This window comes from Armatimonadia bacterium (assembly GCA_039679385.1).
Lineage (GTDB): Bacteria > Armatimonadota > Zipacnadia > Zipacnadales > JABUFB01 > JAJFTQ01.
On sequence record JBDKVB010000007.1, the window covers coordinates 1 to 52474 of the forward strand.

26 protein-coding genes and 1 riboswitch are annotated in these 52474 nt (G+C 65.7%); of the genes, 12 read left to right on the plus strand and 14 right to left on the minus strand.

Annotation, left to right across the window (positions count from 1 at the left end):
• Both pflA and pflB read right to left on the minus strand, forming a co-directional pair.
• Positions 1-721 (minus strand): pyruvate formate-lyase-activating protein (gene pflA, locus ABFE16_00510; GenBank protein MEN6343753.1); only part of this gene is annotated, 721 nt, incomplete at its 3' end.
• A gap of 10 nt (positions 722-731) precedes the next feature.
• Positions 732-2963, minus strand: a complete 2232-nt coding sequence (gene pflB / locus ABFE16_00515; GenBank protein MEN6343754.1) for a formate C-acetyltransferase — start codon at positions 2961-2963, stop codon at positions 732-734.
• Positions 2964-3033: 70 nt separating this feature from the next.
• A riboswitch (ZMP/ZTP riboswitch) is annotated at positions 3034-3120 on the minus strand.
• 287 nt (positions 3121-3407) lie between these two features.
• Here pflB and ABFE16_00520 point away from each other — a divergent pair.
• Entirely contained in the window at positions 3408-4478 is a 1071-nt protein-coding gene (locus ABFE16_00520) for a hypothetical protein (protein MEN6343755.1), read from the plus strand.
• A gap of 17 nt (positions 4479-4495) precedes the next feature.
• Here the strand turns inward: ABFE16_00520 and ABFE16_00525 are convergent, their stop codons facing one another.
• The 4 genes from ABFE16_00525 to ABFE16_00540 all read right to left on the minus strand — a co-directional run bounded on the left by ABFE16_00525 (position 4496) and on the right by ABFE16_00540 (position 11594).
• Positions 4496-6046, minus strand: coding sequence for a hypothetical protein (locus ABFE16_00525; protein ID MEN6343756.1), 1551 nt, complete (start codon positions 6044-6046; stop codon positions 4496-4498).
• A gap of 62 nt (positions 6047-6108) precedes the next feature.
• The gene (locus ABFE16_00530; GenBank protein MEN6343757.1) at positions 6109-9462 is read right to left on the minus strand and encodes a heparinase II/III family protein; all 3354 of its coding nucleotides are present in this window, start codon (positions 9460-9462) and stop codon (positions 6109-6111) included.
• Between the two features lie 101 nt (positions 9463-9563).
• Positions 9564-10520 (minus strand): alpha/beta hydrolase, encoded by a 957-nt coding sequence (locus ABFE16_00535; protein MEN6343758.1) that lies wholly within the window; start codon positions 10518-10520, stop codon positions 9564-9566.
• 39 nt (positions 10521-10559) lie between these two features.
• Positions 10560-11594 (minus strand): hypothetical protein, encoded by a 1035-nt coding sequence (locus ABFE16_00540; protein ID MEN6343759.1) that lies wholly within the window; start codon positions 11592-11594, stop codon positions 10560-10562.
• Between the two features lie 137 nt (positions 11595-11731).
• On the opposite strand from ABFE16_00540, the gene ABFE16_00545 reads away from it, so the two are divergent.
• The 5 genes from ABFE16_00545 to ABFE16_00565 all read left to right on the plus strand — a co-directional run bounded on the left by ABFE16_00545 (position 11732) and on the right by ABFE16_00565 (position 17700).
• Complete coding sequence (locus ABFE16_00545) at positions 11732-13363, plus strand: HlyD family efflux transporter periplasmic adaptor subunit (protein MEN6343760.1); 1632 nt, start codon at positions 11732-11734, stop codon at positions 13361-13363.
• Between the two features lie 79 nt (positions 13364-13442).
• Entirely contained in the window at positions 13443-14375 is a 933-nt protein-coding gene (locus ABFE16_00550; GenBank protein MEN6343761.1) for an ABC transporter ATP-binding protein, read from the plus strand.
• A gap of 60 nt (positions 14376-14435) precedes the next feature.
• Positions 14436-15389, plus strand: a complete 954-nt coding sequence (locus tag ABFE16_00555) for an ABC transporter ATP-binding protein (protein MEN6343762.1) — start codon at positions 14436-14438, stop codon at positions 15387-15389.
• The gene (locus ABFE16_00560) at positions 15386-16564 is read left to right on the plus strand and encodes an ABC transporter permease (GenBank protein MEN6343763.1); all 1179 of its coding nucleotides are present in this window, start codon (positions 15386-15388) and stop codon (positions 16562-16564) included. The genes ABFE16_00555 and ABFE16_00560 overlap by 4 nt, the downstream gene beginning before the upstream one ends.
• 11 nt (positions 16565-16575) lie before the next feature.
• Positions 16576-17700: an ABC transporter permease gene (locus ABFE16_00565; GenBank protein ID MEN6343764.1), complete on the plus strand. Its 1125-nt coding sequence runs from the start codon at positions 16576-16578 to the stop codon at positions 17698-17700.
• 108 nt (positions 17701-17808) lie between these two features.
• Here ABFE16_00565 and ABFE16_00570 read toward each other — a convergent pair whose 3' ends face one another.
• On the minus strand, positions 17809-21870 hold the full coding sequence (locus tag ABFE16_00570; GenBank protein ID MEN6343765.1) for a glycosyl hydrolase: 4062 nt from the start codon (positions 21868-21870) through the stop codon (positions 17809-17811).
• A gap of 181 nt (positions 21871-22051) precedes the next feature.
• Complete coding sequence (locus tag ABFE16_00575) at positions 22052-26773, minus strand: hypothetical protein (GenBank protein ID MEN6343766.1); 4722 nt, start codon at positions 26771-26773, stop codon at positions 22052-22054.
• Between the two features lie 188 nt (positions 26774-26961).
• Here ABFE16_00575 and ABFE16_00580 point away from each other — a divergent pair, with 188 nt between their 5' ends.
• Positions 26962-30177, plus strand: a complete 3216-nt coding sequence (locus ABFE16_00580; protein MEN6343767.1) for a hypothetical protein — start codon at positions 26962-26964, stop codon at positions 30175-30177.
• Between the two features lie 52 nt (positions 30178-30229).
• Positions 30230-31978, plus strand: coding sequence for an alpha-L-fucosidase (locus tag ABFE16_00585; protein ID MEN6343768.1), 1749 nt, complete (start codon positions 30230-30232; stop codon positions 31976-31978).
• Between the two features lie 74 nt (positions 31979-32052).
• On the opposite strand, the gene ABFE16_00590 is transcribed toward ABFE16_00585, so the two are convergent.
• From ABFE16_00590 to ABFE16_00610, 5 genes are all read right to left on the minus strand, one after another.
• On the minus strand, positions 32053-33933 hold the full coding sequence (locus ABFE16_00590) for a heparinase II/III family protein (GenBank protein MEN6343769.1): 1881 nt from the start codon (positions 33931-33933) through the stop codon (positions 32053-32055).
• A 123-nt stretch (positions 33934-34056) separates the two neighbouring features.
• The gene (locus ABFE16_00595; protein MEN6343770.1) at positions 34057-34803 is read right to left on the minus strand and encodes a 4'-phosphopantetheinyl transferase superfamily protein; all 747 of its coding nucleotides are present in this window, start codon (positions 34801-34803) and stop codon (positions 34057-34059) included.
• 27 nt (positions 34804-34830) lie between these two features.
• Positions 34831-38952 carry an amino acid adenylation domain-containing protein gene (locus ABFE16_00600; protein MEN6343771.1) on the minus strand — a complete coding sequence of 1374 codons (4122 nt, stop codon included), beginning with the start codon at positions 38950-38952 and terminating at the stop codon, positions 34831-34833.
• Between the two features lie 78 nt (positions 38953-39030).
• On the minus strand, positions 39031-42402 hold the full coding sequence (locus ABFE16_00605) for an amino acid adenylation domain-containing protein (protein ID MEN6343772.1): 3372 nt from the start codon (positions 42400-42402) through the stop codon (positions 39031-39033).
• Between the two features lie 79 nt (positions 42403-42481).
• The gene (locus ABFE16_00610; protein MEN6343773.1) at positions 42482-44383 is read right to left on the minus strand and encodes an AMP-binding protein; all 1902 of its coding nucleotides are present in this window, start codon (positions 44381-44383) and stop codon (positions 42482-42484) included.
• Between the two features lie 407 nt (positions 44384-44790).
• Between ABFE16_00610 and ABFE16_00615 the strand changes: the two genes are divergently transcribed.
• The 4 genes from ABFE16_00615 (at position 44791) to ABFE16_00630 (ending at position 50459) form a co-directional block, all read left to right on the plus strand.
• Complete coding sequence (locus tag ABFE16_00615; GenBank protein ID MEN6343774.1) at positions 44791-46230, plus strand: TolC family protein; 1440 nt, start codon at positions 44791-44793, stop codon at positions 46228-46230.
• Between the two features lie 163 nt (positions 46231-46393).
• Positions 46394-48472, plus strand: a complete 2079-nt coding sequence (locus ABFE16_00620) for an efflux RND transporter periplasmic adaptor subunit (GenBank protein ID MEN6343775.1) — start codon at positions 46394-46396, stop codon at positions 48470-48472.
• A complete protein-coding gene (locus tag ABFE16_00625; GenBank protein ID MEN6343776.1) occupies positions 48472-49230 on the plus strand; it encodes an ABC transporter ATP-binding protein in 759 nt (252 codons plus the stop codon). The genes ABFE16_00620 and ABFE16_00625 overlap by 1 nt, the downstream gene beginning before the upstream one ends.
• Positions 49227-50459: an ABC transporter permease gene (locus ABFE16_00630; GenBank protein ID MEN6343777.1), complete on the plus strand. Its 1233-nt coding sequence runs from the start codon at positions 49227-49229 to the stop codon at positions 50457-50459. Before ABFE16_00625 ends, ABFE16_00630 begins: the two co-directional genes overlap by 4 nt.
• Before the next feature lie 95 nt (positions 50460-50554).
• On the opposite strand, the gene ABFE16_00635 is transcribed toward ABFE16_00630, so the two are convergent.
• A partial coding sequence (locus tag ABFE16_00635) for a polysaccharide lyase family 8 super-sandwich domain-containing protein (GenBank protein ID MEN6343778.1) occupies positions 50555-52474 on the minus strand: 1920 nt, incomplete at its 5' end.

Sequence of the window (52474 nt, forward strand, 5' to 3'; positions counted from 1 at the left end):
GACGGAGTTCCTGCTGCACGACCGCCTCGAGCCGCGAGATGAGCGCCTGGTCGGGTGGGCGAGTGCCGGTCAGTGGGTAGTCGATCCCGAGCGCTTCCCACTTGCCCAGCCCAAGGGTGTGGTAGGGAAGCAGCTCAAGGCGCTCCAGCGACGGGACCCCGGCGACGAGTCGCGCCAGATCGCGGACTTCCTGCTCGGTGTCCGTCCAACCGGCGACGATCACCTGGCGCACCCACAGGGGGATCCGACGGGCTGCAACTTCCCCCAGGAAGGTGAGAGTGGCTTCGAGGCTCCCGCCGGTCAGGTCATGGTAGCGTGCGGGGTCGGCGTGCTTGAGGTCGAGAAGGATCAGGTCGGTGTAGTCGAGGGCGTTACGGACCTCGTCGTTCAGGCAAGCGCCACTGGTGTCGACCGCTGTGTGGATGCCGTGCTCCTTGCAGCGTTGCAGGGCCTCGCGAACGAAGCGGGGCTGAGCCAGGGGCTCTCCGCCGGAGAGTGTGACGCCGCCCTCGCGGCCGAAGTAGGGACGGTAGCGAAGAAGACGCTTGGTCAGTTCCTCGGCGGCCACTTCGGTGCCCCCGTCGAAGCCCCAGGTATCGGGGTTGTGGCAGTAGCGGCAACGCAGAGGGCAGCCCTGGAGGAAGACCACGCAACGAACTCCGGGCCCATCCAGGGCGCCCAGCGTCTCGACAGAATGAAGGCGTCCCCGCGCTGACTCCATCACCATCGCCTCACAACTGGTTGTGGAAGGTGCGAGCCAGGACTTCCTCTTGCTGCTCGCGGTTGAGCTTGTGGAAGTTGACCGCGTAGCCTGAGACGCGGATGGTGAGCTGCGGGTACTTCTCCGGGTGATCCATGGCCTCGCGGAGGATCTCCTGGTTCAGCACGTTCACGTTGAGGTGGTGCCCGGCCTGGGTGAAGTAGCCGTCCAGGAGGCTGACGAGGTTGTCAATCCGGGTGTCCGATTCCTTGCCGATCGTGTTGGGCGTGATGCTGAAGGTGCAAGAGATTCCGTCGCGACAGCAGTCGTAGGGAAGCTTGGCGACGGAGTTCAGTGACGCCAGGGCCCCGTGGCGGTCTCGCTGATGGAGCGGATTCGCGCCGGGGGCAAAGGGCACTCCGGCAGCCCGACCGTCGGGCGTCATGCCGGTCTTGTGACCGTAGACCACGTTCGAGGTGATGGTCAGAACCGAGAGGGTGGGTATTGCGTTGCGGTAGGTGGCATGGCGGGTGAGGCTGGCGTGGAACTGCTCCACCTGCTCCACGGCGATCTGGTCCACGCGGTCGTCATCATTGCCGAACTGCGGGTACTCGCCCTCGATGCTGAACTGGGAAAGCAGCCCGCGCTCGTCGCGACTCGCCGTGACCTTTGCGTACCTGATCGCACTCAGGGAGTCTGCCAGGACCGAGAGCCCGGCGACGCCGAAAGCCATGAACCGCTCCACCTCGGTGTCATGCAGCGCCATCTGTAGCTTCTCGTAGGCGTACTTGTCGTGCATGAAGTGGATCACGTTCATGGTGTTGGCGTAGAGATCGCAGAGCCAGTCGCGGCAGAAGCTGTAGCGCTCGATGACCTCGTCATAGTCGAGGACGCCCTCTGGGATTGGCGGCATCTCGGGGCCGACCTGGTTGCCCGAGAGCTCATCCCGGCCGCCGTTGAGGGCCATCAGGAGGATCTTGGGCAGATTGCAGCGAGCCCCGAAGTACTGCATCTGCTTGCCGATGCGCATGGCCGAGACGCAGCAGGCGATTCCGTAGTCGTCGCCGTAGAGCGGGCGCATCACGTCGTCGTTTTCGTACTGGATGGCCCCGGTCTCGATGGATACCTGGGCGCAGTACCGCTTGAAGGCCTCGGGTAGTGCCTGCGACCACAGGATGGTGAGGTTTGGCTCCGGCGCCGAACCGAGGTTGTAGAGGGTGTGCAGGAGGCGGAAGGAAGTGCGGGTCACCAGCGGACGGCCGTCTTCGCCGACGCCGCCGACGGCCTCGGTGATCCACATCGGGTCACCGGCGAAAAGCTCGTTGTACTCCGGCGTGCGCAACTGACGGGCAAGGCGCAGCTTGAGGACGAAGTCGTCGGTCAGCTCCTGCGCTTGCGATTCGTCCAGGGTGCCCTCTTCGGTATCGCGCTGCAGGTAGATGTCCAGGAAGGTGCTCACGCGCCCCAGGGACATCGCTGCGCCGTTTTGCTCCTTGATGGCACCCAGGTAGGCGAAGTAGGTCCACTGGATCGCCTCGCGGCTGTTCGTTGCCGGCCCGGAGATGTCCAGTCCGTAGGTGGCCGCCATCTCCTTGAGCTTGCTGAGGAAGTCGATCTGCTTGTAGAGCTCCTCGCTGAGGCGCATCGTCTCCTCGGTCATGGGCGTTTGACCCAGGCGGATCTTGTCCTGGCGCTTGGCCTCTATGAGGCGGTCGACGCCGTAGAGGGCTACACGCCGGTAGTCGCCGATGATCCGTCCGCGTCCGTAGGCGTCAGGAAGGCCGGTGATGATCCCGCTGTGGCGAGCCTTCTTCATCTGGTCGGTGTAGACGTGGAAGACGCCGTCGTTGTGGGTCGTGCGATAGGCGAAGTTCTCCTCGACTTTGGGGGAGACGTGGTAGCCGTAGGCCTCACAGGCCTGCCGGGCCATGCGGATGCCGCCGAAGGGATTCACGCTGCGGCACAGGGGTCGGGCAGTCTGCAGGCCCACGATCAAGTCGAGGTCGCGGTCCAGGTATCCGGGATGGTAGGAGAGCAGCGACGAGACCGTTGAGGTGTCGATGTCGAGGACGCCGCCGCTGAGTGCTTCCAGCTCGAAGTAGCGATCGGCCTTGGCCCGCACCTTCTCAGTGCGTTCGGTCGGTGGAGCCAGGAAGCTGGAGTCGCCGTCGTAGGGGGTGTAGTTGCGCTGGATGAAGTCGCGCACGTCGATGTCGGTCTGCCAGGGACCGGGGGTGAAACGGCGCCAAGCTTGTTCGGCCATGGGAGGACCTCCTCCACAGAGAGTGAAGTCCACGATCCGCTGAACCCAAACAAAAAGCCTGGGCCAGTGATCGTGGGGCCCAGGCGGTCGGCGCTTTGTATACCCGCCCTGATTCCTCGTGGTAAGCTCCACGGATCCGCCAGTCTCAGGGCGACCTCAGATTGTGTAGGAATCATACCCGGCAGATAGGGCGCTGTCAAGGTGAAGGACCTCGCTTCCGTCCACCCCGGCAACGGCACCTCACCCCCCTTGCCCCCTCTCCACGCGGTGGCGAGGGGGAGTTGAACGACCCTAGGACGAGGGCAAGCCCCAGGGGGATATCCCTTCCGTGGACGCGAGGCAGGAGGTCGATCAGTCGGGCGGTCGAAGAGTCGCGGCATCCTGCAGGCTTACACGTTTCGCGGGCTTCAGTAGCCCGGCAAGAGCACGTCACCGGAGGGTACCATGAGCAGCACAGAAGGCAGCTACCAGCGGGCAGACACCCAGTGGTTCGTCGAGGCCGGGTGGGGAGTGATGTGTCACTACCTGGCCGCGCCGCCCAGCAGTCACGGTCAGGCATCGTATACGGCCGAGGAGTGGAATCGGTGTGTGGACGGCTTCGACGTGGAGGGCCTTGCCGCGCAACTGGAGGCGAGTCAGGCCGGCTACCTGCTGATAACCCTGGGCCAGAACACCGGCTTCTACTGTGCGCCGAACGAGACCTACGACAACCTCGTGCGACGGGCTGAGAGTCGGCTTGCTCAGCGAGACCTGGTCAGCGATCTGTATGAGGCCCTCGCTCCGCGAGGCATCCGGCTGATGACATACCTGCCTTCGCATGCACCGGCCTTCGACAGAGAGGCCATCGAGGCCCTGAAGTGCACTCCTCGCTGGGACGCCTCTGCCTGGGGAATGAGACCCGGCACGTACCTTGCGACGACCGAGGTCGACGATCGGCTGACGGAGTTCCAGCGCAACTGGGAAGCGATCCTCCGGGACTGGTCGCTGCGATGGGGGAAGAAGGTCAGCGGCTGGTGGATCGACGGGTGCTACCATGCGGATCGGATGTACCGAAGCCCTGAGGCCCCGAACTTCCGCAGCTTCGCGGAGGCGATGAAGGCCGGTAACCCGGACAGCCTCGTGGCCTTCAACCCGGGCGTGAAGGTGCCGGTGGTCTGCCACAGCGAGTATGAGGATTACACGGCGGGAGAGATCGCCGGGGCGCTCCCGGTGCTGATGGACTCGCAGTGGAACGCGCCGAAGAAGCCCGAGCAGTACTGGGGCATGCCCGTGCACAAGACCGTGAAGGGGGCGCAGTACCACGTGCTGACCTTCCTGGGCTGCTACTGGTGCGGCGGGCACGAGCCGAGGTTCTGCGAGGAGTTGGCAGCAGGCTACTCACGCCATCTCAAGGACCTCGGCGGTGTGATCACCTGGGACGTGCCGATTGGCCGCGAAGGGCCTCGCAACGGACTGCTGCCCGAGGCCTTCATGCCGCAACTGAAGGCCATCGGGTCAGCAATGCGACGTGGATAGAAGGCCGAGTGCGCAGGCTAGGGCTTAGGCGGGACCTCCTGGGAAGGCTCGTAGGGCACGAACTGGAAGGAGTAGAGGTCGGCGTCCTTGAGGACCATGCGCAGGCGAACCGGGGTGCCTGCTAAGGCCTCTAGCTTGCCGTCGTTGCTCTGCCAGCGTACGAGATGACGGAGGGTGTCGCCGAGGATCGGCGGACACTGGTCGAGACGGTAGCCCTCGATCGGCTGGCCCGCAGCATCCTGCAGCTCGACCTGCACGCCACCGGCCCCCGAGGTCTCCATATTGAGCGCCAGGCAGCCACCCTCGAACAGGAGTGGCTTCGTGACGAACTCCCCGCCGGCGAGAGGCGCCTGCACCGACACAAAGCCGTCGATGCGCAGAGTATATCGACGGATGCTGGTGCTGAGGCCCTCCCAGTAGCCCTCGGTAGCGTAGATCGAGAGCTCGTTGGGCGCGTCCTCCGTGTCTGAGCGCGTCTCCGCCATTCCCCAGAGGATGTAGTTGTCGCCGTAGACCCAGCTTTCCTTTTGGCGTGGTCCGGGGCGGAGGAAGGCCTCCGGCCAGCGCTTGAAGGTGAGCCCGTCGCGGCTGCTCATGAACAGTGCATCGGTGACCGCGGTCGCGTAGCGGGGATGAGACTTGCCCCGGACGATCCGCTCCTCACGACCCGGGAGCGAGAACAGCGGCTCGGACCAGGCACGCTCGGTGTAGCGAGCCGGGAACCCAACGAATAGGTGCGGCGCCCGGTAGTAGGGCATGACCTGATTCACGTAGAGATGCTCGGCGGGTGCGCCCGGGTACTGCAACCACTCGGGCTTCGGGAAGTGGCGGATGTCAGGCGAGACCGCGGTGAGGATGTCCCGCACGCCCTTGTTGAAGCCCCGGTGGTACTCGCGGTACTCCTTGCGGACCGGATCCCAGAAGGCGAGGTTCTCCGAGTCGAAGGCGCCCTCGGTGATGACCGGATCGGGACTGAGCAGGGAGAAGTGGTACCCGTCGCCGGACTTGAGGATATACAGCCCTGTGGGCTTGCTGCCCAGGATGACGATCTTGTACCTCTCGTCGGCCGGACACGCGGGATTCTGATCGAAAAACACCGACGTGTGGGCCGGGTCGCCGCCGATCTGGCTCACGGTCTCCGGGGTGAGGACGATGTTGTTGGCCTTGGAGCCCTTGAACTCATAGATGCCAAGCTCCGGGCGAGTCCAGTGGATGCCGTCGTCGCTCTCGGCACAGCACAGATTCCAGGGGTGGTTCTCGAGGCCCTGGGCTGCCGGTCCGCTGTGCAGGTAGTGGCCACCGCGGTAGTACAAGCGATAGCGGTTGCCGTCGTGGACGATCGATTGATAGCCGCTGGCATTACCCTCCCAGGGCTTGTCGGTCTCAAACACAATCTCCCGCCGGACGGGCTGATGTAGCTGCAGGTGTGCGCCGCCGGAGAGAGAGGAGAGCAGCTCCTCGTCTACCAGGAGTTCGAGGCGGCTACCGAGGTTGATCGGCTCCTGAGCGCACAGCGGGGAGGCCATAAGCAGGATCACTCCTAGGATCAGACTGCCGGGACGGGTCATGGTGGTTGCTGTCCTCTCGCACGAGGGTCGGGTGCTCAGACGACGGAAGGGCAGAGAGCCTGCTAAGGGTTGCGCCAGGAGACGACCGGCAGGACCTCCCAGGCAGTCCCAGCATAGGCCTGCACGCCGACGGCATCGCGCTTGGTGTGGGCCTTGAGCCTGGCGCCGTCGGCCTCGACATCGCGAACCGGATAGGCTCGGAGGTAGTCGCCGTCGGTGACCAGCAGTGTGGAACCCTTGAGCAGATCGGCAGGTGGCAGGGCGCCCTCGAGGACGAACCAGGAGTCCGTCAGCTCGCGGCCCTTGTCGGTGATTGCTCCGCGGTAGGAGGCTACCGGAGAGCTGAGCTTGACACCCGGCGCCTCCAGACGAGTTCCGCCCACGAGACAGGCTTGCTGCGGCCGGTCCTTGAGCCCCAGGAGGGCAGCGAAACGGCCGTCAGTGGTCAGGTCGCCGAGGGCGGTTGTGCAGGTGACGGGAGTCGGAGTCAGGGCCGAGAGTATGACGTCGGTGCCCTCGCGCGTCTGGACCTCGATCACCACCAGGTCAGCGGGAGCCTTCGCGGGTGCGGGCAGGATCCGCACTCCGGTGACAAGCTCCTTGCCCGTAGCGGCGCCCTCAAACACGCTGACGAAGCTGCTCAGACCTGAGCCCTGACGCTGGCGGACGACGTAAGGCAGCGTCGCTCCGCGGTCGGTGTTTTGGTGGTCGCGCTGGCCCCAACCATCGCCGAGGAGAACAGTCTCACCCGGGCTTGCAGGCGTCCAGACGGTGAAGCCGTAGCCCGGCTTGTCTTTGGTCGGTTCGGACAGGCTCCACCGGACCTGCCAGGGGCCGTCGGGCTGGGCGCTCTGGACCTTCGTGAGGGGCAGAGCGTTCGAGGGCAAGGCGAACTCGAACTCGCAGCGCGTCCACTCGGCAGTTGGCGTCAGTGACCCGAGCCGGACGTAGAAACGGTCGGAGGCGGAAGAGGGGTCATTGGGCCAGTAGATCACGTCCGGGTTGACGACAGGCACCGTGCCCCGGATCCAGAAGCTGAGCCGGTAGCGAGCGCCGGAGCGTCCAGGGATCGCCGTGAGGCCGCGATAGCCGTCTGCTTCGCCGGCAAGGAGGGCGAGGTTGACGCGGGTATTGGCGTCGCCCTGAAGGCCTGCCGCACGAGCGCAGGTCTGGTCGGTGCGTCCGGGACTGCCAGGGCCCCACTCGCCCTTGCCGTCGCCGCTGTAGAAACCCCAGCCGGACAGAGTCTTGCCTGTGGAGGTAGCAGAAGGATTCGGCGCAAGGTTCGGCCCCAGACCACCAGCGGGCAAGACCTCGTTGATCTCCACATCGTCGACGCAGACTTCGCCGACCGCAGTGAGAGGGAAGCGGAGGGCGAAGGGAATCGGCGTGCCTGCGGGCGAGAAGGGAGCGAGGTTCAGGCCCTCGACCTGGTACTTGGTGCCCGGGCCATGGAGGAGGTACTGGCGGGTTGCGCCGGCCTGGACGCGGAAGATATCCAGCGCGTAGGACCCGGCGGCTCCATGGTCGACCTGCACGCAGGTGCGACGGTAGACGGAGGCCTTGTCGTAAGCCTTCGAGGAGGCCTCCATCACCTTGAAGGCAGGCGTGGTGGCGAAGAGGTGGAAGCTGCCTGCTCGCCCGCCGCTCTTCTGTTCGGTGGAGTCGAGCATGACGGTGTTGTGGGAGAAGGTGCGGCGGGTCTGGTAGGAATCCGGATGGTCCCACAGGTAACCGAGATCGGTGAGCAGCTCCTGGCCGTCCTTCCAGTAGTAGAGGTTGAGGCTGTCGATATGGTGGTGGCCGCCGAAGTCACTGGCGTTCAGCATCAGCAGGCTGTCGCGACCGGTGTCACCGGTGCGTGCGAAGCCCTGGGCCAGATAGGGGAAGACGACGTCCGGCAGGATGAAGGGCGTCTTGTCGGTGCCGGCAAGGTTGGGATCGCGGTACAGGGTGGCAAGGTAGGCTGCGCCACCGGTGGGTTCCTGAGCGACGGTCTCGCCCAGGAAAGCGAGGTGCTGCGGCGTCGGGTAGCAGAGCTGCAGCTCCTCGGCGTAGGAGCCGCCGATGCCCGTGGTGCGGTAGGAATCAGCGGCCGGCGGGTGGCGCAGGTTGCCCTGCAGGGTCCACGGGAGGGACTGCCAGCAATCGCCGAAGCGCGTGGACAGGCAGGCGTTGAAGTTGTCGAGGCGCTCTCCCTGCGCATCGCGGTAACCCTCCGGGTCGGAGTAACCCCGGAAGAGCAGGGCGAAGTCCATCACGCCTCCCATGGTCATCATGGCGTAGGCGGCGGACTCCGAGGTGCCTCCGTCGGGGAGGAACCAGTCATCGACCGTCTTGCGGAAGCCCTCGAGGCCGAAGTGGGTCAGGGCGGGAAGGCCGACGGTCATCCCGACGGCGGCGGCTCCGCAGCGATTGCCGACGGACTTGTTGTTGATGCCCGTGTCGAAGTAGGCCAGGTACGCGCCCTCGATCAGCAGGTCACGCTCGATGAGCTTGCGCTCCTCCTCGGTGAAGACCGGCACACCCTCGTCGACGGCGGTGCAGACCAGGTCATAGGCGAGGGCCATCCGGCCGACCCAGCCGCCGTCCATGCCGGAGGAGCCGATACGACTCGCGGACCAGTATCCGGTGTGGAGCCTGCGATCCGGCTTGTTGGGCGGGTAGACGAGCTCGTCCTCGGGAAGGTTGTTGATCTGACGCGCCGCCACGTGGGGATCCATGTCGGCGATCTCACCGTAGGAGTAGCCCGCGCGAACCAGGTAGTGGGGAAAGACCTCGGCGAGACGCAGCAGGATGGCCTTCGCGGCCCGGGCATAGCGGACATCACCCAGGAGGCCGTAGGCGCTGGCAAGGGTACTCAGTTGCCCGGAGACATAGCTGAACTTGCGGCCACGGATCATCCCGGTGAAGCTGGGGCGCGCCATGTACCCGAAGCACAGGAAGGCCTCGCCACCGCAGAAGGTGTAGCGCTGCGTCGGGTCCCAGCGGCTCTGCAGCACTACGCTCTCCGGGAATTGATCGTTGGGGAAGACCGTCTTGCACGCCTGGCAGGTGATCTGGTCAGGATTAGAGGGCGACCAGGACCATTGACCGTTGGGATGCCAGGGGAGACCCTTCGCGCGACATGCCGGACAGGGCCCGGTTGAGCTCGGTGAGGCAACGTCGATCATGCGCGTCAGGTACTCAGGGGTGATCTGAGGCAGCAGGGAATCGGCGGAACTGCGCAGGTTCGCCACGTACTTGCGGGCCCATTCGTGGCGCTCAAGGTTAAGCCTGGCGCGCTCGAGATCGGCGGGCTTCACGACACCGGCTGGATGCTGCACCTGGGCCCGGTAGCGCTCCCACTGAGAGTAGTCCAGGTCGCCGGCGTCCTGTGCGTGCACGACACTCACCGTCCCGAGAAGAAGAGCCATGAGTAACCACGAAGGGCCGTGAGACACAACCGTCATTCCGGTCACCTCTGCAAGGTCGCTTGTGGTGGCGCGTGAGACTTGGCCAGGACTGCGTCAGAGGCCTATTGCCCGGCGCGACGTATGAGTCCTTCCGCGCGGAGCCAGGCCTCGCAGCGAAGCGGCCAGGCAGCCACCTCTCCGCCGTTGATGCCAAGGCCGTAGCCGTGGCCACCCTTGTCGAACAACTGAAGGGCGCAATCGATCCCTCTCGCACGCAGGGCCTCGGCCATGAGCAGGCTGTTTTGCACCTTCACGCCGTCGTCGCGAGCATGGACGAGGAAGGTCGGCGGGGTCTGGGCGGTCACCTGCTTCTCGTTCGAGTAGAGCTCTACCAGGGCCGGGTCAGGCGTGGCTCCCAGGAGGGCCTTGCGTGAGCCCTGGTGGGTGACGGCGTCCGTCATGGAGATCACCGGGTACACCAGGATCATGAAGTCCGGACGGGTGCTGAAGTGCTCCAGCGGGTTGGGCGAGGCCGGGTTCGCCGCAGCGAAGTGAGTGCCTGCGGTCGAGGTCAGGTGGCCTCCGGCAGAGAAGCCCAGGATGCCCACACGGTCGGGGCTGAATCCCCAGGCAGCCGCCTTGCTTCGGACCAGACGGATCGCCTGCCAGGCGTCCTGAAGGGGAATCGGCGTCTCGCCCTGGGCGAGGTGTCCCACAGGCATGCGGTACTTGAGGACGATGCCCGCAACGCCGAGGGTGTTGAGCCAGCGTGCGATGTCGTGACCCTCCTTGTCGATGGCCAGGCCGCCATAGCCGCCACCGGGGCAGATCACGACGGCAGAGGTGGCCGGTCCCGAGCCGGGCAGGTAGACGGTAAGGGTCGGGTTGACGATGTTGGAGACGAAGCGGTCCGGAAGGGTCTTGCCGCGGTCGGTGGACTTCTCCATCTCCGACAAGTCAGGCGTCACGGGGCGGTCGGGCTCCCAGAGGAGCACCGTGGTCGGCTCGCCGGCACAGGCGCAGAGGGTGAGGCCCAGGAGGGCAAGGGTAAGGAAGCAGCAGGTGATCATGGTAGGCATAGCATCTCCGTGTTCGTCGGCGGTTGGTCCAGGAGTGGACTAAGGGTTCTGGGGCAGGGCGTCGATGGCTCTGGCCAGAGCGATCTTCTGGTTCAGGCGCGGACCGACGGCGGTGAACAGGTACAGCTTGCCCTCCTCCTCCAGGAGGAAGGGGTCCGACTGGCGCATATTGTCCGGCGAGAGGAGCGTGCGGTCGTAGAACAGACCGATGAACCTGGCCTGCTGGAGGCCGGGGTCGACTTCGCTCACGTACAGATTGGTGGTGCAGCCGACACCTTTGGGCACGATGAGGTCGCCGTGGTAGACGACATAGAGCTTGCCCTTCCAGGGGAAGAGCCAGGGCGAACCAACCTGTCCCACGCCGGCCGGCGGGTTGAGGAGCGGCTCCTTGCGCGCCTCCCAGGTCAGCCCATCCCTGGACAGAGCCAGGTAGATGCGCCGGGTGCCGCCGTTGTTGCCCATGAACATCATGACGTAGCGGAAGTCCGTGCCCGGGACTGAGTAACGGAACACGTGAGCGTAGGAGGCCTCACTGAGGCCCCGGTACATGCTGGTGTCGACCGCCACGGCCTCGTAGTCGAAATGGAGGCCGTCGGCCGTCGAGGCGATGCGAGTGGTGTTGTTCTCGCCGTGGAAGTAGCAGAAGAGCTTCCCGCGCTCCTCGTTGTACACGACCGAGGGGCCGCTGATGTGGCTGACCTTGTAGTGAGGAGGCCAGGCGCTGCGAAGAATCGGGTTCTCGCCGTACTCCTTCCAGGGACCCTCGAGGGAGTCGGAGTAGGCCAGGCAGATCCCGCCGGGCGCGTTGTGCGGGGAGTAGTAGAGGTAGTACTTGCCCAGCGGGCTGCGTAGGACGCCCTCGGTGCGCAGGATACTGGGGAAGATCACGTCCTTGCAGGGGTTGTACTTGAGGCCCTGATAGTCGAGGGTGATGCGGTCCGGCATGAAGACCGGAAGTCCGGCTGCGATGATGGCAGGATCGACCTTCGCCGACTTCGCCGTCAGGAGAGCAGGATCGGCGATGACGACTCCGCAGGTGAGGAGAAGCAACAGCGACAGCTTGAGCAGCAACATGGTACCTCCGGGGCGGGCGGCCTATAGGCTGCATGGCAGGTGACGGTGCCGATTCCGGCGAATCACACCCTGTCCGCCAAGGCTCTTGGTGAGAGATCTGCGAGGGTTGCCGTCTGATTCGCAGGAGACACCTTTCGATGACGCCACCCGAAACCTTGCGCAGAATTCCCCTGCCGGTACGCATCCTCCTGCTGGTTGTCGTGCTCGCAACTGTAGGCTTCCTCGGTTTCCGCGCTGTGCAGTCTTCCGCCGCCAGGGACAAGGGCGGGATTCGCGCGAGTGGGATCGTCGAAGCGCGGACGACCGAGATTGCCTCGGAAGTGGCGGGAACCGTTGTGGAGCGGCCGATCGAGAAGGGCCAGACGGTGAAGGCCGGGGACCTGGTCGCGGTGATCGCCAGTGAGGTGACTGCGGCACAGCTCCAGACCGCCGAGGCCGCCGTGGCGGCGGCTCGCGAGCAACTCCGGAAGGCAGAGGAAGGTGTGAAGCTGCAGGAGGGCGTCTCGTCGGGAGACCTCGCACGCTCGCGGGCAGCCCTGGGTACCGCCACGGCAAGATACGGGGATGTGCGCGACGGGTCTCGTCCGCAGGAGATCGAGGCGGCCTTCGCAGCGACCCGGCAGGCCTACGCAGCCCTGGAGGCTGCGAAGGCGCAGTTGCGTCAGCTTGAGCGAGGTCTGCGGCCCGAGGAGATTCGCCAGGCGGAAGCGGCCCTGGAAGCGGCGGCCGCTGAAGTACGGGTAGCGAAGGCGAGTCTGGCCGACCTGCAGGCGGGCGCGCTGGAAGAGGAGATTCGTCAGGCGGAGGCACAGGTTGAGAAAGCCTCTGCGTCGGTTGAGAAGACGCACAAGGACCTCAGCCGGGCTCGCTCGCTCAACGCCCAGGGCGCGATGTCGGATCAGCAGCTCGATTCGGCCGTTACGGCTGACGATGCAGCGCAGGCGGAGCTGAAGGCGGCTCGGGAACGCCTTGCGCAGGTGAAGCTCGGGGCACGCAAGGACCAGGTTACGGCTGCCCAGGCAAAGCTGGACAAGGCGCTGGCCTCAGAGCGAGGAGCCCGGGAAGCGCTGACACTGGCCCGGAAGGGGCCGCGTCAGGAGGATATCGACAGGGCCAGGGCCGCCGTGCGCCAGGCCTCGGCGACCTACGACGCAACCATCGCGCAGTTGAAGCTTGTGCAGGCCGGCTCGCGTCGCGGAGCAGAGAAGACAGCACGGGGACAGGTTGACGAGGCTCGGGCTGCACTGGTGCTGGCTGAGGCGAACCTGCGGCAGGTGGAGGTCAAGAAGGCCGACGCCGATGCGGCCCAAAAGCAGGTTGAGCAGGCTCAAGCGGGCGCAGAGGCTGCTCGCGCAAGTCTGGACAAGTACCGGATCCTCGCTCGGACGCCCGGCGTGATCGACGACACCCACGTGCGGGTCGGAGAGGTCGTCAAGCAGGGCAGCTCCCTGGCGACGCTGGTGGACTTCACGGACACCTGGATCAGCGTGTATGTGCCGGAGCCTCAGCTCGCGCGGGTGGCGCTGGGACAACCTGTGCAGGTGTTCATCGACGGGTACCCCGGTCAGGCCTTCAGCGGAAAAGTGCGGCGGATTGCCGAGCAGGCGGAGTTCACGCCCAAGTACGTGCAGACCTACGAGGAGCGCGCTCGAAGCGTCTTCCGGGTTGAGGTGGCGGTGGACAACGCGCGGGGAATCTTCAAGCCGGGAATGCCTGCCGACGTGGTGATCGGTGCGGGTGCTCAGGGCGCCGGTGCAGCGCGACCGTGACCCTGGCGGGCCGGCGACGCAAGCACAACTTCATGTCAGGGGAGTCGTGTCTACTCCTTTGGACCCCGTGACCGCCTCCATGCCGAGTACCGAGCCTGCCATCGATGCCCGGGGGCTGCGGAAGTCCTTCGGGCCGATCGTCGCCTGTGATGGGATTGACCTGAGGGTGCAGCAGAGGGAGATACTCGGCCTGGTCGGCCCCGACGGCGCGGGCAAGACCACTACCTTCCGTCTGCTGTGTGGAATCGTGCAACCGGATAGCGGAAGCGCCCGTGTCGCCGGGCAAGAGGTGACTCGCGACCCTGAGGCCGTGAAGGCGCGCATCGGCTATCTTCCCCAGCGCTTCAGTCTCCACCGAGACCTTACCATCGACGAGAACATCCGCTACTTCGCGGACCTGTACGAGGTGCCGCCGGGCACCTGGGAACGACGCCGCGACGAGTTGCTGGAGATCACCTACCTGACGCCCTTCCGAAGTCGGCTTGCTGGACGGCTATCCGGTGGGATGCGCCAGAAGCTGGCGCTGCTGTGTACCCTGATTCACCGACCTCAGATCGTCCTGCTGGATGAGCCCACTACGGGTGTAGACCCGGTCTCGCGCCGGGACTTCTGGAAGATACTCTATGACCTGCCCCGACAGGGCGTGACCATGGTCATCAGCACCCCCTACATGGACGAGGCCTCGCGCTGCAACCGGATTGCCTTCATGTATGAGGGACGTGTGTTGGCGCTCGACACGCCGGAAAACCTGCGCGGGGCGATGAGGGGCCGGATGCTGCAGGTTCGGTGTACTCCGCAGCGCACCGCTCGCGAGGTACTGAAGGCGTGTGCGGCTGTGGAAGGGGTGGAGGTCTTTGGCGATCGGCTCCACGTGGCTCTGCGGCCCGGTGCGGGGACGACGCAGGTGCAGGAGGCGTTGGCGGCTGCTCCCGTGGAATGCAGAGGCATTGAGCCCGCCGAGCCGACGCTGGAGGACGTGTTCATGGCGATGAGCCAGCGAGGACGACACTAGGACCGACGAGAGCTCGGGACCATCGGAGGGCTGTAGACCGTCGGCTGCGGAGGCACTCTTATTCCCGCTGCGGTAGTCGTCGAAAACCTCACGAAGCGTTTCGGCACCTTCACCGCCGTCCGGTCGGTGAGCTTCACCGTCCAGGAGGGTGAAGTGTTCGGATTCCTGGGCCCCAACGGGTCGGGGAAGTCGACGACGATCCGCATCCTGTGCGGGCTCTTGCTCCCGACGCAGGGCTCGGCGACGGTGGCCGGCCTCGATGTGATGACCCAGACGGAGCGCATCCGCAAGAGCGTCGGGTACATGCCCCAGTTCTTCTCCCTGTACGAGGACCTGACCGTGGCCGAGAACCTGGAGTTCTACGGCGGCATGTACAGCGTCCCGCGCCAGACGATCCGGGAGCGCCTTGCCGCACTGGGCGAGAGACTCGACCTTGGGCCGGTGATGGGGCGCCTGACGCGAACGCTCTCGACCGGCTGGCGGCAGCGGCTTGCCCTGGCCAGCAGCCTCGTGCACTGTCCTCCGCTGCTGTTTCTCGACGAGCCGACGAGCGGCGTGGACCCTGTGACGCGGCGGCTGTTCTGGGAGGTCATTGACGACCTGGCTCACGAGGGCACCACCATCTTCGTGACCACTCACGTGATGGACGAGGCCGAGCACTGCACGCGGCTGGCGATGATGCACTACGGCGATCTGGTTGCCCAGGGCAGCCCGACGCAGATGCGTCAGGAGCATGCGGGAAGCCTGGTGGAGGTGCGTGCCCGGCCCCTGTGGGAGGCGCTGGAGTCGCTGGAGCATGCCTCGGGAGTTGCCGAGGTGGCGCTGTTTGGTGATGCGCTGCATGTCGAGGCTGCTGAGGGCGTGGAGGACCCCGTTGGGACAGTCTCAGAGGCCTTGCAGAAGGCTGGCGTGCAGCTTGAGGCCATCTCACGAGTAGAGCCGACGATGGAGGACGTGTTCGTTTCGCTGGCTCGTCGCTACCGCCCCGCCGACCAGAAGGGGGGAGGCGAGTGACCGAGGTGCCTGCCTCCTCGCCCGAAGGTGACCGGGGCACGCATCGGCTGAGCGTCCGGCGGATGCTCACCGTGGCAAGAGTGGAGTGGATCCACAACCGGCGGGATGTGCGCAGCCTGTTCGTGATCCTCGCGCTGCCGGTGGTGCTGCTGGTCCTGTATGGCTACGGGATCAACTTCGATCTGGACAAGATCCCCTTCGCCGTGTTCGACCTCGACGGAGGGGAAGCCTCGCGGGACCTGCTGCAGCAGTTCGTGCAGAACCGCTACTTCTGGTTGCGCGAAGTGATCACCGACCAGCGACAGATCGACGAACTGATGGACCACGGGCGCGTTGTGTTTGTGCTGGTGGTGCCACCCGACCTGGGCCGGACTCTCGGTGCTGGACGCAGTGCCCAGGTGCAGGTGGTGCTCGATGGCGCCGACACCACGCGAGCACAGGTGGCGATCGGCTACATAGAGGGTGCGCTCTTCGACTACTCCTCGCGTCTGGCGCTGCAGCACGCGGTGCGCCAGGGCGTCAGCCCGGCTGCTCCCTTCACGGTTCACCCGACGATTCTGTACAACGCCGACCTGCGCAGCACGCGGTTCATCGTGCCGGGTCTGATCGCGGTGCTGCTGACGATTCTGTCGGCGCTGCTCACGTCGACCTGCATCGTCCGGGAGCGCGAGTGGGGCAGCTTCGAGTCGCTGGTCACCTCGCCTGCCCACGCGACGGAGATACTGTTGGGCAAGATCATCCCCTATGTCTGCATTGCCTTTGTGGACGTGCTGGCATCGATCGCCGCCGGAAGGTTCGTGTTCGGCGTCTATCCTGAGGGGAGTATCGCGCTGCTGCTGAGCGCTAGTGTTCTCTACCTGCTGGCCTCGCTGGCGATCGGAGTGCTGTTCTCCACCACGGTCCGCACCCAGCAGATGGCCATCCTGTTTGCCATGCTCTCGACGCTGCTGCCGACGATCCTGTTGTCGGGGTGCGCCTTTCCGCTCCGGAGCATGCCGGTTGAGCTGCGGGCGCTGTCAAATGTGATTCCGGCGACACACTTCCTGGTGATCATCCGCGCGCTGTACCTGAAGGGTGCAGGCCTGGCGATTCTGTGGCCGCGTCTGCTGGCCCTGTTCGGTTTCGCCGTGGTCCTGGTGACCATCGCCGTGCGGCGCTTCCAGAAGAGACTGTAGGGCAGAGACCGATGGGAAGGCTCGCGTACGTGCTGCGTAAGGAGTTCACCCAGCTGCGCCGCGACAAGATGATGCCGCGGATGATCCTGTTTGCGCCGGTCCTGCAGCTCGTGCTGTTTGGATATGCGGCGACCAGTGATGTGCGGAACGTCCCGGTCGCCGTGTATGATGGCGATCGCAGTGCCGACAGCCGCCTGATCGTGGAGGAGATCGCGCACAGCTACTACTTCCATCTCGTGCCCGCAGCCCAGGACCCACGGGACCTCGAACGCCAACTCCTAACGGGCAAGGCCCAGATTGGCCTGCACATCCCGCCGGACTTCCACCGCGACCTCATGCTGGGGAAGACGCCGCAGATCGGGCTGTTAGTGGACGGCACCGACTCCAACACAGCCGGTGTGGCGGCAGCGTATCTGCAGGGGATCCTGCGGCAGAGGTCGCTGCAGTTCCAGACGCGCCAGTCACGCGCCGACGGTAGCTTCGGGGTCGACATGCCGATACTCACCCCCGAGCCTCGGGTGTGGTTCAACGACGAGCTCAAGAGCATCAACTTCATGGTGCCGGGTGTAGTGGGGCTGATCCTGCTGGTGCTCACCGTCAACCTGGCGGCTCTGTCCATCGTCCGCGAGCGCGAGACGGGAACGCTCGAGCAACTGATGGTAACGCCCCTGCGCAGCTACGAACTGCTGCTGGGGAAGATGATTCCCTACGGGTTGCTCACCTTGCTCGACAGCGGCGTCATCGTCTTGGTGGCTCGGCTGTGGTTCCACGTTCCGCTGCGGGGAAGTCTGGTGCTGCTCTTCGCCATGGCCGCGGTGTTCCTGGTGACCAATCTGGGGCTTGGTCTGCTGATCTCGGCGGTGTCGCGGACTCAGCAGGAGGCGCAGATACTGGCCTTCCTGCTGATCATGCCCTCGGTGTTGCTCTCCGGCTTCATGTTCCCGATTCAGAACATGCCGGAGGTGGTCCAGTGGGCGACGTACCTGATCCCCTTCCGCTACTTCCTGGAGATTGCTCGCGGGCTGTTTCTCAAGGGTGTCGGCGTGGCTGTCCTGTGGCCGCAGATGCTGGTGCTGTCGGCCTTCGCGCTGGCGCTTCTCGGCGCTGGTGTCGCGGCCTTCAAGAAGCGGCTGTAGTCGGGGCTGAGGCGGCAAGCCCACGAGCTTGCGCACACGAACAAGAGGGCCGGACTGCCAGGATGGCGGTCCGGCCCTTCGCATGTCGGCGAGTTGACGTCGCGGGCCTTAGCGCAGGGGAACGACCTTGCCGCTGCAGAGTGTGACCGGCCCTAGTAGACCCGAATCGAGCAGCGGCGAGTCCTTGTGGTAGTGCTTCCAGGTGGTGAAGGTATAGCGTCCGGTCGCCGGACGTGGCTTGCCTTCGAGGAGCCAGGAAGGCCACGCCTTCATCGAGCCACCGCTGGTGAACTCGGCGTCATCGGGAAGCTGCTCGTCGCCGATGAGTCGGTTCGGCCACAGGTTGGTGATCCTGACCTCCAGCGAGTTCGCACCGGCCTTCGCAGCGGAGGTGATGTCCACCTCGAAGGGCGGCTTCCACAGGGTTCCGAGGTCGCGACCGTTGAGTCGCACCTGGGCGAACTCGTGCACGACGCCCAGATTCAGCTTGAGCACGCTGCCGGGTGTGAGCAACTGGGCCGGTACGTCGATCTGCTTCGCGTAGGTCGCGGTGCCCGAGAAGTACTTGATGCCAAGGTCGTCGCTCTCGGGCCAGGAGATCAGCTTGTCGAAGGTCGTCTTCTCGGGCGCTCCCCAGTTCGGCGGGAAGCGGACCTCCCAGGGACCGGCGATCTCGATCGGCGGCTGGACCTGCGCCACCTGTGCCCGCAGGACCTTGCCGCCGGCAGTGGTAGCCTCGTAGTTGCCCCGCTGCCAGGCGGTGAGGGTGGGCGTGCCGTCAGCGCTCAGCGACAGGTCTGCCATGGCCTGAAGGGTGGTGTCGAAGCCCGCCTCGGTGCCGTCCGGGAGGTCGACGGACTGGTTCTCGGCATAGGTCTTCGCGTAGAGCCGACCGTCGAGGAGGTACTCGACACGGAGCTGCTTGACGACCAAAGGCGCCGGGTCACCGGCGATGTCGTTGCCCGCGATGACAGAGAGGGTACCATCGTGGACCAGGGCCTGCAGTTGGGTGGTCAGATCGGCGGAACCGCTCTGCGCCGGAGTTGGCTCGTCAAGGCTGGGCAGGCCGTACAGCGCCTTCAGGATCACCAGGTCGGGCTTCTCACCCGGCTGAGCGGCCGCTAGCGCGTCCTTGCCGGGGAGCTGCAAGGTCGAGTTCTCGGTGACCGTCGCGACAAAGGGGCGGCCATTGTAGGTATAGCGGACGAGAAGCTGCTTGACGATGTCCTGAGCGGGGTCACCGGCCAGCGTGTTGTCCGCGCGGACCGTCAGTGTTGCATTGCGGACCATGTGCGAGAGCTGGGTCGTGACCTCCACTACGTTGGGAGTGGCGGCCTCCGCAGGACCGTAGAGGGCGCGACGGATCTGCAGGTCGGCACGGCGCATCGGCGGTCGCTGGAGCAGGGACACGCCGTCACGCTGAGCCGCTACGAGGTTGTCGGCAGCCTCAAGCGGCTGGCGGAAGACCACGAAGACCGTGCCCGAGGGATCAAGCCGCAGGGGCACGGTGGTGCGGCCCTGATCCTGGCGAAAGACCGGCGCGCGCTCGACGGTGCCGGTGTCCGGGTGCCAGAGCTCGGGGACCTTGCCCGCAACCCGGAAGGTGCACTCGACGTACTCGGTGCGCGGACTCTGACAGGCGACGAAGTAGAGGTCGGCACCTTCGGCCTGGCGGTGCAGGTAGTTGAGGATCGGTCGGCGGTTGCCGGCGGTGTACTCGAAGTCGGGCGGCCCAACGCGGGCGGCGAGAACCTCCTGGATGGGCTTGCCCCAGATGATAGAGCCCTTGCCGAAGGCGCGCTCGGTGACTTTCTGGCCGTCGCAGTCGCCCCAGAGCTCCTGGGCGAGAGCTTGCACCTGCGAGTCGGCTGTGGGGTAGCCCTGCAGCCCTGGTGCCCGCAAGGGGCGCGGACCGATGACAGTCGCACCGTCGCGCACCAGGTTACGGATACGAGTCAGGAGCGCGACGCTCATGGTCTGGCTCTCGGGCAGAACGAGGAGGCGATAGCTCATGCCGTCAGGCAGCACGAGGCGGCCGTCTTGCACGGTCATGCGGTGGAGGATCACGTCGGTGTTGCAGGCGTCGTAGTCATAGCCCTCGGGCGGCGCCGGACGCAGACCGCTCCGACCGGCGGGGCTGTTCGGCGACCCCTCACCGATGAAGTAGCACAGGTCGGCCGAGAAGAGGCCCTCCTGCAGCAGGTACTGGCAGCGAGTGAGGTAGCTGGTCCAGGCTGGAGCCTGCTCCCACCAGGTAATGGTGCGCTCGAAGTGGAAGCCGTGCGGCCCCATGGTCATCCCGGGCAGGTACTCGGTCCAGGGCTGATGCGCATAGCGGTGGAAGATGAAGCGGTTCACGCCGCCGCAGTAGATGAGGTCGCCCAGGGCCTTGAGCGAGTAGGGATGATTCTGCCACTTGCCCTCGCTGGAGTCGGCGGTGAAGGATTCCGCGCCGACGTACCTCCTGCCGAAGGTGTGGGCGATGGAGGAGGCGAGCTTGCTGTTCTGGTTGCTGTTGCCCTGCCCGGCCCAGAATTCGGACATGGGAACGTCAGCCTTCGAGCCGGAGGTAAGGTCGTCGAAGCCGCCGTTCCCATAGGGCTCAGCGGAGAGCAGCATCCCGCGCTGATGGAGAAGCTCGGCAAAGTAACCGAAGTAGTTCTCGGCGAAGAGGTCGGCGATGGTGCGCCGCAGGTCCCACAGGAACCGCTCAGAGAGGTCGAGACTGCCGACCACTCGCCCGGTCATCACGGGGAGGAAGGGCAGCATGTCGTAACCGCAGCGGCGCTGGAACTCCTCACGCATGAGCGGGGTCCAGTTCTGGGTGAAGACCTCGTAGCTGTCGATGAGACTGTGCTTGAGGGTCTTCCCGGCAAGCGGCCCGACGTCGCCGATCACCTTGTCCACCATCCCGGCGAAGTGGGCCCGGACCGCCTCGCGACTCATCTTGTCGCACTCCAGTCCGATTCCCTCCGCAGAGGCCGGGTGATTCTGCTTGCCCGTGGGAGTGTAGCCGAAGCGCAAAACGGTCCAGTCTCCGGCCGGGGCGTTCCAGGTCAGCTTCCCGTCGGCCTCCATCTGGGCAGTCAGGTCGAGGATACGACTGCGGTCGACGGCGGCGTCGGCATCCACCGTCTGGGTGTCCGGCGCCGGGTTGTTGCCGCGCGTGAACCCGGCCTTGGCGGCGAGGTTGCCGATCCGGTACCCCGCCTCGATCTCGATCTCTCCGAGGTTGAAGGCCCCGCGAGGCGAGGCGATCTGCGGGAAGCTGATGCGCCAGATTCGGCCCGTTGCAGGGCTGAAGCCGACGGTCATCGGGGTCTTGGTGATGCCTGGCTCGGGCACGGTGAAGTCGGCGACCTTGCGGAAGGTGGCTCCGTCATCGGAGACCTCGAGGGTGCCCCGGATCGCGCCGCGACCACCGACTGCCTTGATGGAAAGCCCCCGGGCGGTGACGGCAGCGGGGTACTCCATCAGGAAGTCATAGGTCTTGTCCTTCACGCGGCCGACGAGGGCGACCGCAGTCCCCGGGTTGCCGTCCACCAGTCGACCGGCATCGACCCCCGGCAGGTTCGTGGTCACCTTCGGTTGTGCCTCGGGTGCTGCGGCTTGCTCTGCCGGTGCTGTTGGGAAGGCCAGCACGGCGATGTCGCGGTAGAAGCCCACGTTTGCCTGGGGCTGAGCGAGCTGGACGGCCACCTGCGAAGGACCGGTCACGCGCTGCTCGGTGAAGACGACCATCTGCATGGCGTGCTCGGGAGTGTTCCAGGGGCCGCCGCTGCTGGACCAACCGGCGCAGTTGTGGATGCACAGCTCAAGACCCAGCCGGTTCGCCTCCTGCACGGCGTGAGTGATCATCTCGCGCCATTCCGGGCTCATGTACTTCACGGGGCCGGGCAGGATGCCATCGGTTACGTCGAAGATCTCTGCGCCGCCGAGGCCGACCTGCTTCATGGCCTCGAGGTCGCGGGTGATGCCGATCTTGGTGATGTTGCCGTTCATCCAGTGCCACCAGGTCCAGGGCTTGGCCGAATCAGGAGGGTTGCGGAAGCCCTGCTCCAGCGCGACGCCGGCGGTAGCGTCCGCCGCTGGACAGACCCCCGAGAGCCCCAGGACAGTCAGGAGAACGAAGGCCAGGACAAGCGTGCCGACAAGGGGCGACCGTCGCATGGGCATCACTCCAGGAGAGACAGTTATCCCGCCACGGCGGGAGAGGTGCACGGCAGGACGAACCTCCCGGCCGTTCTGAGGCAGCCGGTTGGCCCCAGCGCAGTTTTCCTCGCGGTGCTGCGAATCCCTTCGGTGTTCGCTTCGGCGCCAATGGGTCGACCTTGCTTGGGCGAAGGGACGGCTAAGGCTTCGCCGGCAGCTTCACTGCCACGAGTTCGCGGTCGCCGGTAGCAAGGATCTCGTCCTGGCCGTCACCGTCGACATCAGCAGCGGCCACCTTGCGCACCGGACCCGACAGGCGCAGCAGAGGCGTGACATGACCTTCGGCATCGACGAGTTGCAGCAGTCCATCGGCACAGCCGACGGCGACGCTGTCACCGCAGGCGGCCAGCATGAGAGGTATGCCGGATAGCTGCCTTCGCCAGGCCGCGCTGCCATCACTGCGGAAGGCGGCCAGGTTGAGGTCGTGAGACTCGGCGGAGGCCACCAGAAGGGTCCCCTGCGGGCCTCGCAGCGTCGTCAAGTCGGTGACGAACCCACCCACGTTGGCATCGAAGACCCGGTTGCCGGCGCCATCGCGCACGTAGACCCCGCAGGTCTGAGCGCCGAAGACGGCTTCGTCCTTACCGTCACCGTTCAGATCAGCGCAGAGGGCTGCCGTGCTGATCGGCCCGGGCCCCGAGACCACGTAGAGGCGCTTCCCGGCACTGTCGAGGACATCCCAGCCGTAGTACTCCTGGCCGCAGAGGATCTCGAGCTTGCCGTCTCCCTTGAGGTCGCCGAGGGCCCCCTCCTGGCCGGCATGCTCGACTTCGAAGGCCCACAGATCGGCTCCCCTGGCGTCGAGGCAGTAGAAGTGCCAGTTCTCGCAGGACACGACGACCTCGGTCTGCGCGTCTCCGTTGAGGTCGCCCAGGCCGGTCCACATCACATTGCCCTGACGGCCCCAGAAGAAGGGGAACTCGCGGGTCCAGAGTTGCTTGCCGGTCGGGTCGAGGCAGAGGAGCCGCTGACCGTTGGTGCCGACCAGGATCTCGTCGCCGGGCTTTCCGTCGAGGTTGCCGGCAGCAAGGCAGTTCACCTGGGCTCCGGCGTCTGCCGACCAGGCGACCTTGCCCTCGGTGTAGGCAAGGACGGTGCCGTCGCGAAGGCCGCAGATCACCGAGGCCGTGCCCCGCGTCAGAGCGGCACTGCAGAGGGCGGTCGCACTCCCGGTCTCGTTGGGCTCGATGCGTGGGGTACCGGTCTGCGGCGTCTCAGGAAGGCCCCAGGCACGGATGCCCTTGAGGAAGAGTGCGCAGCCCTTGCGTGGCGTGGCGCTGACCTTGAGGTACCGGGCGCGCAGGCCGGGAGTATCGACTGCGTACTCGGGATAGGAGGGCACTTCGTGGTCGGCCGCGTCCTCGAACCGCTTCAGCTCCGTCCAGGGACCGTTGAGGTTCTCCGCGGCACTGAGGGTGAGCGACGCGAGACGGTAGCTGATCCCGCGAGCGGAGTTGTTGGTGCACATCGTGCGGACGGCGACCCGGGAGACGTCGCGCACTTGCGGCAGGCTCACAGTGATCTCCGCCGCCTGGTCCTCCGGCCAAAGCACGATGCTGTCCCAGTCCGAGGCGAGCCGCTGCGGGTCGATACGGTACCCGGCATCCCAGGTGCTGACAGGTAGCGGCAAGGGCGTGCAGGAGACCTGCGTGCCGACCTCGCTGGTGACCAGTCGCGGCATCGGAGGAAGCTCGGTCTGCCACAGCGGCCTCGCGATCGGCTGAGCCGTCGACGGAGCGGGTATGGAGGCCGGAGGAAGGGTGGCAAGGGATTCGAGTGCCATGAACTGCTCCGTGAAGAGCGGCTGGGACTGGGCTGCGAGGCCGGGCAGATCTACGGAACCTCGCTCCATGGACCCCTCAAGGGCCTTGCCCTGCAACTCAAGGTGGTAGGCAATGGGCGCGCTGCAGTCGGCGGTCAGTCGCGCCGGAGCGAGAGTGAGTGAGTAGGAGGCGGGTGCCGAGGTCGTCACTGTCAGAGCGCCCCAGTGGAACCGTGTGGCTTCGGCGACGGCGATGGCTCCCGAATCACGCACGATCCAGAGACGGGCATCGGTGTCCGGGGCTCCCGCGAAGGTCGGCTGACCGGTACCTGCGACGAAGCGGTTGCTGCCGCTGCCCACCAGCAGAGCATCACCGGGCAAGCGACGCACCGGCGCCGGGGCTTGCCCCGTCTTGTGGGTCTGGATCACGTTAAGGAAGCTGGAACTCTCGCCGGGCTGCAGCCTGCGCTGTTGGGTCTGTCGCAGCTCCTTGACCAGCCCATCGTTGCAGTAGGGATAGCTTCCGTAGTAGTTGATCCCGTGGTAGTCGAGCATCTCGCGCGCCCGACAAAGGGAGTCATCGACGCGGCTGAGGGTCATCGATTCGCCCTGCTGGTCGACGGTGAAGGCTCCGTTGTCGGAGAGCCGGGCATCGCCCAGACTTCGCCAGAGCGCCTCGAAGGAGTACTCGCCGGGCTCACGCGCGGTCAGACGGTCCACGACGACGACAGCCTCCTCCGGCAGCCACAGGAGGCTGCGACGCCAGTCCACACCGTTGTAGGCGCTGGAGAGCAGCTCGACCAATCCGGCGGAGCCCAGACTGGCCTTGGCCTCCAGGCTCACCAGAGGCGGCGGCGCGTAGGAGACGCCGTCGTGGTTGACCAGCATCGTGTTGTGTCGGCGAGCGCTGATCTCGACATAGTGGCCCTCGGTGAGGAACAGGCGACCGTTGTCGGTGAAGCGCAGGATCGAGGCGCCGTCTTCGTGGCCATGACTGAGGACGGAGATCCCGTCGATGAGCAGGTACTGGTCCTGGGGAGTGAAGCCCGTACGCAAGGAGAGCTTGTCGAAGGCCTTCTCGGGAGGAACGGACTCTGCCGGCCACTTCGCGGCCTCGGGGTCTTTGCGGGTTGAGGCGGCCACATCATACAGGCGACCCTTGAGTGGGATGTAGGCGACCCCGAGCAGGTCAGTGGGGAGCTTCGCCGGGCGGTCGTTCGCGAAGGCACCCAGCGGCGGACGAGTGCCCTGGAGGAACCACTTGAGCGTGTCGTCGCCGTAGAACCAGTTCGCCTTCTGCAGGAGGCCCGTAGGAAGTGAACCGCGCCAGGCGCCGTCATCGCCGAAGGTGCCGCCACCGTTGATGTTGTCGGTACACAGCATCTGCCAGCGTGCCTGCAGCAGACAGTTGCCGTTGGTGAAGTAGTCCATATCGCCGGACTTGAGGGCGTACTCGGAGAGGAAGTCGTTGCCTGCGATGGGGCCGTAGGCGTAGGAGTCATGCACCCGCGGCGTCTGCTCGCCCAGGGTGATGAGTGGTTCGGTCATGGTCTTCCAGTGACCGTTGATGCCGTAGTAACGGTCGAAGTAGGCTCCGTGCATGTACAGGCACAGGCCCTGGTCGAGCTGGTGTCCGTCGACGATGGGGCGATTGACGCTCTGCACGCTGCGACCGTAGGCCTGCTCGTTGCGCACGCCGATGAGTAGGAGGCGATTGAGTATCTCCAGCTTCAGCGTATCGGGCAGGGCCGGGCACTCATCGATCAGGTCCCAGCCCTCCAGGGTGTTGAAGGTCCACTCCATCGGCCCGCGAGCATTGGAGGCCGGGGCGTCGAGGATCTGGCGCCAGATCGCCGCGTAGAGGCGGGCCCAGCGCTCGTCACCGGTCAGGTACCAGTTGCGGGCCATGGCCTTGGTGCCCTGCATGGTATCGCGCACGGGCACGAAGGCATTGGTGTCGAGGGCGCTCCTCGCCGCAGCGGCCTGGGTAGCGATGGCGGTGTCACTGGGACCGGTGGCAGGTACGATGCCGTCGGCGAGAGCGGTGTCGCCGGGCTGAAGGTCCATGAGGTCAGGGAGTACGAGATCGGTCCGGGTAGCAGAGCGCCGGATCGTCTCGAGCAGACGCTGCAGGGCAGGCTCGAAGCCCGCGGGGTCACTGGCTCCCACAACCACCACATTGCGACCGGCGCCCCAGGGGTCATGGACAGTCTGGACCACCACACCGGGATTGCCCAGGGCGAGGAGGTTCGTCGTGGAGCCCTCTTCGTACAGGGCCACGTCGTCGTACCAGATGCTGCCCTCGCCGTGCAGGTACAGGAGGAGGCGTCCGAAGGCGGCGCCCTCGGGGACCTTGAAGGGGTTGGCGACGGTAGTCCACTGGTCGGAGGTCTGCAGCGTCACGTCGTTACCGCCCAGGGGACGGCTGGGGGTACCGTTGTCGTAGAAGTCTACGTGGAAGAGGCCACGAGCCTTGGGCGCAAGCGTCGCGCGATAGGCTACGGTCATGCGGTAGGAGTGCCCCGGCTTGACGTCGAGGTTGCGCATGACGCAAGCTCGGCCCTCCGGCTCTGACCGCTTGCCATCGATGCGGACGCTGTTTGGCGCACTGCGGAACTGCGTCGAGTCCAGGGTCAGCGCATGCGTGGCCCCGGTCGGCGTGGAGTACGCCCACAGGTCGGGGGTGCCGTCCGAGTTGCTGTCGCGGTCGAAGCCGGGATTGGCCAGACCCTTGCCCGGGTAGATACCGTCGACGAAGCAGAGACGCCGGGCGTAGAGCTTGCCGATCAGCGCGTTCGAACTGCAGTCGCCGAGAGCGAGGCAGTGCTGCTGACGCAGTGTCTCCTCCGTGAGAGAGGAAGCCGACACAAGGGGGAGCTGCACGCCCGTGAGTCGGGCGATCTCGGCCTGGAGGTTCTTCGCCAGCTCTTGGAGACGAGGGTCCTCGCCGGGGACAAGGAGGGCCTGAGGCTTCCCGGCGCTCACCAGTGGAGTCTGCAGGCAGGGGTCCTTGAGACGGTCGAGGTGGTCCACCACTGCCGCCTGGGCGGAGAGAGTGGCCAGCAGAGTCAGGGCGAGACTCAGACAGAGACGTCGCATGGAAGTGCCCCTCCGGAGACGGATTGCGGCCTCGAGAGACAGTATTCTCGTTGCCCTCGGCGCGGACCTTGCCCCGGAACAGGTTGCCGCAGGCCCAGGCGTCCACGGTCAGTACCCAAGGAACCGGCGCGGGAGGCGGCGAACTCTTTGGCCAAAGCCGTGCCGACTTCGCGAGAACGGGTGAAACCATGCGCAACTTGTGCTCTGTCGCAGTCGTAGCCCTGGGAAGTGCGCTTGCGTCGATGCCCGCGGTGGCAGGGACGATCCCCTGGGATACCACCTACGCACCGGAGGGTCTGCCGCAGGTGACGGTCCGCTGGGAGGATCCGGAGCAGCGTGAGGTCTTCGTGGTGGAGGGTCAGGAGTACCAGTGCCGGGTGGCGACGTGGCCGGCGAAGATCCTGTCGCTGCGAGTCCACGGCAAGGATCTACTCGGCCCGGAGGGCCTCAGTCCGAGCTTCGTTGATGCCCAGGGCAGCCGATACACGGTAGCACCCCGGGACCTGACGCCGGTCTGGGACGTGTGGCGACGACGCTGGACACCGGCCTCCGACTCCCGGGCTCGAATGAACGTGTGGAGCGCGAGTCCCTACTACTGGGACGCGCATCTGCTGGAGATACCACTGGTAACTGAGGGCTACCTGGCCGCACGCAGCTCTCTGAAGGAGGGCCGCCTTCTGGCCGGGTGGGACTTCCAGGCCGATGCAGAGGGTTGGCGAGCGCTCCATAGTTGCACCGTCGAGGCGAAGCCCGAAGGAACGCTGCTGATCACCGCCACGGGTGATGACCCGTACCTGGAGAGCCCGGCGGTGAGTGTTGCCGGGCCGCTGCAGGTCGTGCTACGGATGCGGACGCAGGCTGGTGGCGGCGCCGCCCTCTACTGGACCTCGGACACGGCCCCCGAGTATGGCGGAGGAAGTGTGGCGACCTTCCCGGTCACGGCGGACGGCGAGTGGCATGAGTATCGGGTGCCGATTCAGTTCGCTGGGAAGCTGACTCGCGTGCGTCTCGACCCGCCGGGTGAGACCGGGACCACCGAAGTCGAATGGGTGCGCCTCCAGGAGCGCCCGCAGGATGACCCGAAGGCGCCGAAACCCGCTCGCGGTGAGTTGGTATTCCACGCCTACGCAGACCAGTTGCGGATTGAGTTTCGAGTGGACCAGCCCGAAGGCCAACCCGCTCCACAGAGGGCCATCCTGGAGGGCGAGACCCCCGGGGCGAGGGTCGAGACAGTTGGAGAACGCCCGCTGCTGAAGCTGGGCGAAGGAGAAGGCACAGCGCTGGTTCTGGGCCGCCCGCGAGCGACCTTCGACCCGGAGCACAAGCTCTGGTCGGCACGGATGGAAGACGCGCGTCCCGGCACCTACTGGGTGATGAAGCCGACGCATTCAGGGACGACTACGGAAGCGTTGTTTGCGAATGACCTGTTCCCGATGGGCGACAACGCGGTCTCCGTGACCGGGGGCTACTGGCTGGGCTATGACGAGGCCTCTGGGCTGTACCGGGTCCAGGTGGCGCGAACCGGCGGCGGCTATAGCTTCGAAGAGGGCTACATGAACCCGAGTCGGCGTGCCTCCGTGGGTCTGCGTTTCCACGATGAGAGCGTGGACCGGTCGATGATCGTGAAGTGCATGACGGGGATCGGTTGCCTGGAGGCTTCCGTGCTGACGGACGAGTACGGCTTTCCGCTTCCGACGCCTGCCTTCGTGTGCAAGAACTTCGGTGGCGAGCTGGAGGAGCCTGACGACTCGGCCTACGGGGACTCCTACTTCCCGGTGGCCCTGGAGGCCAACCAAGACAAGTCGCTGCAGGTGGCGAACCTGATCCAGGGCTGGGGCAACCACATGCTCAAACAGGTGTCCTCGATCCGCTTTTTCAACATCTACTGGCACCTGTCTACGGGCGCCTCGGAGACGACCTGCTTCACCCACAACTGGATGCAGATCGGGCGCAGCGGAGTACTGCACATCCCCGACTTCCGCCCGCTCTCAGGGCCCTTCACGGTGGGGCAGCCGCAGCATGGGTGCGTGCAGTGGCCAGGCTTCCTGCAGTACAACGGCGGCAAGGGCAGGCTGGTATATGAGAAGACGGTACTCGAGTCGGTCAGCCCCTGCCTGGCTCGATTCACGCTGCACTACCACACCTCAGACGACACCGCGCGGGCCCGGTTGTCGGTGATGGAGATCCCGCAACGCGACGAGATGCGTACCTTCGTGCGGCTACGGTACGACTGGGAGAAGCCGGTTGAGATCGTGGGCGACGCTCGGCTGAACTTCCGGTGGCTGAACCTCTTCGAGAAGCGGATGCCCGCTGCGCTGATCTACACCGACGCCGAGGCCAAGACCCAGCAGGTGGCCATGAAGACCGACGACACCCCGATGCTGACCGGCGTGCCGCTGACGAAGCAGTCGCCCTTCGTGGGCTCGGTGGCAGACGCCGGCGGGTATGGCTGCGTGGTGCTGGTGCGTGGATTCCGCGCTCGGCTGGGAGGAGTGGACTACGACCAGGCGGCCGTCTCGGCCCAGTTCGGTACCGGCGACGGGAGCTACTGGCTCACGGTGCCGACGGAGACGCTGAAGCTGCTTGCCGGCGACTTCGTCGAGGCCGAGGTCATGCTCATGCCGCACGGAGAGCCGACACTGCCCGCCTTCAAGGCCGAACGGGAACGCACCGAGCGCTTCGGAGACGGCGTGCCGGTGGTGAAGGAGGTCAAGGTGGGGGAGAAGCTGTCGGACTTCCCGGCGAGGGTGCAGGCGGCAGAGGAGGTGGCTGCCTTCTCGATCGAGGGCGGCTTCGACTACATGCCGCTCATCGTCGAGGGCTTCCAGCGGCCGGGCGTGCCGATCCTGTGGCGAGGTGACCTCTGGCAGGACCAGCAGGTCGGCGGCGGCGACGGCTACCAGGTGGAGGGCGATGGGAAGGGCGGCTACCGATTCGTGTTCCTCTACCCGGTTCGCAGGGGGCAGGGACTGAGCTGCATGGTGACGAGAGCGGATTGCACCACGGGGATCAGTCGGATGTACGACGAGAACGGAAGGCTGGTGCTCGAGGCCCCGCAGGAGGGCGAGTTCCACCTGAAGGCCCCGGTGCTGTTCGGGCCGGGCCGGAACGTGCTGACTGCCGGTGCGCCGGTTCTGTCCTTCACCGGGCAGGGGACGCGGGTCGCTGCAGTGCCGGTGTCCGTCTCGCCGGTTGAGGGAAGGGCCGTCGTTGAGACGAACGCCAAAGGCGATCAGGTGCGTGTGGCGGGTGCGGCGACGGTGACCTTCTCGCAGCTCCAGCCGGGCGGCGTGTACCAGGTGACGGTGGACGGTGTCGCCACGACTCAGGCCGCCGACCAGGGAAGGCTGCAGGTTCAGGTGAAGGGGCCGGAGAGCCGTATCGCGATTGCCCTGCTGAAGTGACGCACGGGACTTCGTTTCCCTCTGCACACGCTGAGCGAAAGGTGGAGATCAGATGCGAATCAGACTGGCTTTGACGGTTGTGCTCCTGGCAGCCATGGGTACGGCAGCCCTGGCGCAAGCCCCGGCGACGGCACCCGAGGAGACCAAAGAGCAGCGGGACGCACGGGTGCAGTGGTGGCGTGAGGCGCGGTTTGGCCTGTTCATCCATTGGGGGCTGTATGCGGTGCCTGCCGGAGTGTGGAAGGGGCAGCCGGTCGCTGGGATCGGTGAGTGGATCATGAACCGGGGCAAGATACCGGTCCAGGACTACGGCGCCCTGACAAGCCAGTTCAACCCCGTGCGGTTCAACGCCGACGAGTGGGTGTCGATGGCCAAGAACGCCGGGATGAAGTACATCGTCATCACCTCCAAGCACCACGACGGCTTCGCGATGTTCCGGTCGGCGGCGACGCCCTACAACATCTACGACGCGACGCCCTTCCACCGCGACCCGCTGAAGGAGCTTGCCGAGGCCTGTGAGCGCCAGGGCATGCGACTGGGCTTCTACTACTCCCAGGCCCAGGACTGGCACCACCCGGGCGGCGCTGCTTCAGGCGGCCACTGGGACAAGGCTCAGGAGGGCGACCTGGGCCAGTACCTGCGCACGATCGCCGTGCCGCAGGTGCGGGAGTTGCTGACCAACTACGGGCATGTTTCGGTGCTGTGGTGGGATACGCCGGTGGGGATGACCAAGGAGTATGCCGACCTGCTGCGACCGCTGCTGAAGCTGCAGCCGGGGATCATCACCAACAACCGGCTGGGTGGCGGTTACGGCGGCGACAGTGAGACACCGGAGCAGCGGATCCCGGCGACCGGTCTGGGCGACCGCGACTGGGAGACCTGCATGACCATGAACGACACCTGGGGCTTCAAGGTCAACGACAACAACTGGAAGCCGACGGTCACGCTGATCCGGAACCTGATCGACATTGCCAGCAAGGGCGGCAACTACCTGCTGAACGTGGGGCCGACGGCCGAGGGCGTCATTCCGCAGGCCAGCGTCGATCGACTGGCGGAGATCGGCAAGTGGATGAAAGTCAATGGCGAGGCCATCTACGCGACGAAGCCGAGTCCCTTCAGGAAACTCGCCTGGGGACGCTGCACCCAGAAACCGGGTAAGCTATACCTGCACGTGTTCGACTGGCCGACTGACGGGAAGCTGGTTGTGCCGGTGCTGAACCACGTCACGAAGGCCTACCTCCTGGCGGACCCGGAGACCACGCTGAGCACTACAGCGACGGCAGACTCGGTGACCATCGCCGTGCCTCCGACGGCACCGGATACCCTGGCCAGTGTCGTCGTGGCGGAGATCGAAGGCGAGCCACAGGTCGCGGTACAGGACACGGCCATAGCCCAGCAGTCGGACGGGACGGCGAGGCTGCGCGCCTTCGATGCCGAGGTGATCGCCAAGAGCGCGAAGCTAGAAGGCTCCGGCGAGCAGAACATCGGGTTCTGGACCGAGGTCGACGACCTGGTGCAGTGGCAGTTGCGAGTGGACAAGCCGGGGCGCTACGAGGTCCAGGTCAACTACTCCTGCGAGCCCGGCAGTGAGGGGAGCGAATACGTTGTTGTGATCGGCGACCGGGCGGTTGTGGGGAAGGTGGCGGCCACGAAGTCGTGGACGGACTACCAGGTGGCAAGCCTCGGGACGGTGGACCTCACCAGCACGGGGAAGGTCGGGGTGATGGTGCGGGCTTTGCGGAAACCGGCTCTGGCGGTGATGAACCTGCGGTCGGTGGTGCTCAAGCCGGTTGCGCAGTAGGCACAGGGGAGCGTTGCGAGCCAAGATAGCGATGGCCGGGCTGCTTGCAGCCCGGCCATCGAGGTTTCGGCAGACTACTCAGCAGTTACGCGCAGAACCCACTTACCTTCAGCGACTGCCTCGCGGCTTGTGAGGGTGATGCGGTACAGGTGGTCGCCCCATACGGGCACCATCCTGGGGTCCTGCAACTCGAGGCGTTCTACGGTCGGGGTCAGAACCTCGGCCGGATACTGCATAGTCACCCTTCGGCCATCCGGCAGCACGATCACGCCGGGTTGTGAGACGTCCGGCTCGCAGGGCGTCATGAGGCTGAGGGTTACCTCAGCGGCCTTGGTGAGACGGAAGTCGTCGATGACTTCGACCGCAGAGGAGGAACCGCGCTGCAGGCAGAGAGTGCGCTGCCAGGTCTTCACACCGGCCTCCTCAGGGTAGGCGCCGGCGATGTCCAGCGACAGGCAAGCATGGTCGTCGGTGCACTCGTGGCGAGCATCGCGGGCACGGAAGCTGCCACCGGGAGCCTGCTGCACGCCGCCGATAGTGGGCAGGTTGTGGTAGGCCGACTGCATGGTCCACAGCTCATAGCGGCGGGAGCTGAAGGTCTTCGCGGTGTACTGCTCCACACCGGCGTCGATGAGGATCGGCCGGCCGTCGCAGAAGAGTATGAACTGGCCGACGTCGTTGTGGTTGTGGCTCTCGGCGTTGTGTCCACCCTTGCCGGCAAGGTACAGGCCCTTGTCGGAGCCCTCCTGCTCACGGGCGGCGAAGACCTCGATCCCGTCCATCCAGACGTCACGGACGAAGGGTGGCTCGGGCGATGCAGGGAGGATCTGGCTGTAGTTGAAGGCTGCCGGTAACTTGCGCCCCAGAGTGAAGGCACCAATCAGGGTCTTCTCTTCCGTTGTGCGGCGATGGAAGGCCGCCGAGCCCAGGGCCATGAGATTGTTGTCGCCGATGCGTTGCCCGTAGCGGAAGACCATCTCGGCGGAGATGCCGACCTTCGCGCTGCCGTCGGCGAAGTTGAGGAACCAGTTGCCGCCGCCGATGTAGGAGCGATAGAGGAACCGGCCCAGGTTGGCGACCAGCGGCTCCGCGTAGACGTCGATATGGCCTGCTGTGGCGCCGTGGAGGAGTTCCAGGCAGTCGAAGAGCGAACCACCGGCGCGGTCCCAGTAGGAGGTGCCCTCGTCGCAGCCACCGTCGGAGTGGTACACAGCCAGGAAGCTGTCGAGACTGCGCAGGGCCTTGGCGACAGCCGCAAGCCGCCGATCGAAATCGGTCTCCAGCACGAGCGCGGCCGTCAGGCAGTTCGAGTTGCACCACGGGCACCAGTTGTTCACGCTCCGGCGGGAGGACTCGTTGAGGCCCATCCACCAGAAATCGTCGCGGTTCAGGTAGGGCTCAAGGATGCGTTCGCTGACTTCGCGCCGCAGGCGGTCGCAGACAACGGGCGCCTCCATCTCCAGTTGTGAGGAGAGCAGGTAGTAGGTCCACGCCATCAACCCGCCGGTCTCGGCCGCGAACAGGTCGATGATGCGCTCGGCGGTGTCGGGCAGCGGGCTGCCGGGGAACCGCTGCGACTGGTTGTGAGCGGGCACGCCCCAGAAGGACTCCTCGCACACCGCCCAGAGGCCGTTGATAATGTCGTCGAGGAAGCGGCCCTTGTTCTCGATGCACTCGGCCATGACCAGGTTCGAGAGGTCACGTCGGCGAGCGAAGTGCGGACCTTCGTAGCGGCTGCGGTTGCCCATGCGGCGGAACTGCATGAACAGCGTCGCGGGCAAGGAGGGCCACTCGTGGTACAGGAGCTTCTCGGCTGCCTGCAGGTAGGCATCGCAGACCTCCCGGGGCAGTGTCTCCCAGGCCTCGCGTTCCTTGGCGGTCGGGAAGGGATGGTACTGATCCTGGGGCAGCAGGAATCGGGCCAGATCATCTCTGGGGTAGCGTTCAGCTAGCACGGGAAGGGTTTCCTTTCGCTCGGGCAGACGCGCTTGGGATCGGATTCCGGTCAACAAGCGAGGCTGATTCGTCGCCGGTGTCCCTGCGGCCTTCCCCTGTGTGGGCCCTGGGTTACTGCGTCCTCACCGGGACTGCGCCTCAGGCGGCCACCAGCGGAACACCCAGGAGGGGTCCTCAGTCGCACAGGCCACGGCTGATAGATAGCCCGCTGCCGGTTCAAAGGAGACCAGCGACCAGGGACCGGAGTAGTGCGGCGGAAGGTGGAAGAAGGGTCGCGACGTCTCCGGGCAGATCTCGACCGCGAAGGAGTCCAGGGCACAGGAGAGCCCTTCGCCACAGGCCTTCACGAAGGCCTCCTTGCGCGTCCAGGTGGCGCAGAAAGCCCTGGCACGCTCGGGAGGCGGCAAGCTCGCCAGGGCTGCTGCCTCGGCCAAGGCAAAGAAGCGGGTGGCAACCTGCAGGTCGGTCTGGCCGTCGGAGATCGGCTCCACGTCGATGCCCACGGGGATCCCGTCAGTGACGGCGATCAGGGCCAGTTCACCTGCATGGGTGAGGTTGAAGTCCAGGGCCGTTGCATGTGCGCGGCTGTCCAGGAGAGGCTTTCCTTTGGGACTTCCCGCGAAGGTGACCGCAGAAGCCTCGATCCCTAGATATGCCGCCAACACCGAGCGCAGGAAGCAGTGCGACCGGACGTAGCGGCGACGATCACGGGGAAAGCGGAAGGCCTCGGCCCGGGCCAGTTCGGAGCTATCCAGCACCTCCTCCGGCGCCGGGACCGGATCGCCCTCCGTAAGGCGGAAGCCCCAGAGGTGAAGCTCGTCTGGGGCAGGAGACGGAAGGCTGAGGTCGGTTGTGGGTGTCGGCGACATCCTCGGTACTCCCTCGCTGCAAGCAGGCTATTGCGGCATCTGCTCCAGCCACTCCTCGACGGCAGCGATCAGGGCGTCAAGGTGAGGCGGCTCGAACATAGTGGCATGGTTGCCGGGCAGGAACCTCAGGTTCAGGTCGCCCGACACGAAGGGGCGCCATCCCAGGTCACGGCGGAAGCCGGTCAGCCAGGTCGTCTTCGCGGTGCGGAAGACGGTCATGTCTCCCGCGTAGGTCCCGGGGACGTAGGCGCGTGTCGCCTCGAAGTGGCGCAGCATCATGGCATGGCGTTCCGGCGGCGGCGGCGGATTCCAGTAGGCGAAGAAGGGCTCGCCTCGGTACTCCTCCCGACCGGCGAGGTGGCAGAGACGGGCGATCCGATGGCGGGCCCTGCCGAGTACATCGGCGCACCATCGAGCCCTGGTCTCCGGGGAGGTGCGCAGGAGTAACCACTTGGCGGTTCGTGCCAGGGTCAGAAGACGGCTGACGGCGAAGGCTGACCATAGCCGTGGATCCGCGGGCAGATGGTCGAACTCACCGACGGGTCGGTCCAGGAGCCCCAGATGGACCTCGTGCCTTCCGTGGGCCCGAAGTTGACGCGCCATCTCGAAAGCGATCAGGCCGCCGGAAGAGTAACCCAGCAGCGCGACCGGTCCCTCAGGACAGCGTGCCTCCAGTTCGGCCACATAGCTTGCGGCAATCTCCTCGATGCTGCCGAGGGGCTCGCGGAGACCGTCAATCCCCTGGGCCTCAAAGCCATACACGGGACGGTCGGGCGACAGTCGGCGGACGATCTGATAGAGCGTCAGGCAATCGCCGCCGATCCCATGAACCAGGAACAAGGGCGAGCTGTCGCCCTCGGCTCGCATTGTCACGAGGGGTGACCACTGGTGCTTCCCGGGATCCTCGCGCAAGGCCTGGGCGAGGCCCTCCAGAGTGGGAGACCTGAAGAGCGTGGACAGAGGCAGGCGGCGTCCGAACGTCTTCTCAACCTCCGCCAGCAGGCGCACCGCGAGCAGGGAGTGACCGCCCAGATCGAAGAAGTCGGCATGCACATCGACCGAGGAGAGCCCTAACAGTCGCTCCCAGATCTCGGCCAGACCTTCCTCCAGCGCATCGCGCGGACCGGCAGCAGCAGAAGGAGGAGCAGTTGCTGGAGCCGGCAGAGCCTGGCGGTCGACCTTGCCGTTCGCGGTCAGAGGCAGGTCCTTCAGGAGTACCACTGCCGAGGGGATCATGTACGCCGGAAGTCGCTGCTGGAGCTCGCTGCGGACCTTCTCCTGGGTCAGGTCCGCTCCCGGCTCGGTCGTCAGGTAGGCGACGAGGCGGCGCTCGCCCGGTGTGTCCTCCCGCAGCACCACGACGGCCTGCCGCACGTGCCTGAGCTCGGCCAGGGCTGCCTCGATCTCCGCCGGTTCGATGCGGAACCCACGCAGCTTCACCTGATTGTCGAGGCGTCCGAGGAAGTCCAGCGTCCCGTCGGGTAGCCACTTCACCAGGTCTCCCGTGCGGTACAAGCGTGCCCCTGGAGTGTCATCGAAGGGATTGGGGATGAACTCCTCGGCAGTCAACTCGGGACGATTCCAGTAGCCCTGCGCGAGCCCGTCGCCGCCCAGGTACGCCTCGCCGGGCACCCCGACGGGCACGAGGTTCTGATGGCTGTCCAGGACGTAGACCTCGGAGTTGGCCAGTGGTCGGCCGATGGGAAGGCTGTGAGCCTGTGGGGCGACCTGCGTCACGAGGTGCCAGGTGCTGAAGGTTGTGTTCTCCGTCGGCCCGTAGCCATTCACCATACGACGTGGTGGACCGGCAGCAAGAACCGCACGGGCGGCACGGGGATCAGCGGCCTCGCCCCCAAAGACAAGGTTGTCCAGACAGGAGAAGACGGCCGGGTCCTGCGCGGCGATCTCGTGGAACAGGGCAGTGGTGAGGAACAGGGTCCCGATCCGGCGGTCCGTGAGTGCCTGTGCCAGACGCTGTGGGTCCAGTGCGGTGTCGCGGTCGAGACCAACCAGACAGGCGCCGTTGAGCAGGGCGCCCCAGACCTCGAAGGTGCCGGCGTCGAAGGCGCAGTTGGAGGCCTGGGCGACGCGCATCCCCGGCCCGAGGCTGATGAAGTCGGTGTTGCACACCAGCCGGGTGATGCCGCGATGGGGGATCGCCACTCCCTTCGGCTGCCCCGTGGACCCGGAGGTGTACATCACGTAGGCCAGGTCCTCTGCAGAGCAGGCAGGAAGCGCTTCGGCAGGGACCTCGCCGGTAGACACGTCCTTGAGGTCCAGTAGCACCTGCGTGAGGTCGCGCTGTGGCAGTTGCGCAGTTAGGTGAGCGCTGGTGATGACCACCTGGGCGCCGGTGTCATCCAGGAGGAGGCCCAATCTCTGCGCAGGTGAGGCCGGGTCAAGCGGCACGTAGGCGGCACCGGCCTTGAGGATCGCGAGCCAGGCGACCACCATCTCGACGGAGGGCTCCAGCCACGTGGCAACCAGCGCTCCAGAGCCGACACCGAGACCGCGAAGCCGATGGGCCAGCGCCGTTGCCAAAGCCTCCAACTCGCGGTAACTCAGCGGCTCCTGCCCCGGGTACTCGACCGCCGGGGCGTCCGGGGTTCTCTCGGCCTGCCGCTGGAACAGCTTGTGCACGGATGCCTCTCGTGGGTACTCGGTACGCAGGCCCCGGGAGAGCTGGATAAGCTCCCGAGCTTCGGGCTCCTCGATCATGGGCAGTTGCGAGAGGTGGCAGTCCGGGTTGGCGACAGCGGCACGCAGCAGGTTGTGGTAGTGCTCGGTGAGCCTGCGCGCTGTCTCGGCCTCGAAGAGCGAGGTGCGGTACCGCATGTGGCAGCGAAGTGCCTCCGGCAGGGGCGTCAGTTCGCAGTATAGATCGAAGTTGGCGATGACGGCAGGCGGTTCAATCGCCTCGACGCGCACATCGGGGGCAAGCTGCATCGGTAAGGGCGAGTCGAGGCTCTGGAAGGAGGCCTGGAAGATCGGCGTGCGGCTCAGGTCGCGCTCGGGCTGCAGCTCCTCGACGAGCTTCTCGAAGGGCAGGTCCTGGTGGGAGTAGGCGGCCAGCGCAGTCTCCCGTATGCGCCCCAGTAGCTCGCGGAAGGTCGGGTCGCCGGAGAGGTCTACCCGCAGCGGCAGCATGTTCACAAAGAACCCGACCAAGGGCTCGACCTCAGGCGAGTTGCGCCCCGCGATCGGGCAACCGATGATGAGGTCCTCCTGGCCACTGTAGCGGCTCAGGAGCACACAGAACACCGACAGCGACAGCATGAAGCCCGTAGCATCCGACTGGGCGGCCACAGAGACGGCCTCATCCCACAACTGGCGCGGCAGCATCTGGACATGGAAGCCGCCGTTGTGTTCAAGCGCTGCCGGTTGTGGATGGTCGGTTGGCATCTGCAGGACGGGCAAGGGGCTCGCCAGGTTTTCGCGCCAGTACGCCACTTGCTGCTCCAGCGTCTCGCCCGTCAGCCATCCGCGTTGCCACTGGGCGAAGTCACCGTACTGGATCGGCAACGCGGGCAGGTCTGGCTCGCGGCCTGAGGCTAGCGCCTGGTAGGCCTCGGACAACTCTCGCCAAAGCACTCCCAGCGACCAACCGTCGAAGACCGTGTGGTGTACCGAGAGGAGCAGCACATGCTCCTGGGGCGCAGTCCGCAGGAGCTGGACGCGCAGGAGCGGTCCGTGGGTGAGATCAAAGGGCCGAGGGCGCTCCGCCACCAGCAGTTGCTGGAGGGTCTCCCCTCGCTCCTCCTCGGGAAGCTGAGAGAGGTCCCGGGTCTCGTAGGACCAGGCCTCCGGCGCCAGAATCACCTGTACCGGCTCGCCCTTGCGCTCGTGGAACACGGTGCGCAGGACCTCATGGCGCTCAACGATCCTCGCCAAGGCCTCTCGCAGGGCCTTGGTGTCCAGGGGACCCAGGAGGCGGGTTAGGCGGGAGATGCTGTACAGGGGCGTATTGGGTTCGAGAGTCTCCAGGAACCAGAGTCGCTGCTGCGCGAAGGAGAGCAACAGCGGAGCGTCTGGATCGCGGGGCGGAATCGTGGCAGCAGGCCGGCCACCGCGCCGCCGGAGCAAGGCACGTTCCAGCGCCGCCCTCTGAGCGGGCGTCAGACCTGCGAGTCGGTCATCCAGGGAGGACATGGGTTCAGGATACCGGGCACGTCAAGAGACCGGGTCTGGGTCAGTCGGCAGGTCACGTGGTCGGGTGAGCGAGGTCCGTCACAGAACCGGATCGCCCTCGGACGCCTCCACCGTGTCTAGCAGGTCGGCGAGTTCGCCTTCCTCCGTCTGGGCCATGAGCTCGCGGGTCAGTTCCCGAGACAGCCCTGCCACGGTCGGCGTCTCGAACAGCGTACGCAGCGGTAACTCAAGGCCGATGTCCTTGCGGATCCGGAGCATCACTCGGACGGCGGCCAGGGAGTGCCCGCCCAGGTCGAAGAAGCTATCATGCACGCCGACACGGTCCAGCCCGAGCACCTGCCCGAAGGCGTCCGCAACGAGCTCCTCCACCGGCGTCCGGGGCGGTTCATAGCCGACCTCCAGCGCCGGACGGGTCTGCTCCGGTGGCGGCAGAGCTTCACGGTCCACCTTGCCGCTGGAGTTCAGCGGAAGGCGCTTGAGGAACACAAAGGAGCTTGGGATCATGTAGTCGGGCAGACGCTGTGCGAGTGACTGCCGCAGTTTCGTTACCGTCGGCGAGGTCCCCGGCGCCGGCACGAGGTAGCCGACGAGAGTCCGTTCGGTGCCTGGCTCTCCCCAGACTGCCGCAACCGCCTGGGTCACCTCCGGAGGGTCTAGCAGCGCCGCTTCCACCTCGCCCAGCTCGATGCGGAAGCCACGGACTTTGACCTGCTGGTCGAGCCGACCAAGGATGTCAAGGTTGCCGTCGGGCAGCCAGCGCACGAGGTCACCCGTCCGGAAGAGACGGGAAGTCGGGTCGTCGCTGAAGGGATTGGGAAGGAAGCGTTCGGCGGTCAGCTCCGGCTGGTTCAGGTAGCCGCGGGCCAGCCCATAGCCGCCGATGTAGAGCTCCCCCGGAACCCCGATCGGTGTCGGGCGACCGCGCCTGTCGAGAACGTACATGGTCCGGTTCGCCAAGGGCCGGCCGATCGGCACACGAAGCACCGGACCCTCAGCGCCGAAGTCCGGTGGGAGATAGACCGCCATGGCCTTGATCGTCGTCTCGGTCGGTCCACAGGCGTTCATCAGGCGTATGTGGTCCAGTGGCAGCTCACGCCACTTGCGCAGTGTATCCGGGGGCATCACATCGCCGCCGAGGTTGATCCGGCGCAGAGGCATCCCGGTCAGCCGTTCAGGGCCCTGCGCCCAGTCTTCGAGCAGTTGCCGCCAGAAGACCGGGGTGATGTGCAGGTGGGTGATGCCGTGCTCGAAGATCTGCGGCAGGTAATCCGAGACACGCCACCGGCGAGTGTCCGGGAGGACGATCCGCGCGCCGACCGTCAAGGGTCCGAGAATCTGCTCGAGGGACGGGTCGAAGGTGGGTGGCATGAACTGCAGGATGCAGTCGCTCTCGTCCAGTGGGAAGAGGTGAGCCACAGCCCGGCAGTGGTCGGCAATCGCCTGGTGGGAGATCATGACGCCCTTGGGCCGACCCGTGGAGCCGGAGGTGTAGATCAGGTAGGCCAGGTTGTCCCGAGTGACGCGGCAGGGCGGGTTGACGTCGGTCTCGTCGGCAAGACCATCGTCACCGGTGAGAGGCAGCACCTGCGAGTGAAGGCGACTGGCCAGGGCCTGATGCTCTGCGACGGTGACGATCACCTCTGCCCTGGTGTCAGAGAGGAGGAAGCGGAGACGCTCCAGGGGCCAGACTGGGGCGACGGGAAGGTAGACGCCGCCGGCCTTGAGTACCCCCAGCAGGGCGACGACGAGATCCGTGCAGCGTTCCATCAGCACAACCACGGGCACCTCGGGCCCTACTCCGAGAGCCTGGAGACGGTGCGCAAGCCGGTTCGCCCGACGGTTGAGGTCGGCATAGGTGACAGTCTCGCCCTCGTAGATCAGGGCCACAGCTTCGGGCCGCCGCCTCACCTGATCCTCGAAGCTCTGGACGACGAGTGCCTTGTCTCCGAAGTCGACGGCGGTGTCGTTCCACTCGACCAGGATCTGGTGGCGCTCCTTCTCCTCCATGATCGGCAGGTCCCAGATGCCTGCCTCCGGCCTGGCAAGGACCCCACGGAGGAGTGTCGCGAAGTGACTGCAGAGCCTGTGGAGGGTGTGGGCCTGGAACAGGTCGGTGCTGTAGTTCGCCACCAGGGACAGGCCGGAGGGCTGAGGTGTGACGGAGGTCGCCAGCTCGAACCGTGCGACGCCGGGGTCGTAATCGTACTGCTCGACGCGTAGGCCCTCCGCGCGCACCCTGGGCCTGGGAACATTGCGAAGCTGGAACATGGCCTGGAACACCGGCGAGCGACTGAGGGTGCGTGCAGGTTGCAGTTCCGCCACCAGCCGTTCAAAGGGGAGCTCCTGGTTGGCGTAGGCGGAGAGACAGGTTTCCCTGACTTGCGCCATCAGCTCAAGGAAGGTCGGTGTGCCGGTCAGGTCGAGGCGCAGGGCGAGAGTGTTGACGAAGAAGCCCAGGAGCCCCTCGGTCTCGAGCATCTGCCTGCCGGCGACCGGGACACCGATGACGACGTCCTCCAGCCCGGTGTGGCGAGAGAGGAGCACGCCATAGGCTGCCAGGAGCGTCATGAAGAGCGTGCAGCCGTGAGCCGACCCCAACTCGCCCAGAGCCTGCGACACGTCTGCGTCGAGGTGCATCGACTCCTGAGCGCCACGTGAGGATGGCTGAGCGGGACGCGGGTAGTCGATGGGCAGTTCGAGGACCGGAAGATCACCGGCGAGGTGCTGCTTCCAGTGCTCAAGCTGCCGGGCAAGGTCCTCGTCCTGGAGCCTTCGGCGCTGCCAGGCTGCATAGTCACCATACTGGATCGGCAGAGGGCTGAGAGACGGACACCGGCCATGGCTCAAGGCGTGGTACGCTTGGTCGAACTCAGCCAGGAGCACGCCCATGGACCAGTCGTCAAAGGCGATGTGGTGCACGGCCCAGAACAGGATATGGTCGTCGGGCGCAAGACGGACCAGGAGCGGATGGTACAGCGGCCCTCGCGCGAGATCGAAGGGTGCAAGACCGTTCTCGACGCCCAGGCGGAGGGCTTCGGCTTCACGCTGGTCGGAGGGTAGCCCGGACAGGTCAACCAGAGGCACCTGCACCGCTGCCTCCGGGGCGATCGTCTGTGTCGGATGCCCGTCAAGGGACGCAAAGGACGCCCGCAGCACGTCATGGCGCTGCACGATCAGGCTGACCGTCGCATCAAGGAGACGAGGCTCAAGTGATCCACGCAACCGCAGAGCCCTCTGCGACCGGTAGGCGGGCGAATCAGGCTCCAGTTGCTCGAGAAACCACATCCGCTCCTGCCCGAAGGACAGTGGCGGGTGCTGACGGTCAGCCACACGGTCGATTGCCACCGGCGGCGCAGCCGCCGCCCGTCGCAGGCGCTGCAGCAAGGCCTGCCGTGTATCCAGCGGGCGAGATGCCCCGTCGATGCCTTTGCCCGGTCGATCTTCACTCATTCAGGCTCTCCCATGTACCACTGAAAACACAGGGAACTTCGGTCCGTGCCGGCTAGACCCTTGCGTCCCCCAGGGGCTGCTAACTCGACGTCCGGTCGGGGTCCTCGGCGAGCACCTCGGCCAGGAGCATTCTGGTGATCATCTCCGCCTGGCCGGGGAGCGTGGGGTGATCGAAGAGGCTGCGAAGGGTTACCTGAAGGCCAAAGGTCGCACGGTAGCGTGCGGCCAGACGGGTGGCCTTGAGCGAATCGCCTCCCTGCTCGAAGAAGCTGCGATCGGGGTCCGGCTCCGGTGTTCCCAGGACCTCCTCCCACATCGCGGCCATCAAAGCCTGCGCCGCTGCGCAGGTCTCACTCAGGGCCTCGGGGTCGTCCTCCAGGTCGAGTGGCACTTCGGGCGTCTGCGGGGTCAGCAAGTGTCCGAGCTTGTCCGCGAGGCCGATCCTCTGCAGCTTCCCGGTGGCACCGCGCGGCAGTTCGTCGACCAGAATCACCTCGCGCGGAACCTTGTAGTCGGCGAGCTGCCTGGCGGCGAAGATCACGAGCTCGTCCGGGTCTGGGTGGGAGCCCTCGCGCGGGACCACGGCCGCCACGATATCCTCGCCGAGGATCTCGTCGGGCACGGCGAAGGCGATGGCCTGGGAGACCTCCGGGTGAGCGGTCAATACGTCGTCAATCTCGCGAGGCGCGACCTTCTCGCCTCCGCGATTGATGAGCTCCTTGAGGCGCCCGGTGAGGTAGTAGTAACCGTCCTCGTCACGGTAGCCCTGGTCGCCGGTATGGAACCACCCTCCGGTGAAAGAGGACGCGTTGGCTGCGGGGTTGCTCTCATAGCCGGAGGTGATCGTCTCTCCGCGAGCCACGACCTCGCCGATGTCGTTGGGTCCTAACAGTCGACCCTCCTGGTCCATGTCCATGATGGCCAACTCGGTGCCGGTGGGAAGGCCGACAGATCCCGGCTTGCGCGGACCCGGTGGCAGCGGATTGCAGGCCATCAGGTGGGTTGCCTCGGTCATTCCGTAGGCCTCGAGCACCGGGACAGCGAAGGTCTGCTCCAGTTGACCGAGTACCGAAGGCGGAAGTGGCGCCGAGCATGAGCGAAGGAAGCGTAGCGGACGACGGGCGATGACCTTGCGGTGTGCAGGCGCAGCACCCAGTATGGCCTGGTGGATTGTCGGGACGGCGGTGTACCAGGTGGGCGCCAGGGCGTCCATCCAGCCGAAAAACTCCGCGGCCGATGGCCCCGGCGCACAGATCACGCTGCCCCCGACACAGAGCGAGGACAGCAAGGCGCCAATCAGACCGTGGACATGGAACAGGGGCATGACATTGAGGCAACGGTCGGCGCCGGTGAGCTCAAGGGCCCTGGCGACACCGCGCATCGCACCGGTGAGATTGGCCTGCGAAAGCGGCACGATCTTCGGGCGGGCCGTGGTTCCGGAGGTATGCAGCGCCAGTGCCACGTCCTGGGCGCAGACCGGACCGGGAAGAGCTGCCGCGCCGAAGGGCTCGGCTTCCAGACGGAAAGCGCCGCAGCCCTGCTCCGGCTGTGGGTGCAGTTCGATCGCGGGAAGGCCCAGTGCCCTGGCGACGTCTCGAGCCGGAGAAGGGACTCCAGCCTGCACAACCACAGTCTTCACACCGAAGTCGGTGAAGGCGAACTCGAAGTCCTCCTCGCGGTAGCGCGGGTTGAGAGGAGCGCAGGTGGCTGCGGCACAGAAAGCGATGAAGGCAGCCGCCATCTCAGGACCGTTGGGCAGAACCAGCGCCACCCGGTCCTGGCGACCAAGGCCGAAGGTCTTGCAGGCTGCAAGGGTCTCGGTGACCTGCCTCCCGAGGCCTTCGTAGGTGAGAGGAGAAGCACCGGGTGCCAGCAGAGCGGGCCGGTCGGGAGTTGCCTGGATATGCGGCAGAAGGACCTCGTGTAGCGTCTGCGGAACAGTCAGATTGGGAGTACAATGCGGTGTGCTGGTATCGACCATGACGTCTCCTGCGGAAGGCCTGACCCTCTGTCGGGTGTGTTGCGAGGGGTGGACGATGGCCAGGGCGGTTTTGCTCCTGAGGCGTTCGGACCTGTGCTTGGAGCCTGTGTTCCCGATGTTGCCGTCTGCCACCTTCGTGCGCTCTCCACGTCCAGATCGCGCGATAGCGTGGACCTGCGGGTCGCGAGGAGCCCGGGGAGGTCTGCACGCCGGGGAGTGTCTGGCACACTGTGAACCCCAGAGCGCCTGGTTCGTCAATGCACAGCAGGGGGTCGCTCTGTCCCTCGGTTTGGGCAGGAAGGAAGCTGCAGGGCGGGCGGGGAATCAGGACTAGGATTGGTTCCCCCGCCTTCTTGTCGTGTCCGTCTCTGACGCACCTAGTCGTGTTTCCGAATGGAGTGTAGCCGATGTTAGCAATTGAGGTCATAGCGGCTGACCTTTCAGCAGTCTCAGCCCCGGTCAAGGCGCCTGTGCTCGGCAGTCGGGGTCGTCCTGTCGCCCCAGCCGCGGCCGGTGTCCTCGCAGTGATGGTCGTGGCGCTCCTTCTGGCTCCGTGCCTGGCCGCATGGTCCGAGACGCCCGCAGTGACGCTCCCCCAGGGCGTCGACCTCAACAAGCCCCTCTCCCTTGTTGATGCGGTCCGGGTTGCGATAGCCAACAGCCCCAGGCTGCCGATCGCTACGGAGACCGCCAAGCGAGCGGAGGCCTCGGCCGTTCAGGCACGAGCGGCGAAGCTTCCGGAGTTGACCGCGGGCTACGACTGGGCAACCGGCGAGACTGCCGCCGCCCGTCACCGCAGCACCTCTCACACCCTCGCCCTTGAGCTGAACCAGACCTTCTACCAGAGCGGCCTGAAGGAGAGCATCCGTGCCGCCGAAGAGAGTGCGAAGGTCTCCTGGCACGGCGTGGCAGATACGCAGCGCCAGTTGATCCTGGATGTGGCGACGGACTACTACGCGGCGCAGGCCGCGCTGGCGTACGTGCAGGTGTCGCGGCGTTCGGTGATGTCCTCGCGTCAGCACCTCGATGCGGTCGAAGCGCGCATCGAGCAAGAGCTCGCGGCCAAGGCAGACCGCTATGCCTTTGACGTGGAATTGGCGCAGGCCCAGGTACAGGCCATCTCGGCGGAAAACCAGGCAGAAGTGGCCCTGAACGCCCTGAAGACCGTCATGGGACTTCCGGCAGATCAGCCCCTGCAGCTCGCCGACACCCTGGGACGGCCGGTGAAGCCCGAGCGGCTGCCGGACCTGGTCGCGCAAGCTTACGCAGCGCGTCCCGACATCCGCCAACTCGAAGGACAGGTGGAGGTTGCGCGTCAGAACCTGCGGATCGCCCAGATCAACCGTCGTCCGGTGGTCAGTGCCGGTGGCAGCGCGGGCTACGGTGACTACAACGGCGACACCGATGACAAATGGCAGGTGCAGGTCGGCGTGTCCCTGCCTCTGTATGATGGTGACTTCACCAGGGCCAAAGAGAACAGCGCGCGCTCGGCTCTGACCATCGCCGAGGAGAACCTGCGGCAGGCGAAGATCGAGATCAGCGCCGAAGTCGAGCGCAGCTATCGGAACGCGATCCTATCGGACGCGCGGATTGACGCCGCCGATGCGGCAGCGAAGTCAGCGCAGACGAGCCTGGATGCGGCCCAGGGCAAGTACCTGGAAGGGCTGGCGAACGTGGTGGAGGTCACCGATGCGGAGTTGCGCCTGCGCGAAGCAGATGTGGCGCTGGTCCAGGCGCAGTACGACTACAACTCGGCTCTGGCAGCACTTCGGGCTGCCCTCGGACAAGCTGCCGCGCCGGGGACCGAGAAGCTGATCACCGGCAGTCCCGCTCCGGCTTCGAAGTAGAGTACCTCCGGCCGGCTCGTCTTGATGACGGCCACGCTGAACCGCAGACATCCTGATACCCCTGAGTTGTCCGGAGGGCCCCGGGCAGAGGATCGCCCATGGGCCGACGTGGTGTTCGTCCTCTTCCCAGAAGGCGGACGCTCGAGGCGAAAGGAATCCACAGATGGCCGCTGAAGAGATACTCCCCCCGCCGAACAACAACCGAAACACGCTGCGGCGCTGGATCGTGCGGATTGTGGTGGTCGTGGTGGTTGCGGCCGTCGTCGTGGGCCTGGTCATCGTCAAGAAGCGTCGCGCTTCTGAGGCGGAGATGGCGGCCATCAGTACGGAGAAGGTGACCCGGGGGTCGATCCTTGAGACGGTATCGGCTACGGGAGTGATTGCTGCCGAGACGGGCGCCCAGGTGAAGATTGGCTCCCAGATTAGCGGGCGCATCAAGAAGCTGTACGCCGATATTGGCGACCGTGTGGAGGCCGGGCAGGTCGTCGCTGAGATCGATGCGCCGGACCTCGAGGCAAACCTCGAGAGTTCACGGCGCAACGCCGCCGCTCAGAGCGCCAAGTACTTGCAGCAGTTGCAGGGCGCGCCGATGCAGCACACGCAGCTCATCAGCGCCTTTGAGCAGGCCTCGGAGTCCTTGCGACGCTCGGAGGCGGACAAGCAGCGTTCGGATGCCGCCCTGGCATCGGCTGAGAGCAAGCTGAAGAGCGCCATCGCCGCCCAGACGGGAGCCTACGCTCGGCTGCGTGAAGCCGAAGCCAGGGTCCGGTCGGCAAGGGCTGCCGTGCCCCTGCAGAGCACCCAGACGACGGCCGAGATCGACCGTGCCAAGGCAGCAGTGAACGTGGCTGCGGCGAATCTGCAGCAGGTTGAGAAGAGCGCGAACCTGGAGATCGCCAATGCTGTGGCTGCCCTAAAGCAGGCGCAGTCCAACGCCGCCCTGTCCGCTCTGACCCTCAAACGTCAGCAGGCGCTCGTGGGCAAGGGCTATGTGTCCGGTGCCGAGGTGGACAGTGCTCGGACCGACAGCGAAGTCAAGGCTCAGGCCGTGCAGACGGCCCAGGCGAATGTGGACCTGGTCAAGGAGAAGGTCGCGGCGGAAGTTCCGACCGCCCAGGAGCAGTTGGGCCAGGCCAAGGCATCCCTCACTGCGGCCCAGGCAGGCAGCTACCAGGACTTGATGAGCTCGGAGTCGCTGCGCACTGCCGAAGCGAGCATGGAGGACGCGGTCTCCTCGATAGCGCAGGCCAAGCAGACGGTGGCGTCGGGGCAGTCGGACATTGACTCGGCGAAGGCTGCGATCACGGCGTCCGAAGCGGATGTGCGCAGTTCGCGAGCGGCCCAGCAGACCGCCCTCGCGAACCTCACCCAGGACAAGCTCAAGCAGCAGGACATCAAGGCGGCCTACGAGGCCAAGCGCCAGTCGGAGTCGCAGGTCAAGTACCAGGAGGCCCAGTACTCGAAGAGCTACATCCGCAGCCCCTTCAGCGGCATGGTGGTCTCCCTGGCGCAGCAAGAGGGCGAGACGGTGGCCGCAGGTCTGTCGGCGCCGACCTTGATTGAGGTCGTCGACCTTGAACGGCTTGAGGTGGACGCCTACGTGGACGAGACAGACATCGGCCAGGTGAAGGTCGGTCAGGAGGCGGAAGTCACTGTCGACGCCTACCCCAAGAAGACCTTCAAGGGCCAGATCACGAAGGTTGCCTCTTCGGCCACCAAGACGGAAAACGTGGTTACCTATCTTGTGAACGTCAAGATCGAAAAGGGCGGAGAGGGGCTGCTAAAGCCCCAGATGACGGCCAACGTCACGATCACCGTCACCCGCAAGGATGGTATTGTTCTCGCGCCCAATGAGGCGGTCAAGCAGCAGAAAGCAGGCACCCAGGCGGTCGTCCTGAAGGGTGGCAAGCCGGAGGTTCGAACGCTTGAGATCGGGATGACGGACGGCGACAACACCGAGATCGTTTCCGGACTGCAGGAGGGTGAAGAGGTCGTGGTGGCCGGCTGGGACAAGCTCGGGATCGAGGACTTCGCCAGCACACGCAAGCCTGGGTTCATGAACCGCACGCCCTTCGGTACGACTAGCTCGCGGCAGACCACAGGCGGCGGTGCAGCCGGTGCGGGTGGTGCAGCCGGTGCGGGTGGCAGAAGCGGTGCCGGAGGCGGGGGCGGAGGCGGTGCAGCCGGCCGCGGTCGTGGTGGTAGCGGTGGTGGAGCTAGTCGCGGAGGTGGCGGGTCCTAATGGGCGTTATTAGTGTGCGGGACGTGACCCGGGTGTACGCGCTTGGCGAGGTCGCCGTGCGTGCACTCAGGGGTGTGAGTCTGGAGATCGATAAGGGCGAGTTCGTCGCTATCACCGGCCCTTCAGGCTCCGGCAAGAGCACGATGATGCATATCCTGGGGTGCCTGGACACCCCGTCTTCGGGCTCCTATGTTCTGGACGGCGTGGAGGTTGCGACCCTCAACGACCGGGAACTGGCGAAGACCCGGAGCCTGAAGATCGGCTTCGTGTTCCAGCAGTTCAACCTCCTGCCGCGGACGACGGCGCTGGACAATGTGGAACTGCCTCTGTTGTACAACGGTGGTGGTGAGAGGCAACAGCGCGCTGCGGAGGCGCTGCGGCGTGTGGGGCTTGGCGACCGACTGTACCACCTCCCGAACCAGCTCTCGGGCGGGCAGCAACAGAGAGTCGCCATTGCACGGGCGCTGGTCAACAGCCCCTCGCTCCTGCTCGCAGACGAGCCGACCGGGGCTTTGGCCACACTGCAGAGCGAGGAGATCATGGCTCTGTTCCAGGAGCTCAACGACGCGGGGATCACCGTTGTGATGGTCACTCACGAGCCTGACATTGCCCGGCACGCTAAGCGCATCGTCCGCTTCCGCGACGGCCGCATTGTCGGTGATGCTCCGGTGGTTGATCGGCTGCGGGCGCAGGGCTTGCTGGAGGAGCTTCTGAAGGATCCGATGCTGAAAGCGGACAACGGTGGTGGGATGCAATGAGTGTGTGGGAGAGCATCCGCATTGCCTTGCGAGCCCTGCGCAGTAACAAGATGCGCACGGCGCTCACGATGCTGGGTATCATCATCGGCGTGGCGGCGGTCATTGCTATGGTCGCCCTCGGACAGGGTGCTGCCAAGAAGATCCGCGAGCAGTTCGAGTCGATGGGCACCAACCTGCTGGTCGTCCGGGCGGGGAGCCCGATGCGTCGCATGGGTCCCTCTGGTGGGTCAAGCAGGAATACGCTCATGCCCTCCGACTCCGAGGCGATCGTCCGCAAGTTCAAGGGGACCATTGCCATGGCCTCGCAAGTGTGCCGGGGCAATGGAGACGTGAAGCTTGGCAACACCACCTGGACAACCTCCATCGTCGGGGCGACCCCCGAGTACGAGACCGTGGCCAAGATGCCCGTGGAGGAGGGGCGCTGGCTGACCGATCAGGAGGAGAAGGGCCGGCAGCGCACCGTACTGGTGGGACGAACGGTCATCGAGAAGCTCACCGGGGACCGTTACGCCAGCATTGTCGGTAGGGACGTGCTGATCCTGCGGACTCGCTTCCAGGTGGTCGGGGTCCTGAAGGAGAGAGGCGCCGGCGGGTTCGGCCAGGACCAGGACGACCTGCTGATCGTGCCGTGCAACACTGCGATGCGTCGGCTGTTCAACCGCACCAGCCTGAGCGAGATCGACATCAGTTGCCGCACTCAGGGGGACACCGCGCTGGCTACCGAGCAGGTGGTCTCGCTCCTGCGGGATCGCCACAAGCTGCGGCCGCCCTTCCCGGACAACGACGACTTCAGCGTTCGCAGCCAGGCGCAGATGCTTGAGGCGAGTGCCGAGAGCTCGCAGACCATGACCTCGCTGCTCGGCGGCATTGCCCTCGTCTCGCTGCTCGTGGGCGGCATCGGCATCATGAATATCATGCTGGTGTCGGTTACCGAACGAACGAGGGAGATCGGGATCCGCAAGGCAGTCGGCGCGACCAGTCACCACATCCTGATGCAGTTCATGATCGAGTCCCTGGTGATCGCGGTTATCGGCGGTCTCACTGGAATCGCCCTTGGGGTGGGAACGGTGCTCATCATCTCCAATGCCCTGGGCTGGGACGCGCTCATCCAGACCTCCTCGGTGGTGCTGTCTGTGGTCGTCTCGGGCGCAGTGGGTGTGTTCTTCGGCATCTACCCTGCCTACCGCGCCGCCAACCTGAACCCCATCGACGCCCTGCGGTTCGAGTAGTCCAAAGCAGCGCGCTTGCATCCAGACACAAAGGAGGGGCTCCCGCCGGAAGGCAAGAGCCCCTTTTCGCTTCTCCGGGGTATCTCGAGTCCAGACTACTGGGGAGCCAGAAGCCTGAAGCGCACGGGCATGTTGTAATCGGTGGGGACGACGACGAGGGTACTGGCCTGCTCCGCCAAGAGAGCGCTACCCTCCGGAAGCTCACCGGCGCTCCACACCCCACTCAGCCGCAGGAGGTACGGGTCGGTTCGCGCGATATCCGAGGAGGCGACACTGACCTCGAGGCCTCCCTCCACAGGTCTGACCATCACCACGCAGGGACGTCCCGCTGCCAGCAGGGGCCCTTCGCCGGGAAGCGCCTCGCCCGTCTCGAAGAGAACATAGGCGGTCGTCTCGGTTGCACGATCGTAGAGGATATGGGCGCGAGAGTCGGCGGCGAGGAGGCGGTACGGAGCGGTCTGTTCCTTCTCCATGTCGCGGGCGAGCTTGCCCATAGCCTCCGGGGTCGTCTCGACCAGCAGGCTGTACACTGCGCGCCCGTTCTCCGGGCGGGTGCCATGCTCGAAGTAGGCCTTCGCGAAGTCGCCCTTTGAGGGCGTGAAGTACTTCGCGTTGTCCTCGAGCTTCTTCTCGCGGAACCGCTGGGTACGAATATCGATGATTGGATCGTCTTGCTTGTCCTTGAGGTAGCGGTGGAGCAGGTAGGTCCACTCCTGTGGACCTCGGCGGACCTGCAGGGGCGGTCCTCCGGCGTGCACGTAGTAGCCGTTCCGCTGGCTATCCAGGAGCCAGTGAGCGCGGCCGTCGGTGAGGCGCAGGTCGGTGGCAAGGCCGGTCTGGCTCTCGCCATCCACCCAGGTCCTCTCCTCAGGCGTGGCCATCGCGCATTGGTAGAGAGTCGTGTCGCAGGGGCGGTCCTGGGTGCTCTTGATGTCCGTGGTGATCGACGTGACGCGGTTGCCGAAGAAGAACCAGGAGCGCCGGAAGGACACGTCGCGGCCCTCGAAGTCCATGCCCCAGGCACCGTCCTGATCCAGCGCGGTGCCTCCGGCGAAGGGCTTGGAGTTGCCGTACATGGTGTAGCCGTCGAACATCTCCTGCTGCGGGCGGACCAGGGAAGTGGCTCCCGGCCAGTGGCACCAGTCCCACCCGTCATAGCGCCAGCCACTGGCCTCGCCCGAAACGGGATTGCCGCTTGACTGCACCAGCAGTGAACCGTTGCGAGCGTAGCGGCCGTAGTTGTTGTTCTCCATCCAGCCGTAGATCTCCAGCCCGCGCCAGAACTTCACCATGCCCACACCCGCGACCAGCCAGTTGTCGCGTCGATGGAGCGCAGCGGCGGCGCCGTTGAAGGTCCAGTGGCCGGTGAGCGTCAGAGGCTTGATGCCCCTAGCCGTTAGCTCGGCCACCCGCGGGTCCGTCGGGTTGCTGCAGTGCAGCAGGAACAGCCCGGCCATCTCGGGATCGAGCGCGGCCGACCCATCCGGCGTGCCACTGATCGCCAGGGCATAGGCCAGCTCGGCGAAGTTGTAGTCCATCGGCACTCCTGCACGGCCGAGCAGGTTAGCAGGCATCGAGTACTTATCGCAGGCGAAGGCATTGGCATACACGTAGGTCTTGAGTCGCTGCATGGCGCCCATGCTGAGGCGCAGGAACGTCGGAGCGAAGTCGCGGGCGAAGTAGAGGATCGTCGGCATCGAGTAGGACGCATAGGCGAAGTGATGCATCCAGTGATGGTAGGCAGTGCCGTCCGGGCCGACGGTGGTGTTGTTCGTCAGGACAGTGTCGAGGTGGTACTTGAAGGCCTGCAGGCGCTGCAGACGCTCACTCTCGTCGGGCAGCATCAGCATCAAGGCGGGGTAGTTGCGGTTGAAGCACTGGAAGGCGTCCATGTTGGACGAAGGGTTCTGGACGAAGACGTCGCCGTGCAGCGCCGCCATTGACCAGCAGACACCCAGTGCCACGTCGCGCAGCAGTCCCTCCTCGGCGAGGACATCCCGCATTGCCATGAAGAT

What these genes read in the sequence shown, in the direction of transcription:
- pflB (MEN6343754.1), bottom strand. Translation starts at nt 2,963, where the DNA reads ATGGCCGAACAAGCTTGGCGCCGTTTCACCCCCGGTCCCTGGCAGACC.
- ABFE16_00520 (MEN6343755.1), top strand. Translation starts at nt 3,408, where the DNA reads ATGAGCAGCACAGAAGGCAGCTACCAGCGGGCAGACACCCAGTGGTTC.
- ABFE16_00525 (MEN6343756.1), bottom strand. Translation starts at nt 6,046, where the DNA reads ATGACCCGTCCCGGCAGTCTGATCCTAGGAGTGATCCTGCTTATGGCC.
- ABFE16_00530 (MEN6343757.1), bottom strand. Translation starts at nt 9,462, where the DNA reads ATGGCTCTTCTTCTCGGGACGGTGAGTGTCGTGCACGCACAGGACGCC.
- ABFE16_00535 (MEN6343758.1), bottom strand. Translation starts at nt 10,520, where the DNA reads ATGCCTACCATGATCACCTGCTGCTTCCTTACCCTTGCCCTCCTGGGC.
- ABFE16_00540 (MEN6343759.1), bottom strand. Translation starts at nt 11,594, where the DNA reads ATGTTGCTGCTCAAGCTGTCGCTGTTGCTTCTCCTCACCTGCGGAGTC.
- ABFE16_00545 (MEN6343760.1), top strand. Translation starts at nt 11,732, where the DNA reads ATGACGCCACCCGAAACCTTGCGCAGAATTCCCCTGCCGGTACGCATC.
- ABFE16_00550 (MEN6343761.1), top strand. Translation starts at nt 13,443, where the DNA reads ATGCCGAGTACCGAGCCTGCCATCGATGCCCGGGGGCTGCGGAAGTCC.
- ABFE16_00565 (MEN6343764.1), top strand. Translation starts at nt 16,576, where the DNA reads ATGGGAAGGCTCGCGTACGTGCTGCGTAAGGAGTTCACCCAGCTGCGC.
- ABFE16_00570 (MEN6343765.1), bottom strand. Translation starts at nt 21,870, where the DNA reads ATGCGACGGTCGCCCCTTGTCGGCACGCTTGTCCTGGCCTTCGTTCTC.
- ABFE16_00575 (MEN6343766.1), bottom strand. Translation starts at nt 26,773, where the DNA reads ATGCGACGTCTCTGTCTGAGTCTCGCCCTGACTCTGCTGGCCACTCTC.
- ABFE16_00580 (MEN6343767.1), top strand. Translation starts at nt 26,962, where the DNA reads ATGCGCAACTTGTGCTCTGTCGCAGTCGTAGCCCTGGGAAGTGCGCTT.
- ABFE16_00585 (MEN6343768.1), top strand. Translation starts at nt 30,230, where the DNA reads ATGCGAATCAGACTGGCTTTGACGGTTGTGCTCCTGGCAGCCATGGGT.
- ABFE16_00595 (MEN6343770.1), bottom strand. Translation starts at nt 34,803, where the DNA reads ATGTCGCCGACACCCACAACCGACCTCAGCCTTCCGTCTCCTGCCCCA.
- ABFE16_00600 (MEN6343771.1), bottom strand. Translation starts at nt 38,952, where the DNA reads ATGTCCTCCCTGGATGACCGACTCGCAGGTCTGACGCCCGCTCAGAGG.
- ABFE16_00605 (MEN6343772.1), bottom strand. Translation starts at nt 42,402, where the DNA reads ATGAGTGAAGATCGACCGGGCAAAGGCATCGACGGGGCATCTCGCCCG.
- ABFE16_00610 (MEN6343773.1), bottom strand. Translation starts at nt 44,383, where the DNA reads ATGGTCGATACCAGCACACCGCATTGTACTCCCAATCTGACTGTTCCG.
- ABFE16_00615 (MEN6343774.1), top strand. Translation starts at nt 44,791, where the DNA reads ATGTTAGCAATTGAGGTCATAGCGGCTGACCTTTCAGCAGTCTCAGCC.
- ABFE16_00620 (MEN6343775.1), top strand. Translation starts at nt 46,394, where the DNA reads ATGGCCGCTGAAGAGATACTCCCCCCGCCGAACAACAACCGAAACACG.
- ABFE16_00625 (MEN6343776.1), top strand. Translation starts at nt 48,472, where the DNA reads ATGGGCGTTATTAGTGTGCGGGACGTGACCCGGGTGTACGCGCTTGGC.
- ABFE16_00630 (MEN6343777.1), top strand. Translation starts at nt 49,227, where the DNA reads ATGAGTGTGTGGGAGAGCATCCGCATTGCCTTGCGAGCCCTGCGCAGT.